This is a genomic window from Pedobacter frigiditerrae, assembly GCF_004331645.1.
GTDB classification, from domain to species: Bacteria; Bacteroidota; Bacteroidia; order Sphingobacteriales; family Sphingobacteriaceae; genus Pedobacter; species Pedobacter frigiditerrae.
In genome coordinates this window covers 1,614,803-1,672,473 of sequence record NZ_SJSK01000001.1, presented here as the reverse complement: position 1 = coordinate 1,672,473, position 57,671 = coordinate 1,614,803, and the positions used below count along the sequence as shown (strand labels likewise).

General features: G+C 34.6%; 54 protein-coding genes (2 of these 54 running past the window's edge). 22 read left to right on the top strand and 32 right to left on the bottom strand.

The genetic code is table 11. The features are described 5' to 3' along the window. The 5 genes from EZ428_RS07175 to EZ428_RS07155 form a co-directional block, all read left to right on the top strand. On the top strand, window positions 1–453 hold the 3' portion of the coding sequence (locus EZ428_RS07175; RefSeq protein WP_131552406.1) for a LemA family protein. 135 nt of this gene lie to the left of the window's left edge; only the last 453 of its 588 coding nucleotides appear in the window; its start codon lies off the left edge, out of view; it ends in the stop codon at window positions 451–453. A gap of 80 nt (window positions 454–533) precedes the next feature. After that, window positions 534–977 carry a TPM domain-containing protein gene (locus EZ428_RS07170; RefSeq protein WP_131552405.1) on the top strand — a complete coding sequence of 148 codons (444 nt, stop codon included), beginning with the start codon at window positions 534–536 and terminating at the stop codon, window positions 975–977. After that, on the top strand, window positions 964–1,755 hold the full coding sequence (locus EZ428_RS07165; RefSeq protein WP_317126451.1) for a TPM domain-containing protein: 792 nt from the start codon (window positions 964–966) through the stop codon (window positions 1,753–1,755). The genes EZ428_RS07170 and EZ428_RS07165 overlap by 14 nt, the downstream gene beginning before the upstream one ends. Window positions 1,756–1,805: 50 nt before the next feature. Then, window positions 1,806–2,192: a hypothetical protein gene (locus tag EZ428_RS07160; protein WP_131552403.1), complete on the top strand. Its 387-nt coding sequence runs from the start codon at window positions 1,806–1,808 to the stop codon at window positions 2,190–2,192. Between the two features lie 4 nt (window positions 2,193–2,196). After that, complete coding sequence (locus EZ428_RS07155) at window positions 2,197–2,736, top strand: NUDIX hydrolase (protein ID WP_131552402.1); 540 nt, start codon at window positions 2,197–2,199, stop codon at window positions 2,734–2,736. A 1-nt stretch (window position 2,737) separates the two neighbouring features. On the opposite strand, the gene EZ428_RS07150 is transcribed toward EZ428_RS07155, so the two are convergent. From EZ428_RS07150 to EZ428_RS07130, 5 genes are all read right to left on the bottom strand, one after another. Further along, window positions 2,738–2,941: a hypothetical protein gene (locus tag EZ428_RS07150; protein WP_131552401.1), complete on the bottom strand. Its 204-nt coding sequence runs from the start codon at window positions 2,939–2,941 to the stop codon at window positions 2,738–2,740. Between the two features lie 18 nt (window positions 2,942–2,959). Then, the gene (locus tag EZ428_RS07145) at window positions 2,960–3,181 is read right to left on the bottom strand and encodes a hypothetical protein (protein ID WP_131552400.1); all 222 of its coding nucleotides are present in this window, start codon (window positions 3,179–3,181) and stop codon (window positions 2,960–2,962) included. A gap of 47 nt (window positions 3,182–3,228) precedes the next feature. Beyond that, window positions 3,229–4,659, bottom strand: a complete 1,431-nt coding sequence (dnaA, locus tag EZ428_RS07140; RefSeq protein WP_131552399.1) for a chromosomal replication initiator protein DnaA — start codon at window positions 4,657–4,659, stop codon at window positions 3,229–3,231. A 193-nt stretch (window positions 4,660–4,852) separates the two neighbouring features. Further along, the gene (locus tag EZ428_RS07135; RefSeq protein ID WP_131552398.1) at window positions 4,853–6,397 is read right to left on the bottom strand and encodes an acyl-CoA mutase large subunit family protein; all 1,545 of its coding nucleotides are present in this window, start codon (window positions 6,395–6,397) and stop codon (window positions 4,853–4,855) included. A 78-nt stretch (window positions 6,398–6,475) separates the two neighbouring features. Then, window positions 6,476–7,006, bottom strand: a complete 531-nt coding sequence (locus EZ428_RS07130) for a DUF7935 family protein (RefSeq protein WP_131552397.1) — start codon at window positions 7,004–7,006, stop codon at window positions 6,476–6,478. A 91-nt stretch (window positions 7,007–7,097) separates the two neighbouring features. Here EZ428_RS07130 and EZ428_RS07125 point away from each other — a divergent pair, with 91 nt between their 5' ends. Together EZ428_RS07125 and EZ428_RS07120 are read left to right on the top strand one after the other, a co-directional pair. After that, entirely contained in the window at window positions 7,098–7,451 is a 354-nt protein-coding gene (locus EZ428_RS07125; RefSeq protein WP_131552396.1) for a HesB/IscA family protein, read from the top strand. Between the two features lie 91 nt (window positions 7,452–7,542). Further along, the gene (locus EZ428_RS07120) at window positions 7,543–8,772 is read left to right on the top strand and encodes an ABC transporter permease (protein ID WP_131552395.1); all 1,230 of its coding nucleotides are present in this window, start codon (window positions 7,543–7,545) and stop codon (window positions 8,770–8,772) included. A 39-nt stretch (window positions 8,773–8,811) separates the two neighbouring features. Here EZ428_RS07120 and EZ428_RS07115 read toward each other — a convergent pair whose 3' ends face one another. The 4 genes from EZ428_RS07115 to galE all read right to left on the bottom strand — a co-directional run bounded on the left by EZ428_RS07115 (window position 8,812) and on the right by galE (window position 12,262). Next, window positions 8,812–9,546 carry a tyrosine-protein phosphatase gene (locus tag EZ428_RS07115; protein ID WP_131552394.1) on the bottom strand — a complete coding sequence of 245 codons (735 nt, stop codon included), beginning with the start codon at window positions 9,544–9,546 and terminating at the stop codon, window positions 8,812–8,814. 2 nt (window positions 9,547–9,548) lie between these two features. Next, the gene (gene rfbB, locus EZ428_RS07110; RefSeq protein WP_131552393.1) at window positions 9,549–10,601 is read right to left on the bottom strand and encodes a dTDP-glucose 4,6-dehydratase; all 1,053 of its coding nucleotides are present in this window, start codon (window positions 10,599–10,601) and stop codon (window positions 9,549–9,551) included. A gap of 1 nt (window position 10,602) precedes the next feature. Next, complete coding sequence (locus EZ428_RS07105; protein WP_131552392.1) at window positions 10,603–11,169, bottom strand: hypothetical protein; 567 nt, start codon at window positions 11,167–11,169, stop codon at window positions 10,603–10,605. 73 nt (window positions 11,170–11,242) lie between these two features. Beyond that, window positions 11,243–12,262, bottom strand: a complete 1,020-nt coding sequence (galE, locus tag EZ428_RS07100; protein ID WP_131552391.1) for a UDP-glucose 4-epimerase GalE — start codon at window positions 12,260–12,262, stop codon at window positions 11,243–11,245. Between the two features lie 138 nt (window positions 12,263–12,400). On the opposite strand from galE, the gene EZ428_RS07095 reads away from it, so the two are divergent. Then, window positions 12,401–13,636, top strand: coding sequence for a 3-deoxy-D-manno-octulosonic acid transferase (locus EZ428_RS07095; protein ID WP_131552390.1), 1,236 nt, complete (start codon window positions 12,401–12,403; stop codon window positions 13,634–13,636). Here EZ428_RS07095 and hemH read toward each other — a convergent pair. The 4 genes from hemH to EZ428_RS07075 form a co-directional block, all read right to left on the bottom strand. Continuing rightward, the gene (gene hemH / locus EZ428_RS07090) at window positions 13,633–14,646 is read right to left on the bottom strand and encodes a ferrochelatase (protein WP_131552389.1); all 1,014 of its coding nucleotides are present in this window, start codon (window positions 14,644–14,646) and stop codon (window positions 13,633–13,635) included. The genes EZ428_RS07095 and hemH overlap by 4 nt on opposite strands. Before the next feature lie 2 nt (window positions 14,647–14,648). Further along, window positions 14,649–17,021 carry a TonB-dependent receptor gene (locus EZ428_RS07085; protein ID WP_131552388.1) on the bottom strand — a complete coding sequence of 791 codons (2,373 nt, stop codon included), beginning with the start codon at window positions 17,019–17,021 and terminating at the stop codon, window positions 14,649–14,651. A gap of 24 nt (window positions 17,022–17,045) precedes the next feature. Further along, window positions 17,046–17,897: a 4-hydroxy-3-methylbut-2-enyl diphosphate reductase gene (locus tag EZ428_RS07080; protein WP_131552387.1), complete on the bottom strand. Its 852-nt coding sequence runs from the start codon at window positions 17,895–17,897 to the stop codon at window positions 17,046–17,048. Window positions 17,898–18,025: 128 nt separating this feature from the next. Further along, on the bottom strand, window positions 18,026–18,535 hold the full coding sequence (locus EZ428_RS07075; protein ID WP_131552386.1) for a phosphoribosyltransferase family protein: 510 nt from the start codon (window positions 18,533–18,535) through the stop codon (window positions 18,026–18,028). A 135-nt stretch (window positions 18,536–18,670) separates the two neighbouring features. Between EZ428_RS07075 and EZ428_RS07070 the strand changes: the two genes are divergently transcribed. After that, on the top strand, window positions 18,671–19,387 hold the full coding sequence (locus EZ428_RS07070) for a head GIN domain-containing protein (protein ID WP_131552385.1): 717 nt from the start codon (window positions 18,671–18,673) through the stop codon (window positions 19,385–19,387). A gap of 110 nt (window positions 19,388–19,497) precedes the next feature. Here the strand turns inward: EZ428_RS07070 and EZ428_RS07065 are convergent, their stop codons facing one another. The 11 genes from EZ428_RS07065 to EZ428_RS07020 form a co-directional block, all read right to left on the bottom strand. Next, complete coding sequence (locus EZ428_RS07065; protein WP_131552384.1) at window positions 19,498–19,911, bottom strand: hypothetical protein; 414 nt, start codon at window positions 19,909–19,911, stop codon at window positions 19,498–19,500. 4 nt (window positions 19,912–19,915) lie between these two features. Continuing rightward, window positions 19,916–20,482 carry a hypothetical protein gene (locus EZ428_RS07060; RefSeq protein ID WP_131552383.1) on the bottom strand — a complete coding sequence of 189 codons (567 nt, stop codon included), beginning with the start codon at window positions 20,480–20,482 and terminating at the stop codon, window positions 19,916–19,918. Next, window positions 20,479–21,909 (bottom strand): 23S rRNA (uracil(1939)-C(5))-methyltransferase RlmD, encoded by a 1,431-nt coding sequence (gene rlmD / locus EZ428_RS07055; protein WP_131552382.1) that lies wholly within the window; start codon window positions 21,907–21,909, stop codon window positions 20,479–20,481. Before rlmD ends, EZ428_RS07060 begins: the two co-directional genes overlap by 4 nt. 145 nt (window positions 21,910–22,054) lie before the next feature. Further along, on the bottom strand, window positions 22,055–22,165 hold the full coding sequence (locus EZ428_RS07050) for a phenylalanyl-tRNA synthetase subunit alpha (RefSeq protein WP_131552381.1): 111 nt from the start codon (window positions 22,163–22,165) through the stop codon (window positions 22,055–22,057). Window positions 22,166–22,927: 762 nt separating this feature from the next. Then, window positions 22,928–23,341 (bottom strand): NAD(P)H-dependent flavin oxidoreductase, encoded by a 414-nt coding sequence (locus tag EZ428_RS24280; protein WP_262711777.1) that lies wholly within the window; start codon window positions 23,339–23,341, stop codon window positions 22,928–22,930. Then, window positions 23,301–24,014, bottom strand: coding sequence for an NAD(P)H-dependent flavin oxidoreductase (locus EZ428_RS07045; RefSeq protein WP_262711776.1), 714 nt, complete (start codon window positions 24,012–24,014; stop codon window positions 23,301–23,303). The genes EZ428_RS24280 and EZ428_RS07045 overlap by 41 nt, the downstream gene beginning before the upstream one ends. Window positions 24,015–24,025: 11 nt before the next feature. Continuing rightward, window positions 24,026–24,478 (bottom strand): nuclear transport factor 2 family protein, encoded by a 453-nt coding sequence (locus tag EZ428_RS07040; protein ID WP_131552380.1) that lies wholly within the window; start codon window positions 24,476–24,478, stop codon window positions 24,026–24,028. 1 nt (window position 24,479) lies between these two features. Further along, window positions 24,480–25,214 (bottom strand): SDR family NAD(P)-dependent oxidoreductase, encoded by a 735-nt coding sequence (locus EZ428_RS07035; protein ID WP_131552379.1) that lies wholly within the window; start codon window positions 25,212–25,214, stop codon window positions 24,480–24,482. A gap of 4 nt (window positions 25,215–25,218) precedes the next feature. Beyond that, the gene (locus EZ428_RS07030; protein ID WP_131552378.1) at window positions 25,219–25,437 is read right to left on the bottom strand and encodes a tautomerase family protein; all 219 of its coding nucleotides are present in this window, start codon (window positions 25,435–25,437) and stop codon (window positions 25,219–25,221) included. A gap of 11 nt (window positions 25,438–25,448) precedes the next feature. Further along, window positions 25,449–25,985 (bottom strand): YceI family protein, encoded by a 537-nt coding sequence (locus tag EZ428_RS07025; RefSeq protein ID WP_131552377.1) that lies wholly within the window; start codon window positions 25,983–25,985, stop codon window positions 25,449–25,451. A gap of 101 nt (window positions 25,986–26,086) precedes the next feature. Further along, window positions 26,087–26,665, bottom strand: coding sequence for a Crp/Fnr family transcriptional regulator (locus EZ428_RS07020; RefSeq protein WP_131552376.1), 579 nt, complete (start codon window positions 26,663–26,665; stop codon window positions 26,087–26,089). Window positions 26,666–27,101: 436 nt separating this feature from the next. Here EZ428_RS07020 and EZ428_RS07015 point away from each other — a divergent pair, with 436 nt between their 5' ends. The 3 genes from EZ428_RS07015 (at window position 27,102) to EZ428_RS07005 (ending at window position 31,265) form a co-directional block, all read left to right on the top strand. After that, window positions 27,102–28,133 (top strand): helix-turn-helix domain-containing protein, encoded by a 1,032-nt coding sequence (locus EZ428_RS07015; RefSeq protein WP_131552375.1) that lies wholly within the window; start codon window positions 27,102–27,104, stop codon window positions 28,131–28,133. 89 nt (window positions 28,134–28,222) lie between these two features. After that, complete coding sequence (locus EZ428_RS07010) at window positions 28,223–30,628, top strand: serine hydrolase (RefSeq protein ID WP_131552374.1); 2,406 nt, start codon at window positions 28,223–28,225, stop codon at window positions 30,626–30,628. Window positions 30,629–30,722: 94 nt separating this feature from the next. Continuing rightward, a complete protein-coding gene (locus tag EZ428_RS07005) occupies window positions 30,723–31,265 on the top strand; it encodes a nuclear transport factor 2 family protein (protein WP_205945624.1) in 543 nt (180 codons plus the stop codon). Window positions 31,266–31,728: 463 nt separating this feature from the next. On the opposite strand, the gene EZ428_RS07000 is transcribed toward EZ428_RS07005, so the two are convergent. From EZ428_RS07000 to kbl, 6 genes are all read right to left on the bottom strand, one after another. Beyond that, entirely contained in the window at window positions 31,729–32,871 is a 1,143-nt protein-coding gene (locus tag EZ428_RS07000; protein ID WP_131552373.1) for a hypothetical protein, read from the bottom strand. Window positions 32,872–32,978: 107 nt separating this feature from the next. Further along, on the bottom strand, window positions 32,979–33,554 hold the full coding sequence (locus EZ428_RS06995; RefSeq protein WP_131552372.1) for a TetR/AcrR family transcriptional regulator: 576 nt from the start codon (window positions 33,552–33,554) through the stop codon (window positions 32,979–32,981). Beyond that, on the bottom strand, window positions 33,554–33,967 hold the full coding sequence (locus EZ428_RS06990; protein WP_131552371.1) for a Rieske (2Fe-2S) protein: 414 nt from the start codon (window positions 33,965–33,967) through the stop codon (window positions 33,554–33,556). The genes EZ428_RS06995 and EZ428_RS06990 overlap by 1 nt, the downstream gene beginning before the upstream one ends. Then, a complete protein-coding gene (gene pheS / locus EZ428_RS06985) occupies window positions 33,967–35,007 on the bottom strand; it encodes a phenylalanine--tRNA ligase subunit alpha (RefSeq protein WP_131552370.1) in 1,041 nt (346 codons plus the stop codon). Before pheS ends, EZ428_RS06990 begins: the two co-directional genes overlap by 1 nt. A 116-nt stretch (window positions 35,008–35,123) precedes the next feature. Continuing rightward, window positions 35,124–36,053: an alpha/beta hydrolase gene (locus EZ428_RS06980; protein ID WP_131552369.1), complete on the bottom strand. Its 930-nt coding sequence runs from the start codon at window positions 36,051–36,053 to the stop codon at window positions 35,124–35,126. A gap of 6 nt (window positions 36,054–36,059) precedes the next feature. Then, a complete protein-coding gene (kbl, locus tag EZ428_RS06975) occupies window positions 36,060–37,247 on the bottom strand; it encodes a glycine C-acetyltransferase (RefSeq protein WP_131552368.1) in 1,188 nt (395 codons plus the stop codon). A gap of 133 nt (window positions 37,248–37,380) precedes the next feature. Between kbl and EZ428_RS06970 the strand changes: the two genes are divergently transcribed. The 10 genes from EZ428_RS06970 (at window position 37,381) to EZ428_RS06925 (ending at window position 55,905) form a co-directional block, all read left to right on the top strand. Beyond that, on the top strand, window positions 37,381–39,828 hold the full coding sequence (locus EZ428_RS06970) for a DUF5686 and carboxypeptidase regulatory-like domain-containing protein (RefSeq protein ID WP_131552367.1): 2,448 nt from the start codon (window positions 37,381–37,383) through the stop codon (window positions 39,826–39,828). A 125-nt stretch (window positions 39,829–39,953) separates the two neighbouring features. Next, window positions 39,954–40,883: an oxygen-dependent tRNA uridine(34) hydroxylase TrhO gene (gene trhO / locus EZ428_RS06965; RefSeq protein WP_394343154.1), complete on the top strand. Its 930-nt coding sequence runs from the start codon at window positions 39,954–39,956 to the stop codon at window positions 40,881–40,883. Between the two features lie 124 nt (window positions 40,884–41,007). After that, a complete protein-coding gene (locus EZ428_RS06960; RefSeq protein WP_131552365.1) occupies window positions 41,008–43,911 on the top strand; it encodes a ligand-binding sensor domain-containing protein in 2,904 nt (967 codons plus the stop codon). A gap of 254 nt (window positions 43,912–44,165) precedes the next feature. Further along, window positions 44,166–47,186, top strand: coding sequence for a SusC/RagA family TonB-linked outer membrane protein (locus tag EZ428_RS06955; RefSeq protein WP_131552364.1), 3,021 nt, complete (start codon window positions 44,166–44,168; stop codon window positions 47,184–47,186). 26 nt (window positions 47,187–47,212) lie between these two features. Continuing rightward, window positions 47,213–48,769 (top strand): RagB/SusD family nutrient uptake outer membrane protein, encoded by a 1,557-nt coding sequence (locus EZ428_RS06950; protein ID WP_131552363.1) that lies wholly within the window; start codon window positions 47,213–47,215, stop codon window positions 48,767–48,769. Between the two features lie 11 nt (window positions 48,770–48,780). Then, on the top strand, window positions 48,781–49,683 hold the full coding sequence (locus EZ428_RS06945; protein WP_131552362.1) for a LamG-like jellyroll fold domain-containing protein: 903 nt from the start codon (window positions 48,781–48,783) through the stop codon (window positions 49,681–49,683). A 72-nt stretch (window positions 49,684–49,755) separates the two neighbouring features. Then, window positions 49,756–51,441: a glucoamylase family protein gene (locus EZ428_RS06940; RefSeq protein WP_131552361.1), complete on the top strand. Its 1,686-nt coding sequence runs from the start codon at window positions 49,756–49,758 to the stop codon at window positions 51,439–51,441. 12 nt (window positions 51,442–51,453) lie between these two features. Continuing rightward, the gene (locus EZ428_RS06935) at window positions 51,454–52,785 is read left to right on the top strand and encodes a glucoamylase family protein (protein ID WP_131552360.1); all 1,332 of its coding nucleotides are present in this window, start codon (window positions 51,454–51,456) and stop codon (window positions 52,783–52,785) included. Between the two features lie 25 nt (window positions 52,786–52,810). Continuing rightward, window positions 52,811–55,108 carry a beta-glucosidase BglX gene (gene bglX, locus EZ428_RS06930; protein WP_131552359.1) on the top strand — a complete coding sequence of 766 codons (2,298 nt, stop codon included), beginning with the start codon at window positions 52,811–52,813 and terminating at the stop codon, window positions 55,106–55,108. Window positions 55,109–55,128: 20 nt separating this feature from the next. Next, on the top strand, window positions 55,129–55,905 hold the full coding sequence (locus EZ428_RS06925) for a carboxylesterase family protein (protein WP_131552358.1): 777 nt from the start codon (window positions 55,129–55,131) through the stop codon (window positions 55,903–55,905). A gap of 131 nt (window positions 55,906–56,036) precedes the next feature. Here the strand turns inward: EZ428_RS06925 and EZ428_RS06920 are convergent, their stop codons facing one another. Then, entirely contained in the window at window positions 56,037–56,765 is a 729-nt protein-coding gene (locus EZ428_RS06920; protein ID WP_131552357.1) for a YebC/PmpR family DNA-binding transcriptional regulator, read from the bottom strand. Window positions 56,766–56,834: 69 nt separating this feature from the next. Next, window positions 56,835–57,671, bottom strand: the 3' portion of a protein-coding gene (locus EZ428_RS06915; protein WP_131552356.1) for an NAD-dependent epimerase/dehydratase family protein. 108 nt of this gene lie beyond the right edge of the window; only the last 837 of its 945 coding nucleotides appear in the window; the start codon falls outside the window, past its right edge — the gene reads right to left on this strand; it ends in the stop codon at window positions 56,835–56,837.

Sequence of the window (57,671 nt, the reverse complement as noted above, 5' to 3'; positions counted from 1 at the left end):
TATCAACGTAGAGCAGATTTAATACCTAATTTAGTGAATACCGTTAAAGGAGCCGCTAAATTTGAGCAAGGAACTTTAACTGCAGTGATTGAAGCACGTGCAAGTGCTAGCAAAATTACTATTGACCCTGATAAATTGAATGCTGAAAACATTGAGAAATATCAACAAGCTCAAGGTCAAATCACGCAAGCGTTAGGAAAACTAATGGTGTTGACTGAAAATTACCCTGAATTAAAAGCTACTCAACAATTTAGCGACCTTTCTGCACAACTAGAAGGTACTGAAAACAGAATTACAGTTGCTCGTAAAGATTTTAATGAATCGATACAAGCTTACAATACAACCGTTAGGTCATTCCCTAACAATTTAACTTCAGGCTTATTCGGTTTTGCACCTAAAGCAGGATTTAAAGCAGATGCTGGAGCAGAAAAAGCACCAACTGTAGCATTTTAGTTGTAAAATAACATAATTAGGGTAATGTGTGTTTTAATAACAGAACACATGTTACCCTTTAATTTTATAAAAACATTTATATGCCTTTTTTCACAACAGAAGAACAAGAATTAATAGCCAATGCCATTGCAGATGCCGAAAAAGCAACTTCAGGAGAAATTAGAATAGCTGTTGAAAAAAACTGCCATGGCAGTGCTTTCGAAAGAGCAACCGAGTATTTTGCCGAATTAGGTATGGATAAAACAGCGCAACATAATGGCGTACTTATCTATTTAGCGTATGCCGACCATAAATTTGCTATTATTGGCGATAGAGGAATTGATACAGTTGTACCAGATGATTTTTGGGAAACTACTCAAGTTGCCATGAAAGCTCATTTTTTAAGCGGCAATATCGCTGAAGGAATTATTGCAGGAGTAGCACTTGCTGGCGAGAAACTTGCTTTATTTTTTCCTTATCAAAGTGGTGATGTAAATGAACTGCCAAATGACATTATTTATATGGACCAAGATGAAACCAAATAAAATGAAAAAATTAGCACTCTTACTTTTATTTACTTTTGGTTATTTCCTTGCTTCCGCACAAGAATTTCCGGCAAAACCAAATACACTAGTTAACGATTATACCAATACTTTGAGTGCTGGACAAATACAACAACTAGAACAAAAACTAGTTGCTTTAGATGATTCTACTTCAAATCAGATATCTGTAGTGCTGATAAAAACCGTTGGGGATTATGACATTAACGAGTATGCACTTGAGCTCGGACGCAAATGGGGAATTGGTGGTAAAGGAAAAAACAATGGTGTTATCTTATTAATTGCCATTGGCGACAGAAAAATGTCTATTCAAACTGGCTATGGCCTGGAAGGTGCTTTGCCTGACGTTTATACCAAGAGAATTATAGAAAATGATATCAAACCATTTTTCAAAACTGGCGATTATTTTGCCGGAATTGATGCTGGTACTAACTCGATTATTTCAGTAATTAAGGGCGAATACAAAAATGACAAGCCAAAATCTAAATCAAGAGGTGGTAAAGGAAGTGCAGGCTTTATTGTTATTATCATCATCATTATTATAGCAGTTGTTATTAGAAAAGGTGGTGGCGGTGGCGGAAGTCAAGTTATTGGCGGACGCGGCGTTGCAGAAGCCCTTTTGTTTGGTGCTTTATTAGGGGGAGGGCGTAATTCTGGCGGAAGTGGATTTGGTGGCGGTTTTGGCGGAAGCAGTGGCGGAGGTGGATTTGGCGGATTTGGAGGCGGAAGTTTTGGCGGTGGAGGTAGTAGTGGTAGCTGGTAAAAATGAAATTACAATTTTAGATTGACAATAAGCCATAAATAGTCCTTAGGATGTATAGAAGAGATTTAATTACAGCAGAAATAGAAAAGCTTGCTCAGGTTTTAGCCAGAATAATGGGGTTAAAACTTGAGCTTAAGTTAGATGAAGCAGAATTACTATTTAATGAAACAATGTTGAATAGTTTTTCGCTTTCTAATTCTATACTATACAACAAGGATAATTCTTCCTTTGAACAATGGTTAAATGAAATTGAACTTCCTGCTGAAAAATTAGATTCTTTAAGTGAATTCTTGTATTATCAATTAGGCACTAGTCAAGAACAAAATCAAATTATCGCACCAAAACTGAACCTAATTTACGAACAGTTATCAAACAAGCATAAAATTGTGCATTTGGTTAATATGCATCGTCAAAAAATTATTCAGCAATATTTATAATTACATGGAAATTTTAAAGTGGCAAAAAATTGCTTCAAAATATTTAGTAAAAGAAAAGTGGGCCACTTTAAGGGTTGATACTTGCAAATTACAAAATGGGAGTATTAAGGACGATTATTATGTACTCGAATATCCCAATTGGGCAAACGCGGTTGCATTAACAAAAGAAGGCAAAATAATTCTAGTAAGACAATATCGTTTTGCAGCAGATATAATTTCTTTAGAAGTGCCCGGTGGAGTTATTGATGACGGTGAAGAACCAGAAGCTGGAATAATAAGAGAACTACAAGAAGAAACTGGATATAGTTTCGACAGCTGTAAATTAATTGCTACACTATATCCTAATCCTGCAACATCAACCAACAAGACTTTTACTTACCTATTAAAAGGTGGAATAAAAACCCACGAACAACATTTAGATGAACATGAGATTTTAAATGTTGAAGAATATACAATTGAAGAAGTGAAGCAACTTTTAAAGGATAATAAAATTGATCAGGCTCTTCATGTTGCAGCTTTGTATTATGGGTTGATGTATTTGTAATTTACTCTTCAAACCGCCACATTTCTAGAAACTCATGAAAGTGAATGGTTGTTTTAATATTTTCATCAGATAAGGATTGAACCACAACATCCCATTCGTTTATCTCGATAACCTTTACAACATCACCTTCATTAAATAAGGAGTCCTTAATGTTTTCAACTGTTATTTTAACTAAATCAGCTATCTTAACACTTTGAAAAATCAAAGAATTACTGATAATTCTTTAACTAGGGTTTAATGCCAAATCTTCAATAAGATACTTTCTGTAAAGTGATTTATTTTTACCAGTGGTAGTTACCACAAATTTGTTTTCCTTAAAATCAAACTGTACTAACATTGGAAAGTAAAATGGTGCTGTAAGTTTATCTCCTAAATATATCTTAACACCATCACAGGTTTTAAGGCCAGTGTATAATTTCGAAATATCAATCATATTTTCAGTCATAAAAAAAGGCATCAGTAAACTGATGCCTTTAAAATTTTTATTATAGTTTAACTCATTTTCAGTTTTTTCTGAATATCATTAACATACGCTTTGAATTTTTTATCTGTTTCAATTAAATCTTCAACTGTCTGACAAGCATAAATTACCGTAGAATGGTCTCTACCTCCAAAAAATGCCCCAATTGTTTTTAATGAAGATTTGGTGTGGCTTTTAGACAAATACATTGAAATTTGACGAGCCTGTACAATTTCGCGTTTACGAGTTTGTGATTTAACCATATCAACAGGAACCTCAAAGTATTCGCACACCAATTTCTGGATGTACTCCATTGAAATTTCTTTCGAAGTATTTTTGATAAAGTTCTTCAGCATCTGTTTAGCCAAAGCTAAATCGATATCTTTCTTATTCAATGTAGACTGTGCTAATAAAGAAACCATTGCCCCTTCTAGTTCACGTACATTGTTATCAATATTATGCGCTACGTATTCTACAACATCGCTTGGCAACTCAATGCCATCAGCATACATTTTCTTTTTAAGAATAGCGATACGAACTTCCAAATCTGGCACTTGTAAATCTGCAGACAATCCCCATTTGAAACGACTTAATAATCTTTCTTCTAATCCAGCTAAATCCTTAGGCGCTTTGTCTGAGGTTAAGATAACCTGCTTACCTGATTGATGTAAGTGATTAAAGATGTGGAAGAAAATATCTTGAGTTTTTTCCTTACCTGCAAAGTTATGTACATCATCCATAATGATCACATCCATTGCTTGATAAAAGTTCACAAAATCGTTAATTGTGTTATTCTTTAATGAATCCACAAACTGTTGGCAGAATTTTTCACAAGAAACATAGATAACCAATTTATCAGGCATACTACGTTTAATCTCGTTACCAATAGCTTGTGCCAAATGCGTTTTACCTAAGCCTACCCCACCATAAATCATTAATGGATTAAATGAAGTGCCTCCGGGTTTTGCCGCTACGGCATATCCTGCAGAACGAGCTAATCTATTACAATCTCCCTCAACATAGTTTTCGAAAGTGTAATTCGGATTTAACTGTGGGTCTACAGTTAGTTTTTTCAATCCAGGTATAATAAATGGATTTTTGATATCCTTGTTTATTGATACAGGAATTGGCATTGATTGCATTTTTGCTTCTGCCCCATTTCCGTTAGAGGGCATATTTGTTGTGTAAGGAGAGCCTGTGTTCGACGACTTGTCGACCACGATATTATACTCTAATCTTCCTTCATCTCCCAATTGCTTTTTTACTGTTTTACGAAGCAAGCCCACATAGTGTTCTTCAAGCCATTCATAAAAAAATAAACTAGGCACCTGGATGGTTAAAACCTTTCCCTCTAATTTAAGTGCTGATATCGGTTCGAACCAAGTTTTAAAACTTTGGTTCGGAATGTTATCCTTAATTATTTGGAGACAGTTCTTCCATACTTCGGTACAAGTTTTTTCCATTGTTATTCGTTAATTTGTTGGTTTTCAGTTCTAATAAGGACATTACGGATGTGCCCTTTTGGAACATCGAATATTCAAAAAATTATCAACAAAAAGAACATTTTTTTTAATTAATTTGTAAGTAGTTCAGAAGCAGTATCATAAACTACTTAACCTAAATTTTTTGTGTTGATAACTATTTTTTAACCACAAATTAATATTCTCCAAACACATTTCTCATGGCATCGGCTATTTCACCCAGGGTGGCATATTCTTCCACCGCAATTAAGATAAATGGCATTAGATTATCGTTAGATTTAGCTGCTTCGATTAAGTTCTTTAACGCTAAAGAGACTTTTTCATTATCCCTTTCCGCTTTTAGCTTATTTATTTTTTCTGTTTGGATAATCCTGATGGTTTCATCAATGGTTAGCGTATCTGTAATAGCTTCTGTTTCTTGAGTAAATTTATTAACCCCTACAATAACACGTTCTGCACTTTCTACCTCTTTTTGATATTGATATGCTGAGTTTGCAATTTCTTGTTGAATGTACCCATTTTCAATTGCGTTAACAGAACCACCCATTGCGTCTATCTTATCTATATATATATACGCGGCACCTTCTATCTCATCGGTTAAAGTTTCTATAAAATAAGAACCAGCCAAGGGGTCGACAGTATCTGTTACCCCACTCTCAAATGCAATAACTTGCTGTGTGCGTAGGGCGATTTTTGCCGCAGCCTCAGTTGGCAAAGACAAAGCTTCATCATAACCATTTGTATGCAAAGACTGCGTTCCGCCTAAAACCGCCGCCATTGCTTGGTTAGTAACTCTAATTACATTGTTTAGTGGTTGCTGAGCTGTAAGTGTTGAACCTCCAGTTTGCGTATGAAATCTCAGCATCATTGCTTTTTCATCTGTTGCGCCTAGAGATTTTGTCATATTTGCCCACATCCTTCTGGCTGCTCTAAACTTGGCAATTTCTTCAAAGAAATTATTGTGACAATTGAAAAAGAAAGATAACCGCTTTGCAAAAACATTAATATCTAAACCCATTTCTAATGCAGCGTTTAAATAAGCTTTGCCATTTGCCAAAGTAAAAGCCAACTCTTGTACTGCTGTAGAACCTGCTTCACGAATATGATAACCAGAAATTGAAATTGTATTCCATTTTGGAACTTCTTTACTACAATATTCAAAAATATCAGTAATGATGCGCATTGATGCTTTTGGCGGATAAATATAGGTTCCCCTAGCTGCGTACTCCTTTAGTATATCATTCTGAATAGTACCTGATATTTCTTTTAAATCTGCCCCTTGTTTTTTAGCCAATGCAATATACATTGCTAATAAAATAGAAGCAGTAGCATTAATAGTCATAGAGGTTGTTATTTTCTTTAGCTCTATCCCCTCAAAAAGTATTTCAATATCTTTTAATGAGTCTATCGCCACCCCAACTTTCCCAACCTCTCCATCTGCCATTTCGTGATCAGAATCGTAACCTATTTGTGTTGGCAAATCGAATGCGACGGACAAGCCCATTGTACCTTGAGCTAATAAATAATGATATCGTTTATTAGATTCTTCGGCAGTTGAGAAACCTGCATATTGCCTCATTGTCCACAAACGCCCACGATACATGTCTTTTTGTATCCCCCTGGTAAATGGAAATTCGCCTGGAGTTTCTGTTAAAGATTTAGCAGAGGTATAGATATCCTTTATTTCAATTCCAGATGTTGTAGTAAATTTCTTATCCATGGCTTTTGGTTAACTGGTGAAGTGGTTAGTTGGTTAAAAATACAATTAACCAGTTTAAGCGGTTTAAAGAAATAATCCTTAAAACAATTTATGTATGTCTTTTTTAAGGTGGTCTATTGTTAAATCGTAAGGATTTTCTTCTATCCCACTCATGTGTTGCAAAACCTTTTTGCTGATATCTATACCAGTAGCCGTTTCTGGCAAACCTTGTACCACATTATTAACCATCGCAATGGTATCATCCTTTAATTTACGAACTACATTCCAACTTATCGAATCAACATAAAGCTGCTGAGTGATGTTGTGTTGATATTCCGACTTGATATCATTTAATATAATTGCTTGTAATTCTTTAACACCAATACCTTGTTGATGTAATCTCACTAAAAGATTTGCAGGATTAATTCGTTCTGTAAAAATAATTAACCGTTCATAGGCTTGCAAACGAAGTGGGAAAAGTGAGCTTCGGCTATCCTTATTCGCTTCTAAAGTTTTAAATCTGAAATAATTCTGAATATCGTTCTTTAATAAAAAATAAGCAGCAGCAACTGTGATTATTCCGCCAAATGCGAAAATGGCAACTTGGGTGAAGAAGTATGTGATGTTCATTCTATTTTGTTTGAATACCGTAATATTAATAAGTGCAACGAACAAAAATGTACATTAATATTTATATTTGTGGGTACTAATTTTAAAAAATATGAGTAACACAGTAGAAACTACTTTTGCACCTGTATCATTTACAGAAACTGCGGTTAAGGAACTTTTGAAACTTAAAGACCAACAAGAAATAGCTGATGATTTTGGATTAAGAGTTGGAGTTGAAGGTGGTGGCTGCTCTGGAATGAGCTATGTTTTAGGTTTCGACCAAAAGAAGGATGGCGACCAAGAATTTATTGTTGATGGAATTAAGATATTTATGCATAAAGCACATCAAATGTATTTATTAGGAATGCAGGTTGATTGGCAAGATGGTTTAAACTCAAGGGGATTTACTTTTAGTAATCCGAATGCCGCTAGTTCTTGTGGTTGCGGAACTAGCTTTTCAGTTTAAGCAGATTATATTTGTAACATTTTAACAGGTCTCGTTGTCTTAACAGCGGGACTTTTTATTTTTACTCCTAACTAGTATTTATTTCCATCAAATGACTTATACCGAAAACGTAAGACTTGCACTACAGTCTATTAAAAGTAATCGCCTTCGCACCATTCTTACTGCGTTAATTATTGCGATTGGCTTGTCTGCCTTGGTTGGGATTTTAACGACTATTGATGCTATAAAGACAAGTATGACCGAGGCTTTTTCCAGTATGGGAGCTAACTCTTTTAATATCAGAAATAGAGGAAGTGGTATAAGAATTGGAAATGGAAAAAGACCAAAGCCATTTAAATCAATTCGTTACGAAGATGCAATGAAATTTAAAGAACGATTAAATGCACCTGCTAATGTTTCGGTAAGTGTATTTGCCAGTGGGGGTTCGACGGTAAAGTATCAGCAAGAAAAAACAAATCCTAACATTAATGTACAAGGTATTGACGAAAATGGATTAGGCTCACAAGGATTAAATCTTTCTTTAGGAAGAAATTTCACAAATTCTGAAGCTACTTTAGGCAACAACATTTGTATCATTGGAAGTGAAATTGCAAAAACAGTATTCAAAAAAGAAACCCCATTAGATAAAGTAATTAATGTAGGCAATAATAAGTTTAAAGTTATTGGTGTTCTTGCCGAAAAAGGTTCGGGTATGGGGTCTAATACGGATAGAGCAGTGTATGTACCTCTCTACAAAGCTAAGCTGATTAATTCCAATTCCAATCCATCTTATACAATCACTGTTAATGTGCCAAGTAAAGAATTAATGGATAATGTTATTGGCGAGGCAACCTCAGAATTTAGAAATATAAGGAAGGTTAAAATTGGTCAACCAAATAACTTTGAGATAACCAAAAGTGATTCTGTTGCAGAAACTTTAGATGAAAATTTAAAATATGTGGTAATTGGTGGAATTGCTATTGGCGCTATAACCCTTTTAGGAGCATCTATTGCATTAATGAATATTATGCTTGTTTCTGTAACTGAGCGAACACGTGAAATTGGGATTAGAAAAGCCATTGGGGCAAATCCATCTGTAATTAGAAAACAATTTTTAATTGAAGCTATTGTAATTTGTTTGCTCGGAGGATTTTTTGGAATTCTCTTAGGGGTCGGGATTGGAAATTTAATTTCCCTATCTATGGGAGGCGCTTTTTTAATGCCGTGGGCATTTATCATGATAGGCTTTGCCCTTTGCGTTGGCATTGGAATACTTTCTGGTTATTACCCTGCTAAAAAGGCATCGAAGCTAGATCCTGTTGAAGCATTGAGATACGAATAACTCCGTTTTTTATCTGCAGTTGACAGTTTAAATGAAAACTTACAGCAATAAGTTATTTATTTGAGGCTGTGCAAGTAAATTTTGCAGCCTTTCTGAATTTAAGGATTCTTTTAAAGCATCTGCATGGCGAAGATGGTGCATATCGGTACCAATAAAATTTACACAATAATTATCTAACAATTCTTCTGCTGTTGATTTGCTATGTTTACCATAATATCCTGTTAAGGAAATGGTATTTAACTGTAGTAGACAACCAGTTTCTCTAATTTGTTGATGACTTTCGATCGAGTTATAATAGTAAGGATATCTTTCTGGGTGCGCTAAAACAGGCTGATAACCCGCATCTTGAATTTTGGCAATAATTTCAAATAAATTATGAGGAGCATTGATATAAGACAGTTCAAAGAGAAGGTAATTGTCTCCAAAGGTTAAAACTTCTTTTTTTTGTATTTTACTCTCAAAAGTTTCATCTAAATAGTATTCTGCTGCTGCATGAACTTCCAAATCTATATCATTTTGTAATAACCCTTCTCGCAATACATCTAATGCTTTATTAATTGTTGAAGGCGTATTACGGAAATAATCGGCCATGATATGTGGCGTAGCAATTAATTTCCTGAAACCTAACGCTTTAAATCTTTTGGCAAGTAGTATCGAATCATCAATGTTCTTCGCTCCATCATCAATTCCTGGCAAAATATGCGAATGCATATCTGTCCCAACGACTGAAAAATCAAATTCTGGTTCTTTTTTCTTTTTAAACCAACCGAACAAAATTACCTCCCTTTATATTGATTATCATAGTAAGCCTGGTAATTACCTGAAGTTACATTATTTAACCACTCCTCATTTTGTAAATACCAGTCAACTGTTTTTGCCAATCCTTCCTCAAACTGTAAACTTGGTACCCAGTCTAATTCCTTTTGAAGTTTGATTGAGTCTATTGCATATCTTAGATCGTGCCCGGCCCTATCAGTTACAAATGTGATTAATTTAGCAGACTCTCCTTCCGTTCTCCCTAGTCTTTGATCCATAATGCTACATAACAAACGTATTAAATCTATGTTTTTCCATTCATTATGTCCACCAATATTATAGGTTTGTCCAGTTTTAGCTTGATGAAAAATTACATCAATCGCTCTTGCATGATCTTCTACCCAAAGCCAATCTCTAACATTTTCGCCCTTACCGTAAACAGGAACAGGTTTATTATTTTTTATGTTATTTATCGCTAGTGGAATTAATTTTTCAGGGAAATGATGTGACCCATAATTATTAGAACAATTAGATATAACAACATCTAACCCATAGGTATCATGATAGGCACGTACAAAATGATCAGAACTGGCCTTTGATGCAGAATATGGGCTATGAGGATCATAAGCTGTAGATTCTGTAAACATTCCAGTTTCACCTAATGCGCCGTAAACCTCATCTGTAGAAACATGATAAAAACGTTTTGTTGCATAATTACCTTTCCAAAACTCTCTAGCAGCATTTAAAAGATTAACGGTGCCTATCACATTAGTCATTACAAACGCTGTTGGATCTACAATGGAACGATCTACATGAGATTCTGCCGCCAAATGAATTACAGCATCAAAATATTCTGTTTTAAAAAGATTGTTAATTTCTGTTGCATCGGTAATGTCGGCTTTTACAAATCTGTAATTGGCTTTATTCTCTACATCAGTAAGGTTTGCTAAGTTGCCAGCATAAGTAAGTGCATCTAAATTAACTATTTCATATTGCGGGTAGTTATTTACAAACCTACGCACAACGTGCGAGCCTATAAAGCCTGCGCCACCTGTAATTAAAATCTTTTTCATTTTATAATTCTTCTGGCAAGCCTAACTCTTTAGCCATTTTTGCCATATTTCCAGTATATATTTTATCTATTAAGTTGCTCATTTCTTCATTCAAATCAAATTGCAAATCTTCGTGCAACTTTTCAAACTTACGTAAGGTTATTAAAGTAGATTTTATAAAAAACTTTGCAAAAAGCTCATCGTAGTTTTTATAAGATGAAAAAAGACCTGATTTAAACTCGGTTAATGTATTGTTATATAAGAATAATCTCAAATCTACATCTTCAAAACCGGCCTTGGTTACCCTAAAATTATGATTAACCGCTTTAGCCAATTTACGTAAATTAGCTAAAACATCTTTAGGGTTCACACTTTTTGCAGACTTAAAATTTTGCTGATTGTGCGAAATAAGTTCTTTAATGTTGCTTACCCTATCTCTTAGGTTACTCTCATCTTCCAATAATAAAAAATGCAAATGTTCTGTGAGCACCTTATCCTTTGCCACCAAGCGAAGCAAGAGTTTATCTTTCTCTTTTGGAGGCAAGGCTAAAATCTCGACTTTTAAGTCTTTGTGCTCGCTTAGTTTCATATATACTCTTTTAATGATGAGAACTATGATGAGCAACTATTAAAGAATAGTTTAGTTGCTCATGATGATTTATCTAGAAAGGATTAGCTTTCAAATATTTTTCCCAATTCCATGCTGAGCTCATCATTTCTTCAATACCAAGCTCAGTTTTCCAGTTCAGCGCTTCATTAGATTTGGTTACATCCCCATAAGTTTGTTCAACATCACCTTCTCTTCTAGCTCCAATTACATAATTTAATTTCTCACCGGTTGATTTTTCAAAAGCATTGATAATTTCTAATACAGAACTACCTTTTCCCGTTCCAATGTTATAGACTTCGTAATTATCATTGCTTTGCGTCTCTAGCTTTTTAATTGCAGCTACATGGGCTTTTGCTAAATCTACTACATGAATATAATCTCTAATCGCCGAGCCGTCTGGTGTATTATAATTATTCCCAAAAACAGTTATTGCGCCTCTTTTCCCTATAGCAGATTGTGTAATAAAAGGAATTAGATTTTGTGGCACCCCAATAGGTAGCTCGCCGATTAAGGCAGATTTATGTGCGCCAACTGGATTAAAATATCGCAATGCGATTACCCTTAAATCTGGTGTTACGGCACAAGTTTCCTGCAAAATCTCTTCTGCAATCTGTTTGGTATTGCCATAAGGTGATTCTGCTTTTTTTACTGCCGCAGATTCTGTTACAGGCAATGTATCTGGCTGGCCATAAACAGTACAAGAAGAAGAAAAAACTAATTTAATTTTACTATTAAAAGCAGTGATAATATTAATTAATGAATAAAAATTATTGCGATAATATTTTAAAGGTTGCTGTACAGATTCGCCAACAGCCTTGAATGCTGCAAAATGAATTATGCCATCAATATCTTTATGTTGATTAGCAAATGCGTTAACTGCTTTTTCATCACATAAATCTAATTCTGCAAACTCAGGCCTTTTCCCTGATATTTTTTCAATTTGGTCTAAAATTTTAGGGTTAGAATTTGAAAAGTCATCTACCACTACAACTTCGTAGCCAGCATTAAAAAGTTCTACAACAGTATGAGAGCCAATGTATCCTGCACCTCCAGTAACTAATATTTTCGCCATTATCTTTTAATTAAAAATTGATATCATTTTATAGTCAATAAACCTTGTACTAACTTACACCTTCAATCTTTATATAATTTTCGGAGGTTTTAAATTTATTGATTTATCTTGCGACGAAGATAAGAAATAAGACGCAAAATGCTTTGGATTTATAACATCGGAATTGTAATGTATGGCTTACTACTAAAGCTTGCAGCTCTTTTTAACGAAAAAGCGAAGCTTTTTGTAAACGGACGGAAAAATATCTTTGAAAACATTGCCAAAAAAGTGAATGCTAAAGACAGACCAATTTGGTTTCACTTTGCGTCTTTAGGAGAATTTGAGCAAGGCAGGCCAGTTTTAGAAAGATTAAAATCAGAAAATCATTCTCAAAAAATAGTAGTCACCTTTTTTTCTCCTTCTGGTTATGAAATTAGAAAGAATTACGCTTTGGCAGATGTTTTCTATCTACCACTAGACACTGCTTCTAATGCAAACCAATTTATTGAATTGATAAATCCTAAATCTGCCATATTTACGAAATACGAATTTTGGTTTCATTATTTTAAGGAATTGGATAAAAGGCAGATTCCTCTTTACTTAATTTCTGGAATTTTTAGGCCAAATCAATCTTTCTTTAAATGGTATGGCGGTTTTTATCGAAATATCTTAAAATATGTCACTCACTTTTTTGTGCAAAATGAAGAAAGCATTTCTTTATTGAAAGGTATTGGAATAAATGAGGTGAGTTTAGCAGGAGATACCCGTTTCGATAGAGTTTATGAAAATGCTCAGCAACCTAAAAAACTAGACCTAATTGAAAGTTTCTGTGGCACTTCTAACGTTTTCATAGCTGGTAGTACTTGGCCAGAAGACGAAAAACTATTGATTTTATTAACTAAGAAATATCTAGATTGGAAGTTTATTATTGCACCACATGAAATTGGTGCATCGCATATCACAGAAATTGAAGGTTTGTTTCCAGAAGCAAATAAGTTTTCAGTGCACAGTGCTCAGATTTCATCAATTCCATCTCAAATCTCAAATCTCACATCTCGAATCTTAATCATCGATAATATCGGAATGCTTTCTTCACTTTATCAATATGCAAAAGTGTCTTACATTGGTGGTGGATTTGGGGTTGGAATACACAATACTTTAGAAGCCGCAGCATTTGGCTTACCGGTAATTTTTGGCCCCAAGTATGACAAATTTCAAGAAGCAAAAGATTTGATAGCGATTGGAGCTGCTAGAAGTATTTCTACACTTGACCAATTAATTGCTGCTTTTGAAGATTTTAGATCAAATGAAAAGGCATCCGCTGATGCAAAAAACTACGTAAAAGAGAAAAAAGGAGCTACAGAAATGATTATTGAAACCTTAAATAAAAATTAAGCCTTAACCATTTCCTCTAAAGCTTCAATAAATTTAGGATGATCGTTTAAACTTTCTACTAACTGCACATGTTCTCCGCCCAAAGTCTTAAACTCTTCATGATATTCTACGGTAATTTCATATAAAGTTTCTAGGCAATCTGCCACAAACGCAGGGCTAAAAACTAACAAACGTTTCTTTCCTTCGGCAGCCAATTTCTTTAATACATCTGTTGTGTAAGGTTGTACCCAAGGCTCTTTACCCAAACGAGATTGGAAGCACACCGTGTAATTTTCTTTAGAGATACCTAATTCTTTTGCCAATAATCTAGCTGTATCATGGCCTTGTGCAGAATAGCAGAATTTATTGGTATCGCTTAAGGTTTCACAACAATCTGAACTTTTTAAACAAAAACTTCCTGTATGATCGCATTTAAGTAATTGCCTTTCTGGCAACCCGTGAAAACTAAACAATACATGATCATAACTTTCTGGCTGATGCTTTCTAGCATTTTCGGCAAAAACCTCAATCATTTGTTTATTATCATGGAAAGAATTAATGAAAGAAATAGGCGGAACTGTTTGCCATTTACTAACCAATTCCATCACCAATTGCATAACAGAGCCAGAACTTGCCGATGCATATTGAGGAAACATTGGTATAACCTTAATGCTTTCTACTAAACCAGCCTTTAAGTTAGCCAAAGCGCTTTCAATAGATGGGCTTTGGTATCGCATAGCTAATTCTACATGGTAATCATCACCTAGTTTTTCTTGTAATAATTTAGCTTGAATTTTACTGTAATGCAAAAGTGGAGAACCATTTTCATTCCAAATTTCTTTATATAATTTTGATGTTTTAGGACTTCTAAAAGGAACTATAATTCCCTTTACCAACAAAGTTCTGTTGAATTTAGGAATATCAATAACTCTTTCGTCCATCAAAAACTGATCAAGATATTTGCGAACAGATGGAACTTCTGGACTATCTGGTGTACCTAAATTAACTAATAAAACTCCCTTCTTTCCCATAATTATAATTCGAATATTACACCAATAGTTGGCAATATGTTACCGCTAGTATTTGTAAGCAATTTGGTTTTAAAACGAGTTGCATCACCTGGCGCATCTTGTGCATTTCCATTTGCATCTCTATCTAGTACTAATTGCGATTGTGTTTCGTATTTGTTGTAAGTTAAATTTTGAATGTCCAAATATACGTTAAGGTTAAATTTCTTAAAAGGATACTTTTTGTCTACCCTAACATCTAATTGATAAAATCCCTTTAATCTACTGTCATTCAGTCTATCATAATCTTGCACACCTTGTGGAAATATAGAATAATTACTTTTTAATGAGGAATAAGCAATATCATAAGGTGTATAAGGACTGCCTCCGCCTAAGCGAAATTTAGCACCAACCTCCCAGTTTTTAGGTAAAATCTTTCCTGCTGTCATGCTTAAGATGTAGCGATTATTCCAACTTGACTGTACATATTCACCCAACTTATCCTTAAACTCACTGCGGAATAACGTTAAAGCAAAAATTCCATAAAAACCTTTATTTAAACGTTGCTGTGCAAAAAACTCTAAACCATAACTTCTTCCATCAGTCTCTCCAATTACTGGCTTATTCCCTACAACACCAAAATCAGCTCCTAAATTTGCCAATGGAATTACATCGCCAAAAACTTTAACCATTGGGTAACGGCTATAATTTTTAAAGAATCCCTCAATCGTAAACTTTGTGTTTTTTAAAGTATTGTATTCTAATCCAGCTACAACTTGAGCAGATTGTATATAATTCACATTTTGATTAAGCAATGGACCGCCTGTGTTATTCCTAAAACCTAAAACTGTATATGCGGGTAACTGATAATAGATGCCAGTATTAAAATTAAAGCTAACTTTCTCATTAAAATTATAAGAGGCTGAAAATCTTGGCGACAATGTTTTTAATGGATTTTCTCCCTTCGAACTAAAGTTATTTCCATCCAACCTCAATCCAAAAGAAAGATTTAATTTATCTGCCAAATATGGTGCACTAACTTGTGCAAAGGCTCCATATTTAATAAAATTGATAGCAGAAATATAGCCTTCAGTTCCACCTGGTAAAACTTGCAAACTATTGGTCGTATAATCTGCCGTCTCCATACCCACACCAAAGTTTATTTTATATTTCCCTTCACGAGATGAATTTTCAACCCTCAACTTGTTCTCTGTTTCAGTAGATTGATAATTTAAAGTTTCTATCTTACTCTCATCGTTGTCTTGAAATTTATATGCCTTGTTATTTAAATAATTCCTACTTAAAACAATTGTAGAAAAACCTTTTTCTCTATAGTTTTTATATACAGCTCCAATGGTATAGTTACTTTGCTTATTCTCTGGAAAATTAGCAATAGTATAGAGGTTATTTTCTGTTTTTTCTGTATTGAAATTCAATACAGCTTTGTCTAAAGCACCTAAGCCTAAAATAGTTAATTCATTTTTAGTGTCGAATTTTGTTTTAACCTTAAATTGAAAATCTTGATAAGAAGGCAGAAATGGCAGTCCTAACAATTTGAAAAGTCCCTGCAAGTAAGACAAACGATAAGATGCCATATAGGTTGTCTTTTTGCCGATTGGCCCTTCTACTACAGTTGCAAAATCACTTGACCCGATAGTTAAAGATGCCCCCATTTTATCAGGATTACCATCTCGCTGATTAAATTCAAATACAGAACTTAAAGCATTTCCCCTTGCCGCAGGAAAAGCTCCAGAATAAAAATCTACTTCTTTTATAAAATCTACATTGATTAATCCAACTGGCCCGCCAGATGAACCTTGTGTAGTGAAGTGATTAATATTTGGGATTTCGACACCATCAATATAAAATCTGTTTTCATTTGGTGCACCACCGCGAATAATGATATCATTCCTGAAACTTACAGGAGCAGAAACACCTGGTAAGGATTGGATAACTTTTGAAATATCCCTATTACCACCAGGATTTCGTTTTATCTCGGTAGAGCCAATTGTTCTAAGTGAAAGTGGAGTTTCTATAGGCTTAATAAATTTTGCCCTTTGAACAACAACTTCGTTTAATTGACTTACTTCTGTTTCTAAAGCAATATCTAATACAGTTGATTTTGCATTACTAACAGCAATATCAAAAACAGATTTAGATTTATAACCAATAAAATTGATTTGTAAATTGTAAACTCCAGGCAATAACCCTGATAGGCTATAATTCCCTAAGCTATCTGTTAAGGCATTATTTACTTTGCCTTGTATGGAAATAGTAGCACCAAAAATAGGCTGATTGGTAAAAGCATCTGTAATTTTACCTTTAATAATGGCATTTTGGGCGAGAACTGAAAAAGTAGAAAATATGAATAGGAGAACTAAAATAAATTTAATCTTCATTAAGGGATGGTTTTTTTCAGCTATTTACGAAAGATTCTCTAATGCAGTTTTTACTTTTTCCATTAACCACATTGGTGTAGAAGTTGCCCCGCAAATACCAACTTTATCATGATTAGCAAACCAAGATTTGTCTAGCTCTTCAACATTTGAGATAAAATAAGAATTAGGATTATACTTTTTACACACATCATAAAGTACTTTTCCGTTAGATGATTTTTTACCTGAAACAAAGATGATTTTATCGTAATCGGCCACAAAATTTTCTAATTCTTCATAACGATTAGAAACTTGTCTGCAAATGGTATCATTAGCTTTTAAGTCAAATCCCCTCTTTAATAATTCATCCTTAATTTGATAGAATTTATCGGTGCTTTTTGTGGTTTGGCTATACAAAGTGATTTTGTTTGGTAATTCCATTTCATCAAGCTCTGCTAAATCTTGAAAAACAATTGCCTTTCCATTGGTTTGACCTTGTAATCCTATCACCTCTGCATGCCCATGTTTACCGAAAATTAGAATTTGTTCCTCATCATCATGAGAGTTTTTTATTCTATTTTGTAGTTTCAAAACAACCGGGCAAGAAGCATCAATCATCGTTAAATTATTCTTCAAGGCCAACTCGTAAGTTGATGGGGCTTCACCATGTGCCCTAATTAATACCTTTTCGTCTTTTAACTGATGTAATTGGTCATGGTCTATAATTCGAAGACCTTTAGCTTTTAAACGTTCTACCTCTTCGTCATTGTGCACAATATCTCCCAAACAATATAAATATTCTTCATTGTCAAGTATATCTTCTGCCATATCTATTGCATACACAACACCAAAGCAAAAGCCCGAAGATTTATCTATTGTTACGTTTAAATCGTATCCCATCGTTTTTCTTAAAAATACAATTACAAAAATACGTAAAATGCTATTGAGATTTTAATAAATAGCATTTATTGACAGCAATGTTATTGATTCAAACTCTATGAGTAAAATTTGACTGAAAAGCATTAAGTTTAACTCAGGTAAACCCTATCTTCCTCTCCTTCTACATCCATCACCACATCAACATGCTCTTTTAAAATTGTCGCCAATTCTAAACCTACAAAATCTGTTGCTATTGGGAAAATCTTATGACTTCTATCAACTAAAACAACAGTTCTAATTTTTTTATGTGGTGTATTTAAGAAAACACCTAAACCATAGGCCAAAGTTTTTCCGCTATTTAAAACATCATCTACCAGAATGATAACTTTATTTTTCCATTCACTTTCACCCAAATCTGTTTTAGCAACCAGCTTACTGTTTTGCTTTTCTAAGTCTACACGAAGTAAAGTTACCTTAAAAGTTGCTATAGATTCCAAAACTGTTTTTAATCTTATGGCCAGTTTATAACCACGATCCCAAATCCCAGCCAAAACAATTTCTTTTTCAGTCAAGTTATCTTCCAGAATTTGATAAGCTATTCTGTTGATCTTCTGTTCAATTTGCTTTTTATCTAAAATAAGTACTTGATTTTCTGGCATAGTCTAAGGCAATTATCGCTATGCAAAAGAACGATTTTAAGCCTCAAAAACAAACACAAAAAAATATTTTCATTTTTTTGCAACGTTTTGTGTTGTTCATGTGTCTAATAACTATAACCCTAAAGCAAAAATTGTATGAAATTTATTAATGTACTTAAATCTAGCGCTCTTACTTTATCGATAATTATAGCTGGAAATGGTATTGCAAATGCACAAAACAGCAAAAATGTTGCTGTAAAAAACTTTAATGGCATTACTGTTAGCAGTGGAATTGATTTGTATTTAACACAAGGAACTACTGAAACTTTAACTATTAAAGGTGATGACGATCTGATTAAAGATGTTATTGTAGAACAGACAGGCACAGATGTGAAGATAAAATATAAAGATGGCGTTAACTGGAGCAGATTATTTAAAAATCAAAGCATTAAAGTATATGTAAATTATAAATCTTTAAAAGAATTAACTGCAAGTGGTGGTAGCGATGTTTTTACTCAAAATACTTTAAAAACCGACTTGCTAAACTTAAAGGCTAGTGGTGGCTCTGATTTGAAATTAACTTTAACTGTAAAAGACCTAACCCTAAGCATTAGTGGTGGTAGTGATGCAGAATTAAAAGGAAATGGCGAAAACATGAATGCAGCTGCAAGTGGTGGTAGCGATATCGAGGCTTTTGGATATATGGTTAATTATGCAAAAGTTAATGTTAGTGGTGGCAGCGATGCCAATATATATGTAAATAAAGGATTAGAAGCCGGTGCTAGTGGTGGCAGCGATGTTAATTATAAAGGTAATGCGGCATTAAAGAAGACTACTTCTTCAAAGAGTGGTGATATTAGTCGCGTTAACTAGACTTCTTTTAGTTTAGTTTTAAGTTTCGGAAAGCCAGTGTTGTGGATGCAATACTGGCTTTCATTTTTTCTTGAATAATTGCTGATGATCGATGGATCATTAACTAATTCTTACTTCTCCTTAGGATAAGGATAGTAAATAAAGTTTGCTCCTTCTGGCACAATCACAAAAACGCACATGTAATTTTCTGGTTTTTTGTAAGTCTTTAAAAACTGTTCTTTCTTATCAGGATGAATAATTCCCTTTTGTATAAACTCTTCTAATGTTGAAGCCTGGATAGTCCAATCGGTATTTAAATCGGACCTGTTTAAAATAATTTCGCCGATGCTTACTTCGTGTTGGTGTGCAATGAAAATCGGATTTAATGAAATTCCTTCCATCATTATTTCTACAGCTACTTCTTTTATCGAATCAGCATAGAATGTTAAATCTTTCTCCAAACTAACCAGTGGACTTTTCTTTTCCTTTTTTGGTGCACCATTTTCATCTGAGCTTAAATTGCCCAATAACTCTTCACTCTCCATATTCTTAAAACTTAATCTCTCTTTTAAGGGTAATAAATTTATCTTCTGCCAAACTATCCGTTAATAAACCAAAACCTGTTTCAGTTTTAACCACTCTTTTTGGCAATGGATATTCATCTGAACAGAAATACATACTTCCTTTTTTTATCAATTTCCATTTATTTCCTTTTAGGGAAAATAGATTTATGCTGGCCCAACAACTGCTAAACCAATCTGGTCTCAACAACAATTCCTGAACTCCATCACCATTTAAATCTCCCGCCCAAGCTAAATCTGCTCCGATAGCATTTTTGTAAGTCAGTTTTGGAAACTTGGCATTACTAAAGAAAACGTTAATGATGTATTCCTTGCGTTTATCGCCAATGTCGTCTTTAATCAATTTATCCTTAACCACAAATGCGGTGTCTGTTGCGGCTATTAATACCGTATCTATCTCTTGCTTTGTTGTATCTACGTCGATTTTCACTTTTGGAGAATCAATCTGCACATCAGTTTTTTCTTCTGTTTTAACCTTGCCTTTGCAAGCAGCTAATACAGCGAAAGCTAAGAAATAGATCCAGATTTTGTTCATGGCCTTAGTTTTAATAAAACTACATTTTCTACATGCTGTGTGTGTGGAAACATATCAACAGGTTTAATACGCACTGCATCGTATTTTTCTTTCAATAAAGCTAAATCTCTCGCTTGCGTGGCTGCATTGCAACTTACATAAACTATTTTTTCAGCTTCCATTTCCAATAAACGTTCTACCACATCAGTATGCATTCCAGCTCTCGGCGGGTCTGTAATTACCACATCAGGTTTACCGTGTTCTGCAATAAAATGACCTGTTAAAATATCTTTCATGTCACCAGCGTAAAAAATGGTATTATTAATTCCGTTTAGTTCAGAATTAAACTTTGCATCTTCAATCGCCGTTGGCACATATTCTATACCCACAACCTGTTTAACGTTTCCTGCCACGAAATTCGCAATGGTACCTGCACCTGTATATAAATCGTAAACCAATTCGTCACCTTTAAAATCTGCAAACTCTTTGGTTATCTTATATAATTCGTAAGCTTGATCTGAATTAGTTTGATAGAATGATTTAGCACCAATTTTAAACTTTACCAGGCCGTTATCAACCTGCATTTGCTCAAAAATATGACCTCTGCCTGCATAAGTAATAACCTCTTGATCAAAAATAGTATCATTTTTCTTTTGATTTTCGATGTAAAGCAAGGCTGTAATTTCTGGGAATGAAACTTTTAAATGTTCCATTAACCCATTAATTTGTTCTTGCTCTGCATAAGCGAAAACAACCACCACCATGACTTCTCCTGTTGAAGATGTTCTGATGATTAAGTTTCTTAATGCACCTTCGTGATTACGTAAATCATAAAAACTAATATCGTTTTTTAAGGCATATTCACGAACTCTTAATCGCAAGCTATTGCTTGGTTCGGCTTGTAAATAACAATGCTCTATGTCTAGAATTTTATCAAAACGTAAGGGAACGTGAAAACCCAAGGCATTCATTTCTCTTCCTTCAGCCTCAAACTCCATATCCGTTGAATTTAACCAACGTTTATTTGAAAAAGTATATTCTAATTTATTTCTGTAATATCTATTTGTTGCCGAACCTAAAATTGGCTCCATTGCAGAGGTATCAATTTTTGCCAAACGTTGTAAGGCTGCTTCAACATTCTTTTGTTTGAAACGCAATTGCGCATCATAATCCATATGTTGCCATTTACAACCGCCGCAAGTACCAAAATGACTACAGAATGGATCTACACGATATTCTGATTTTGTCTGTACATTTTCAATGATTGCTTCTGCAAAATTCTTTTTCTTTTTTACTACACGTATATCCACCACATCACCAGGAACGGCTTTGTCAACGAAAATCACTAACTCATCGGCTTTGCCTACACCTTTTCCTTCTTCTGCAATATCAATAATGCTTAATCCCGAAATACGGATTGGCTCAGCATTTTTTCTGTTTCTACTCATTGGTGCAAAGATAGTAAAAAGAGATGTGAGTATGGAGAAGTGAGATATTAGACTATGAGTAAAAATAAATTGCTACTAAATAATAGAGCATAGACTTCCTTTCGGGCTTTGGCAACTCGTTAGTATTGAACAATTAGTTATTGGTTTATTTGCCAAAAATTTTAAGGATTAATCCAAAAGTACCTTCCAGCCAGTTAAACTTCATATCAAATTGCTCATCAACCATTACCGAAACTTCTAATATCTCTTGACTCATAATTATGATGATTAATATGCAAATATAGGCTTTTATATACCAAAAACCAAAACGGTATATGTTAATTTCCTGTTAAGTTTAATTGGAAGATTTGAAAAAAGCAGATTTAAAGCTCTTTTTAGAGGGATAATCCCGGACCAAAGGAACCCCCATGGGGCTATTTACTTCAATCTTGTTCTTCGGCTACACTAAACGAAAAAGGCACTTTCGTTACTAGTGGTTTAACCAAAATAATGTGGTGCAAATCCAGTTTACAACTAAAAAGATGTAACAACAATTAAAAGCTAAATCTACATGATTATGGAAGGCATCATAAAAGGTTAATACCAGCTTAACTATTAAGACTAAGTTCATTCGGACTTGAGACGCAGTTTGGTCGGATTCAATTGTCATAAGTCCGAACAAAGTCCGAACTAACCCCGACCAAAGTCCGTCGCAAAGGTTAACCTTTTAACACTCTTTTGCGAAGCAGATACAAAAGAGAACAAAGGAAATCGAGTGTTTTAATTGCTAGAGAGACCCAATCACTATTTATTTGTTTAAACTTATAATACGTTCAAATTGCGCACTTTATTTGACAGCTTCTTTTCTGGAAAAACAGCTATCACTTTCTGTTTGCAACAAAGTAATTGATAGTGAAATGCAATTGTTATCTCAATATTTACAATCTTGTACAAAAGCTTAACAAGCTTTATATCGTTTTAAAAATTCTTTGACAAACTTTTCTTATTGCAGATCAAGAAGCTGTAGTTAGCTTCAATATTATGCTTTCAGTTGCTTAAAGTAAGTAGTTGTTTCTTCGATTATAGAGTTCATTAAATCGCCAGCTTTTTTGTGTTTTAGTAATGGCGCAATTTGTCCACCCCAGAATAAAATCATATCCCATTTTTCTTGTTCAAAAGCGGCTTTTCTTAAATGCGACATATATTGTGTTTGTAATGGAAAGGGTAAAAAATCTTTCTCTTGATGAATTAGGTCCTTAGCAACTCGGCTAGTAATTCCTCTACCTAGCCTTCCTGTAAAAGCTCTTGATAAAGTTGTGTACCTTGCCTCATCAGAAAACAGCATTTGTTTATGCTTAGCAGTAGCATTAGATTCATCGGTAGCCAAGAAAGCCGTACCAATCTGGGCGGCATCAGCACCAAGTACTAGCGCCGCAGCAACCCCCTTTACCATTTGCAATACCGCCGGCAGCTATAATTGGAGTTTTTACCTTTTCTTTAATCAGTTGTAGCAATACAAAAGTTCCGGTAGTAGATGATTCTGCCGATGTAAGAAAAGAGGGGCGATGCCCTCCTGCCTCAAAACCTGAAGCAATTATCAAATCAACACCTGCAGATTCTAATGTAATTGCCTCATCCAGTGTGGTTGCAGCTCCAATTGTAATTATACCCAATCTATGACATTGTTCAAGAATATCTGCTGATGGCACACCAAACATAAAGCTAAACACTGGAGGTTTTTGATGAAGGATCACCTCTACCTGATTTTCAAATCGGGATTTAAATGGCGCTGGTTTTTCTGGCAATGCGATTCCCAATTCATCAAAATAAGGTTTGAATAATCTTTCTGCATTCTTAAATTCTTCATCTGATACTGTGCCATCTACAGCGTCTGTATCTGATGCCCACAAATTGAAGTTATAAGGTTTATTTGTTGACGCCTTAATTTGCTCGTCAACTTGAATAATCTCTTCTGGACTTAATGTATATGCTCCGTAGCCACCTAGCCCACCTGCATTAGATACAATTGACACTAGTTCAACCGAAGAGAGATTACCACCGAATGGACCTTGCAAAATAGGATATTGAATACCTAGTATTTTGGATGCTTTTGTTTGATACCACATGATTTTAAAATTTAGTTGGCAATATCTGTAAACATCTTATTTACAATGAACCAACGATTATCCAATTTATGAAAAGATAGCAAGTCAGTGTAATTAAAATCATACATTTTAACCTGAACCCTCGCTATGGCAATAGAATTAACTATGTTAATTGATATAATTCTTCCTTTAAATAATTTGCCAGAATCTTTTGGACTTTGACGTTGTTGTACTCCATAGAGGTACTGATCGAGTGTTTTTGCATAAGGCTCCCCCTTTACATCACCAAATAATAAAGTGCCGGGATATAAGGCCTGTTTTAATTTGTTTACATCACCCTCGTAAATTCCTTTGAAGTAATATTTTTCTAGCACCTCTGTTATTGCTATTAAATCTTGCTGATTATTTTCCATTTTCTTTGAATTTTGTGCTTTTGATAACAGCATTGCCCAAAATAGAATAGCAGTTAATAAAAGCGTTTTCATATTAATTTAAGTGATGTCCGGCTCCCATACCTCCATCTACATTAATGGTAGCACCACTAATAAAATTACTTTTGGCTACAGTATAAACCATTTCTGCAATATCTTGCACTTCTCCCACACGGTTTAACAGGTGTAGCCCTGCACTTTCATCTACCCTATCTCCGTGCATTGGTGTACGGATTGTGCCAGGTGCAATGGTATTAACCCTGATATTGTTTTTACCAAATTCTGCTGCTAACTGTAAAGTTAGCGCGTGAACTCCTCCTTTAGAAGCCATTTGCGCAGTAATATTTGCACCTCCTAGCGCATGGTTAACCAATGGCGTACCGATATTTATGATTACTCCACCTTTTTGTTTAATCATTTGAGGAATTATAGCTTGGGTAGTAAAAAATGTACCTTTCAAGTTTGTGCCTAAAAATTTGTCTAGGTAAGCTTCATCTACTTCTAAAAATGGTTTCGTCTCGAAAATACCAGCATTATTCACTAATACATCTACTGAGCCGAATTTTGCAATGGCAGTAGCTAAAAGTTGCTCCCCAGTTTTTTTCTTGCTTACATCGCCAGCAACCATCGCTAAGTTTTCTCCGCCCCCTAATTCTTGATAAACGTCTTTCAATTTCTCAGCACTTGATGAATTGATGACTACATTATCACCCTTGGTTAAAAAATCATGAGCTATTTCTTTACCTATACCAGATGAGGCACCGGTAACAATTATAGTTTGCTTTTTCATCGCCTTATTTTTTTTCTGCTGTAATACCTTTTTCTCTCAATACAGATACCTGTTCTCCGGCATGTCCCCAATCATCTAAGTCAATCTCTTGAATTACAACAGAAGTTAATTGTGGATCTTTATTTAAAACAGTTGTCATTAAATCTGTTACACCTTTAATTAAAGCTTGTTTTTGCTCCCTTGTAACTCCTTCACGAGTTACTTCTATTTTTATATATGGCATGGCTATAATTTTTAGGCTAAAATGGTTTCACTTACCTCTTTAGCGGTTAAACTTACATTTAGTTCAAAGTCATTGTAGATTAAAGTATCACCCAAATCCATAAAAAAATTACCTGAGCGAAACCTCATTTCATATTTAGTACGGTCGATGATTAGCTTACCTGTCGCTGTTAACAAATCTCCATTGGTGTTAATTTCTGCATCAAAACCAATAGCATGTGTAATACCTTTTATAGTTAGGTTACCCTCGATATGTTTACCTAAAACAGAGTTGATTTCTAGCGTAGCTTCTGGAAATTTTTGACTAGAGAAGAAATCGTCAGATGCAAGGTGACCTGCAAATTGTGCATTAGTTGTAGGATCGATTACGTCAAGTATGATGATTGATGTAGTGTCAATTATGAATTTACCACCACTCAATTGACCATCGTTTAAAATAAGTTCTCCTTCTTTGATTTCGATCGTACCATCATGTGCACCTGTTACTTTTTTACCTACCCAGTGAATTTTGCTTTGTGCATTTAGCACTTCAAATTTTTGATTTTTCATTTTCTTTATGTTTAATTACAACACAAAGTACGGCAGGATTTTTCAGGTGGGGGCGTGACCTACATCACATTTGGAGAAGTGGATGATTTATGTGATATACATCACTTTTCGGGAGCATATAATCGGCTAAGCGTTTCCCTTGAAACACCTAGATAAGCTGCTATGAGATTTTTTGGCACAATGTTATAGAGTTCTGGATACATTTTTAGGAGTTCCTCATATCTATATTTTACATTATTATTCATTAATGATAATAACCTTTTTTGGGTTGCCACATATCCCCTATTCGTTCTCCACCTAAAAAAATGTTCTACTGGATGAAGTTCTTTGCATAACTTTTCTCTATCGCCATTAGACAAACAGAGCACTTCTGCGTCAGTGATACAATCTAAATTGATAGTAGCTTTTGTATGATTATAGAGTGCATTGAAATCGGATGCCCACCACGTAGGCATGGCAAACTGCAGGATGTACATCTTCAAATCATCGTTGATGAAGAAAGATTTTAAACAACCTGAAACCACAAAGTATTCGCAGTCTACTGTATCTCCATCGCTAATGATAGCTTGCCCTTTTTTAAAACTCTGTATTTTAAAATGGGAAAAAAAATAATCAAACTGTTCATCCGTTAGCTGTATTATTTTGCCAACGTGATTTTTTAAGATTTCTTTCGCCTCCATTAGTTGTTATAATTTAAGATAGACAATATTTAAAGTTAGGATTCTTTACAAGAGAATGCAATCTCGAAAGGCTATATATTAAGATTTTGAAAAGCAGGGATAGAAGCACTTTTAAAGGAAAGTCCCGCTATCACTTCAATCTTTTTGTCCTTCGACTATGCTACCGATATAAAATCGGTACACCTCAAGGATGACAAAAGGATTTTCGTTTTATCGGGTTTAGAGAAAATAAGGTTGTGCAATTATTTGGGGTTGCATGGTTTGCTAGAATATCTATTAGGACTCGTATTAACGCAACTTTTGCAGTAAACCTTACAAAGCCATCTTAACCAAATAATATTATATGCAATAGTAGTTTTGTGAAAAATAACTACCTTCAAAAATATTTTTTAAGCTAGGCAGCATACAATGAAAAGCTATAATTAATGCATATACAATGACAGGATCAGATCAGTTTCTTTTCTTTTTTAGTGCCTTAGGTGCTTTTAATGGCCTATTGCTTTCCTTATATTTTGCTATACACGCTAAAAGGAAAGTTTTTACAAACTACTTTTTATCCTTGCTATTGCTGGTTTTAAGCATCAGAATTATCAAATCGGTATTTTTCTATTTTAACCCGCAACTAGCAAATATTTTTATACAAATTGGGTTATCTGCCTGTATACTAATTGGTCCGTTTCTTTATTTATACCTTAAATCTTACACAGCATATAAGAAATCCAATTGGATTATTCATGTGATACCTTATGTGGCAATAATATCCATTTTAGGTTTTTTATATCCATACGTTGAAAATCGTGCAGTTTGGAGCAATTGGATTGTAAAAGCCATATATGCGCAATGGTTTGTTTACATTATTTTATCTGTAAAAAGCTTAAAACGGATTGTTCAAAAAATTAAAGACAAAGAAAGTTTGCGAAAAATAGATATATGGGTATTGAGCATCTATGTAGGTGTGATCTTGATTTGGTTGGCTTATACCACATCAAATTACACCTCATACATCGTCGGCTCGCTGTCATTTACATTTATTTTATATGTAATTGTGCTGCTTTTAATTTTTAGGAATAGTGATCAGACAAGTTTTTTTCAAGAAAAAGAAAAATATAAAAATAAAGAAATTGATCAAAACACCTTAGAAATCATTGGACAAAAACTACCCATCATCATTCAAAAAGAACTCTTTCTTAATCCAAATTTCACTCTTGAAGAGGCCGCAAAAGAACTGAAGGTAACCAAACATTTATTATCTCAATATGTAAATGAAATATTAGGTAAATCTTTCTCCAACCTTGTTACAGAATATAGAGTTGAAAAAGCAAAAAAAATGCTGGAGACCGAAAAAAATTATACCATCGAAAGCTTGGGTTACGATAGTGGCTTTAGCTCCAAATCAACTTTTTTTTCTGCTTTTAAAAAAACAACAGGGCTAACTCCTGCAGAATACCAGAAATTACATTACAAATAGGTTCAAATCTATAATATCATACTCCCATTTTGCAAACTAAGCCCTCAGTGGCATAGGTGTCTCTATACATTTGCATAAAAAAAGTATTTATGTATAGAACAACATCTAAATTTTATCGTATTATGATCGTGAGCATTTTACTCAGCTCATCGTTTGCTGCTGCTTTTGCGCAAAAGAAAATCTTGTTTGTAACTTCCAATCAGGAGTTTTATGGCAACAGTAAAATTGCTGCTGCTAACCATTTTGAGGAGATTGTAATTCCTTATCATCTATTTATTAAAGCAGGGCTTTCAGTTGACTTTGTTAGCCCAAAGGGTGGCGCTATTCCAATTGGTTACATCAATTCATCTGATAGTATTCAAAAAAAACACCTTTATGATCCATTTTTCATGGACAAGTTAAAGTATACCTTAAAGCCATCAACTATCAATACAGATGATTATAGCGCAATTTTTTACACCGGTGGCGGGGCAGCTATGTTTGGTGTAGCAGAAGACCAAACTATTCAAAACATTGCAAGAGAAATATACAACAAGAATGGAGTGGTTGCGGCAATTTGTCACGGCACGGCAGGTTTAGCATATCTGAAAGATAATTCTGGAAATTCGTTGTATAGTGGTAAAAAGATAACTGGGTTTCCGAACAAGTTTGAAAACAAGGAAGCAGAATATTACAAAACATTTCCATTTGCAATAGACGAGGCTATAAAAACCAACGATGGTAATTTTGTACATTCTAATGAAGGGTGGGATAGTTTTACTGTAGTTGATGGCAGATTTGTAACTGGACAAGATCCTAGTTCTGCATCAAAAATGGCTCATCAAATTATCGCACTTATCGAAGCCAACACGCCTCAAATAAAGAAAGAAACAATCAAGAACTTAGATAAAGTTTTTTCTGAATGGGATAATGCTTCGCATAAACCAGGTGTGGCAGCAGGGTTAATAAAGGACGGTAAAGTTGTCTCTCTAAAAGGATTTGGAAGTGCAAATGTAAACCATCAATTACCCGTTACCATAGATACCAAATTTCAGATTGGTATGATGTCGAGGCAATTTACAGCCTTCGCAGTTTTACTACTAGAAGAACAGGGAAAGCTCTCTTTAGCAGATGATGTTCGTAAATATATTCCAAAGTTACCAGATTATGGACACACCATCACCATTAAGCATCTATTAAGCCAATCGAGTGGTTTGGCCGATTTTTCAGCCCTAAAAGAAATTGCAGGTTGGCGTGACAAAGATTTCTTCACACAGCAAGATGCGCTGAATCTAATTTTTCAACAAAAGAAATTGGGTCACGTACCAGGAACAAAATTTTCTCCTACTTCATCAGGGCTCATTTTATTGAGTGAAGTAATCAAACAAGTTACTGGACAAACTTTGGCAGCTTTTTCTCAGCAACATATTTTTCTTCCCCTTGGCATGAATAACACTTTTTTTTTAGACGATAATGAAACTATTATACCCCATTTAGCAGTTTCTTACCAAGTTGGTAAAGATGGATTAAAGCATAATCCTATTAACTATTCTATTACAGGGACTACCAATCTTTACACTTCGGTAGCAGATCTCAGTCGTTGGTATCTCAATTTTGAAAACCCAAAAGCAGGCAGCAAAAAATTAATTGAAAAACTGACTTCAGCCGTTACTTTAAACGATGGTAAAACCACCTATAATCCTACCGCTGGAAAATTACTATATGGGCAACAATATCAGCATGCAAAACGAGGCATTATTAAGCTATGGACTTATGGTTTAGAAGGAGGTTATGCAAGTAATATTTTCATTTTTCCAAAGCAAAACGTAACGTCATTTGTACTTGGCAACAACAACAGATACAATGGTATTCTTGCTATGGGTATGGCAACTGAAGTGCTTGGGGATATATTTCCAGAACCAGAAAATATTGATTTCGGTAAGCTTAAAACCTTAAAACTAACACGTCAACAATTAGAAGCATACAGTGGTCATTATTGGGACAATGAACGCGTAGCAGCGCTTAGGCTGTATGTAGAAAATGATACTTTACGCTACCAACCTTTAGGCGGCAATAACATAAGTTCACTTGTACCACTATCAGAAAATATTTTCCAAATGGTGGTTGATGGAGATGGTGTAATCATGGTAAAATTTCGTAAGGAAGGTGGCACTATGAAAATGATTTACACTTCTGGTGAGAGCGATGAGTATGTATACGAAGTCTACAACCCCAAAACATATACCACTACTTCATTGAATGAATCTACAGGCACCTTCTATAGCGATGCATTGAAAACAACTTATACGTTGCATCAAAATGAAAAAGGCTTATTTACAAGCAATAAAAATCAATCCTTAATTGGTTTCACTCCTATTCAAACAGACCTATTCTTAAGTAGTGCTAGGAATATTGGCAGTATTCGGATTGCTCGTAACAAACAAAAAAAGATTATAGGGTTTTATATAAATTCCGATAGAATTAAAAATTTATTTTTTGAAAAAATAAAACCTTAAGCTCTTTTTTCTACCAGATGTTTCTACCATAGAACTTCGCGTCATGATATGATATTCCTCTCTTTCAAATTGAAACCTAATCATTTATAACTATATGAATAATATATTATTCTTATTACTTGTTTTTATAAGCCTACGCTTAGAAAACAGCAATGCACAGAAAAAAAATATAATTAACCAAGTCTCCTTTTCTTCGTCAAAAGGAAATAATGAAAAAATTAAAATGCTGAACGTCAATTATAAAGACACGAGCAAAGTATCTATAAAAAGCGATTTAGCCCAAGTTACCGAAATACTTCTCGACTATATTGAAGGCACATCAAATGGGCAGCCAGAAAGGTTACGTAAAGCTTTTCATCCAGACTTCAACTTATACACGGTGTCAAATGACACTTTATGGACACGTTCTGGCAAACAATATATTGCCAACATAAAAGTTAATGAACAAACCAATAGAGTAGGTCGTATTATTTCAATTGATATTGAAAAAGATGCTGCAATGGCAAAAGTTGAAATCGCAATTCCAGGTTTTAGAATATTTACAGACTACTTTTTAATACTCAAGTATGAAGGCTTATGGAAAATTGTCCATAAAAGCTACACTTGGAGAGAATTAGCCAAAGCAGAAAAAAAATGAGGAATTTATGCTGAAATAAATTAAGTATGGCGACAGGACATTAATTTTACTCACTACATTATTAAAGCAATACAATAGCTTAATTCGAACGTCGTCATTAAAAACTAGGACGATTGTGGGTTATAGTTATAAGTATTAAAACAGCTAACCCTATTCAATTAAGGATTCATAGATTTGGTATATTTATCAAGACCTTATTATTAGAATTTTGAAAAGCAGGGCTAGAGGCAATTTAAAGGAAGTCCCGCTATCACTTCAATCTTTTACCACTAAATCCCTAAAGGACTTTGTAAAAGGATTTTCGTTAAATCGGATTTAGAAATTGGGATGGTACAATTATTTGGTGTTGCATAGTTTGCTAAAACATTTATTCTTATCCGCCTTTGGAACAATTAACAGGCAATAAAATCGCTTTGCTTAATCATCCTCGTTTGTAACGAGGATGATTGGGAAAGCTTAAAAATTAATACTTAGCTAAAAGCCCTTTTATATATATTGGAAATTCTTCTTTTCCAATACCATTAATTCTTTTTAAAGTTGCAAAGTAATCTTCTTGAGGTTCTGGAGTAAATAATTTCTTAATACCATCTACACCGAACCTTTCTTCAATGTCTCTACAAACTAAACCACTTAATATATAGGTAATTGGCACTCCTCCTTCTATTCTAACTTTGAAATTTGTGGCAAGTTCACAGATGTCTGATGTCTTATTGCTATTAATATAATTTTTAGCAAAAACTGATAAACCATCTAGATTTACCCCGCCAGAGCCACCAATGTAAGTAGCATAACCTTCATCAACTTCCCTTGTCTTATGTTCAAATAAAGTTGAGGTATAAAAATGAACTGTTTCGTGTTCATATAGTTCAGAATTATTTCCTGCAAGTAAAGTATTGGCCCATGGATAAGCCAACCCACCAGACAAGGAAAAATACATATTTTCTATGTAATCAAATCCTAGCATTTTAAATAATTGCTCAGGGTCATCACATTTGTAATAAGTAATTTTTAAAGGTTCAACATTAAATTTCTTAGCAAAAGATGTATTAAAATCATTCATTTTCTTTGCCTTTTTATCGTCCAACTTATTAGGATAAATATATTTAATGTTACCAACTTGTTTTACATTATATAGCCTTGTATTATAATCAATTGTATTGTAAAATAGATACTTATCACCAATCTTCCTTGCTTCAAATGAGGCAATTAAATTCAATTCTGGAATATTTGAATCACTCTTGCTTACCGCCATATAGGCAAGCTTCATGATATACTTTTGCCCGCCAATTGGCATTACCGTCAATAATGTTGGTGTAAAAAAATTCTTGCCATTTGGCTTTTTAGCTTCTGCATTACTTAACCAATAAAAAGGTTCAACGCTCTCTTTTAAATAAGTAGAATCTATATATGGATTGGGGTTAGCTACATCATTTCTAGCTTTTAAAAATCCTTTTAAAGAATTAGTAAGCTCTACTCTAACACTTGTATCTGGAATTAAATAAAAAGCTGGCTTGCTAATGATTAAAGTTGAATCTGATTTTTGACCATACCCCTTGCAGACAAATACAATGTGAATTACAATTACAAAAATTAATGCTTGCTTCATAGGCAAACAAGATAAGTAAAAAGATAGCTAATAATAAAGTGCTTTTCAGCCAGATGCTGAAATAATCCCGATAATTATCGGGACAGCATGACGAAAGGTTGTTAAACTTACAAAGCTGCCTTAACCAAATAAGGCAATAGCTCTTTTTGGAAGGTGACAAAGTTCTTGCGTACATCAGCATCGCTTACGGAGGTAAAAGCAAATGAGAATACGATGCTCTTACTTGCTTTTAATAAAAACGCCAATCCGCCACGGCGAGCTGGGTTCTTTTTAAAGTGATCAAGTTCTAAGTATGCAGATAATAAAAGGGCTTCCAATTGGTCTGAAAGATGTTTTAGAAACTCCTGCGAGTTGGCATTTTCACGAACAAAATCCCACCCAATAAATTCATTACAAACTGTATAAGATAAACGGCAGGTTTTCATCACCAGAGCTTTTAAATGTTCTTCTTCGTTGGCAAAGGTTACTTTATTGCTGATGATCTCGTGAAGATTTACATCTAGGTAATCCATTAAGATAGCATCTAACACTTGTTCTTTGCTATCAAAATATTTGTAAATGGTTGCCTTTGCTATTCTAGCTTTTTTGGCAATTTCATTTACGCTGGTTTTATGGTAACCATATTTTCTAAAAAGCTCTTTAGCGGCCCTTAAAATACTTTCTTTTATTTTTTCTGGCTCCATTAATTAGTTACCTGTAAAGTATTACCAGCAATGGTAACACCATATTGTTTTAGGGATGTTTTTGCCGGGGCTTTAACGGGGCTGCCATCGTACATGGAATATTTAGCGCCAGAAACTTGATCTGTTGCTGTTAGATTAGGGTCATCAACCACTACTGCATTTTTCTGTTCTGGATTAACTGTACTGCAGCGATCGTATGCAACATAGGCATTATCCGCCCTGCGATAAATAATGATACCTGCTACACCATAACCTGTTAAAGTTACCGCCCCACCTGCTGTACTTAACCTACTTAACCTTGGGTCGGTTAGGGGTGCGCTAAAGTTTACGGGCAAATCGGGAATTAAGGTTTCTTCCTTTGCACAAGATGTGAAAAGCAAAATAACCAAAACTAATCCGATATACTTTCTCATTAGATAATTGCAGATTTATATTGTTTTAAGAAACGCACATCATTTTCAGAAAAAAGACGTAGATCTTTAATTACATATTTTAAGTTAGCAATACGTTCAATTCCCATTCCGAATGCAAAACCACTGTATTTTTTACTATCGATACCACAGTTTTCTAAAACGTTAGGATCTACCATTCCGCAGCCTAAAATTTCTACCCAACCACTGTGTTTACACATTTGGCAACCATCGCCTTTACAAATTGTACAAGAGATATCCATCTCAGCACTTGGCTCTGTAAAAGGAAAATATGATGGGCGGAAACGAACTTTTGTCCCTTCACCGTACAATTCTTGAACAAAATAAAATAAGGTTTGCTTTAAATCTGCAAATGAAACGTTTTCATCTACATACAAACCTTCTACTTGATGGAAAAAACAGTGCGCTCTTGCAGAAATTGCTTCGTTACGGTAAACACGACCAGGCATTAAGGCTCTAAATGGGGGCTGACCTGCTTCCATCATGCGCACTTGTACAGATGATGTATGTGTCCGCAAAGCGATGTCTCCTTTTTCTCCTCCTTTTTTGATGAAGAAAGTATCTTGCATATCTCTTGCAGGGTGTTCTTCGGGGAAGTTCAAAGCAGAAAAGTTATGCCAATCATCTTCGATTTCTGGACCTTCAGCTACACTAAAACCAAGTTTATTGAATATCTCGATGATTTCTCTTCTTACTAAAGCCAAAGGGTGACGAGCGCCAACTTCAAAACCTTCGCCTGGAAGTGTCATATCCAGTTGTGAGTTTTCAGTTTTCAGCTTAGAACTTGCAGTAGTTTCATTTAAAGCTTGATATTTAGCTTCTGCTAATTGCTTAAATTCATTTAATACTTTACCAAGCGTTCTCTTCTCTTCTGGAGAAACTGCCTTAAATTCGTCAAAAACATCTTTGATTATACCTTTAGTTCCCAAAAAGCGGATACGGAATTGTTCCAGCTCATCTGCACTTGTAGTGTCAAATGCATTGATCTCTGCGGTATACTGTGTGATCTGGTCTTGTAACATCTGCCAAATATACAGCAATTTATAGAATAATTTTATATGCAGCCAGTTCAAATATTAACTTGAAACGCATTTATTACAAGAAAATGAACTAAGAACTAAAAATTTATGCTAAAGCCCTAGTATAAGTTTTCGTTGAAGAAACTAACCGATTTATCTAACACCTCTTGCATGTGGATGGATTTACTAAATGCATGATCTGCGCCTTTAACATAATAAAGTTCATTAGGCACCTTAAGTACATGTAATCTATCTGTGAATTTATCATAAATGGCTTTATCTTGCAATGGCAGTCCTTCTACGATGTTATTTTGAGGAAAAACATTCAAAGTTGGCACTCTTTTATTCTCGTTAGCAAAATAAAGTGGACTGATCTCTTTATATGCTGTTTCATTTGCTAATGAAATTTCAAAACCAGTAAAGCGATACCCCCCCTCAACAATGTAGGAAGGAAAAACTTGCCAACCAGAAAAATTAGTGAAAACTAAATCTAAGGCACCTGCCAAATTTGAAACTGCTTTTACCTTATTGGCATTTTTATCTCCGTAAGCATATAATAACCCCAAAGTACCTCCTGCACTATGACCAGCAATAGAAAGTCTACTCCCACTTATTACCCATTGCTTTGCATGTGCAATTGCAAAATCTACTGCCGCACTCACATCGGCAACCTGATCTTTTAATTTTACAGCGCTCTCTTTGTGTACAGGGTTTGGCAGATTATAAACTCCAGTAGCATCTACTAATCTATAGTTCACATTTAAAACAGCGAAGCCACTTGAAGCGAGGTATTTAGCTGCATTTGTATACTGTGATTTATCACCACCAATAAAACTTCCACCATGTATTAAAATTATGGTTGCCATGTTAGAAGTTCTATTTGGCGGCAAGTACACATCCATTACTTGTTTTGGATCTGTACCATAAGAAAGGTCTAAAATTATTTCGGCTTCTGTTTTAGTTTGATAAGATACCTCTTCTGCTTTGTCACATGCAAAAAGCATTAACACCATAAAACCTAAACCAATAACTTTCGAGATGCCTTTCATAAAAACTTATATTACACCTAATTCTTTACCCACTTTTGTAAAAGCTGCAATTGCCTTATCTAAATGATGTTGTTCATGTGCAGCAGAAAGCTGAACTCTAATTCTTGCTTTTCCTTGTCCAACTACTGGATAGAAAAACCCAACAACATAAATTCCTTCATCAAGCATTTTAGCCGCAAAAGTTTGTGCAATCTTAGCATCGTACAACATTACCGGAACTATTGGATGAAAGCCTGGTTTAATATCGAAACCAGCGGCTGTCATTTTTTCACGGAAATATTTTGTGTTATTTTCTAATTTATCTCGTAAACTAGTTGTTTCGCTTAACATATCTAAAACTGCAACAGAAGCACCTGCAATAGCTGGAGCCAAAGTATTAGAAAATAAATATGGGCGAGAACGTTGACGTAACATATCGATAATTTCTTTTTTACCAGATGTAAATCCACCAGATGCGCCACCCAAAGCTTTACCTAATGTCCCAGTAATGATGTCTATCCTGTCCATTACGTTAAAATGCTCATGTGTACCACGACCAGTTTTACCAACAAATCCAGTACAATGAGATTCATCAATCATAATTAAGGCTTCATATTTATCAGCCAAATCAGCTATTTGATCTAAAGGTGCAACTGAACCATCCATAGAAAAAGCACCATCAGTAACAATTATTCTGTGACGACAATCTTTAGCTGCAATTAACTGAGCCTCTAGATCAGCCATATCAGCATTTTTATAACGGAAACGCTGCGCTTTACAAAGTCTAACGCCATCAATAATTGAAGCGTGATTTAATTCATCAGAGATAATTGCATCTTCAGCACCAAACAAAGGTTCAAAAACACCACCATTTGCATCAAAAGCGGCAGCATATAAAATGGTGTCTTCAGTACCTAAAAATTCAGAAATTTTTGCTTCTAGTTCTTTGTGGATATTTTGTGTTCCGCAGATAAAACGAACAGAAGACATACCATAACCATAATCGTCTATTGCTTTTTTAGCGGCTTCGATTACTTTTGGGTGAGACGACAGGCCTAAATAGTTATTTGCACAAAAATTGATTACTTCTGCCCCAGAGCTTACTTTAATATCTGCTCCTTGTGGTGTTGTAATAATTCTTTCACGCTTATATAAACCAGCATTTTCTATTTCTTGAAGTTCTTTTTGCAGAACAGGTTGAAGGGTTTTGTACATATTTATTTAATTTTTGATGCAACCATTTGCTTATTAAATTGCTCTACAAATATATTAGTAGTTAACAAACTTTAACACATTTATTGTGTTAACTACTATAACTTAGAACGATATTTACAGCTTTAACATACTTATGAAGAAAATATGCCTCTCGCTAATTGTTATTTTAGCAGTTATAAATACATCGTTCGGCCAATTTCAAATTACTGGAAAAGTTACTGACAATACTGGAGAAGTAATCCCATTTGCATCTGTATTTATAAAAAATACCGCAAAAGGGGCATCTTGTAATATTGATGGCGTTTATAAATTGACGCTTGACAAGGGCAATCACACTTTAATTTACAAGGCAATTGGCTTTAAAGCTTTGGAAAAAGCTATAACAGTTACAAAGGACATGACTGTTAACCAAACTTTAGCACCAGAAAGCTATACCTTAAAAGATGTTGTAATTAAAGCAAATGCCGAAGACCCAGCTTTTGAAATTATAAGGCAGGCCATTAAAAATAGAAAGAGATATTTAAATGAAGTAGAATCGTACAAGGCTGATGTATATATTAAAGGATTGCAAAAATTAGTTGGCGCGCCAAAAAAATTCTTTGGCAGAGATGTTCAAAAGACTTTAGATTTAGACACCAACAGGAAAGGAATTGTATACCTCTCAGAATCTCAATCTATTTTTAGCTTTAAACGTCCCGATAAAGTTAAAGAGGAAATGGTTTCTTCTAAGATTTCTGGGAATAACAATGGCTTTAGCTTTAATAAAGCATCTGATATGTTAATTAACTTCTATGAGAATCTTTTGCTAGAAGGCTCTGGTCTAAGCTCAAGAAGTTTCGTCTCTCCCATTTCAGACAATGCCATGTTTTATTATAAATACAAACTTTTAGGCACCACTGAAGAAAGTGGTGTTATCATTAATAAAATTGAAGTCATCCCCCGTCGTAAAAACGACCCTGTTTTTAGAGGAACAATTTACATTGCTGATGATACCTGGAGAATCATGGGAACTAACCTTTACCTTACAGAAGATGCAGGAATCAATTTTGTAGATACCTTAAATATTGGACAACAGTTTGTTAAGCTAGAAAAGGTTTATATGCCAGCGACTACAAAATTTGAATTTAATGGAAAAGCATTAGGATTTAAGTTTGAAGGCTATTTCGTTGGAATCTTTAGCAATTATACCTTCCCAGATTTTCCAAAAAACTATTTTACTTCAGAAATTTTAAAAATCACTAAATCAGTTAATAAGAAAGATTCATTGTACTGGATGAACAATAGGCCAATTCCACTAACTGACGAGGAAAGGTTTGATTATAAAAAGAAGGATAGTATCGCCTTGCGCAAAACAACTAAGCATTATCTAGATTCAACAGAACGAGAAAGTAATGAATTTGGGCTAGGTAAGTTATTTCTGTCTGGATATAGGTACAATAAACGATATGAAAAAAGGACTATTTCTTTCGATCCATTAATAAGGTCCGTATTTTTTAACACAGTTGAAGGATTTGCGGCGAAATATGGCGTAACATATACCCAAAGGCTCGAAGATAGGAAGTTCTACTCCATTAGACCAGAGGTGAGGTACGGTTTCTCAAATCATATTTTTACAGGGAATATAAGTGGAACCTATTATTACGACCCACTAAAACGAGCAAGCATTAGCGGCAGCTTTGGTTCCGACATTGCAGATTTAAATAGGTATGGCTCTATGACTCTACTTTCAAATACAATAAATTCATTATTATTTGAAAGAAATCTATCGAAATTTTACAGGAAGGAATTTGCGAACATAAACACGACTAGAGAACTAGCAGATGGTTTGCAAGCAGCTGTTTCAATTGACTATGCTCAAAATAGGACTTTGCAAAACACCAGTGACTACAAAGTTAGAAATGTTAAGGATGAAGAATATACTTCGAACAACCCTTTTAGTCCAACAATAGAAACACCTTTATTTCCAACTTATCAATCCTTTAGTATATCAGCAAGTTTAAATTATACTATCGGGCAGAAATACATTACTAGACCTGATGCTAAAATTTACGAGGAATCTAAGTTTCCACGCTTTAATTTAGGCTATAGAAAAGGTTTTAAAGGAATACTTAACAGTGATGTTGATTATGATTTATTAAGTTTTGAAATTTATCAAGAACATGTTAGAATGGGTTTAGTTGGCTATTCGTCAATAGTAGTTGGAGCAGGTAAGTTTTTAAACAACAATGCCGTATTTTATCCAGACAGCAAACACTTTAGAGGAAACAATTCAACTATCTTCCCTTCAAACTTAAGGAAGTTTAGGTATTTAGATTTTTATCAATATAGCACTAGTAAGCAATATATTGAGGCTCATTTTGAACATAACTTTGCTGGCTTTATTGTCAATAAAATTCCGCTTTTGAGAAAACTTAAATTGGAAGAAATTGTAGGCTTTAATTATTTAACCGAACCTGGAAAGAAAAACTATAAAGAATTTTATTTCGGAGTTGAAAGATTTGGTTTTGGTGTAAGTTATGGCTATTCATACAATGGAAACTATAAAGTAGACCAAGGATTTAGAATTGCATTTGGATTTTAACCCTCTTCCCCAAAAGGGAGGGAGATGCAATAGTTTAACCTTCCACCTCTCAACCTTTTATGCTTCACCCTTTTTTACTATCTTTGTAGCGCATTAAACGCTGTTTGCAACAGTATCAATGAATTATGACATACAATACCTTACTTTATTATTGCTATTCTCCAATAGCAAATGCAGAACAATTTGCTGCAGATCATTTAATTTTTTGTAAATCCTTAGGATTAGTTGGCCGTATCATTGTAGCTGAAGAAGGCTTAAATGGAACAGTTTCTGGTACAAAGGAAGCTTGTGAAACTTATATGGCTCATATAAAAGCTGATGAACGTTTTGCTAAAACAGATTTTAAAATAGATGAGGTTGCAGAGCCTTCTTTCATTAAAATGCATTGTCGCTATAAAGCGGAAATTGTGCATTCTGGCTTAAGAGATACGAGTATCATCAATCCGAATGAAAAAACTGGAAAATATTTAGAGCCTACTGAGTTTAGTGAGATGTTAGATAGAGATGATGTTGTTGTGTTAGATGTTAGGTCTAATTATGAGCATAATCTTGGCAAGTTCAAAAACGCCGTTACTTTAGATATCGAAAACTTCCGCGATTTCCCTGACCAGATTGAGGCTTTAGCAAAATATAAAGACAAAAAAGTGATGACTTATTGTACTGGAGGCATTAAGTGCGAAAAAGCATCAGCTTTGCTTCTACACCATGGCTTTACTGATGTTTACCAATTACATGGGGGCATTATTAAATATGGCAAAGAAGCAGGCGGAAAAGATTTTGAAGGTAAATGTTATGTTTTCGATAACAGAATTGCAGTTGATGTAAATTCGGTAAATCCTACTATTGTTTCTGTTTGTTATAATTGTGGCAAAACCACACCAAAAATGATTAATTGCGCCAATCCAGAGTGTAATGAGCACATTACACAGTGTGATGAGTGTGGGGATAGTTTACAAGGTTGCTGCTCAGTTTCATGTACCACTCACCCACGTAAACGTCCTTATGATGGCACGGGTTATTATGTAAAAGTTCCTCAACCTGTAGCAAGCAAATAATTCGTTTGGTTAGTTATAAAATATTATTAGACTTTTTCCCTTTTATTAAGAAATAGAAATTATTGCTCATTATCCCTATTAATTAATTATTTTGTAAAAATATTTGACTAACAGTTCTTCTGTAATGACCAATAATTTGTTTAAGTACTTTACCGTATACCTTACATTTTTGCTTTTGCCAACTGGGACATTTGCAAATGATATACAAAGTATAGGAGTCCCTTACGTTCAAAACTACCCTAAATCCTCATACTTATCCGGCAATCAGAATTGGTCTATAGCAAAAGATAAAAATGGCATCATGTATTTTGGCAATGCCGAAGGGCTATTAACCTTTGATGGCAAATATTGGCAACAATATAAAATGCCAAACCATCAAATTGTTCGTGCTGTTGCCACAGCCGCAGATGGAACCATTTACACAGGCAGTTTTGGCGAGTTTGGTTTTTGGAACTATCAGAACAAACGTTTAACCTATAATTCTTTGATTAAACTGATTCCCAAACCTCATCAAATAACCAATGAGATTTGGAAAATATACATAGATGGCAAGAGAATAATCTTTCAATCTTTTTCTACTATCTATATTTATGAAAACAAGAAAATTAATGTTGTAAAACCCCCGTCTTCATTTTTATTTCTGCATCAAGTTGGAAAGAGATTATTTGCAGAAGTATTAGGAAAAGGCCTATTTGAGTTACAAGGAAATTCATTAAAATTATTAAATGGAAGTGAGCAATTAGGCAATACGGGTATACTATCTATCCTTCCCTATAAGGATAACAGTTTTATTATTGGCACTAGCAAAAACGGACTATTTATTTATAATGGAACAACGTTTACACCGCTAATAAGCCAAGCAAATAATTTTCTTAAAACATATCAACTTAATAACGGGGCAAAAATTTTAAATAAGTACTATGCTTATGGAACAATTTTAAATGGCTTAATTATTATTGATGAAGATGGAAAAGTGGTGCAGCGTATCAATAAGTCAAGTGGCTTACAAAACAACACCATTTTAAGCCTTTATGCAGATAATGAACAAAATCTTTGGGCAGGTTTAGATAACGGGATAGATAGAGTTGAACTTAACTCACCGCTATATTTCTACTTTGATAAAGCCGGGCAATTTGGAACTGTATACTCTAGTTTAATAGTGAAAAACAAAATCTACTTAGGCACAAATCAAGGTTTATTTAGTAGCCCTTGGTTACCAGATAATGGAAATCTATTTAACTCTTTCGATTTTAAGTTAATTCCAAATTCTCAAGGACAAGTTTGGGATTTAAGTCAAATAGACAATCAATTAATTTGTGGGCATAACGATGGTACTTTCAATATTGTTGGAGATCGAATGGAGAAAATATCTACGGTTAGTGGTGGTTGGATGATAAAGAAATTAAACTCAAATCCTAATTATTTAATTCAGGGCACTTATACAGGTTTAGTCATTTTTGCTAAAGATGGTGCTGGAAATTGGAAATTTAGCCATAAGGTTGCGGGTTTTGGAGAACCTTCTAGGTATGTAGAACAAGATGCGAAGGGGGATATTTGGATAAGCCATGCTTATAAAGGTTTATACAAGCTTACGCTAAGCGCTGATTTAAAAAAGGCTACCAACATTAAGTATTTTGATGAGAAAAATGGTTTGCCTAGTAATTTCAACATCAACATGTTTAACCTAGAGAATAAAATAATTTTTTCTTCTGATGTGGGCTTTTTAGTTTATGATGAGATCAGTAATCATTTTAGCAAGTACGAAGCATTAAATAGCAAGTTAGGGAGCTTTTCATCTTCAAATAAAATCATTCCTGCTGGCTTAAGGAAATATTGGTTTATAGATCATGGCAAAATGAGCTTGGTTAATCTAAAAGAGCCAGGTAAAATCGTTATAGATTCAAGTAGGTTTAGTATTCTGGATGGAAGAATGGTTCAGTATTACGAAAACATTAGCCAAATTAGCAATAAAATTTATTTAATAAGTGTTGATGATGGTTTTGTAATCTATAACACTACAAACACTGAAAAAACTCCAGAAAGGCTTAAACTGCCTTCTGTATTAATTAGGAAAATTGAAGACATTACTGATAAGTATTCAATACTCACGGAAAATGGAAATAATGATGAGAGTATAGAAATCCCATTTAGCAGGAATAATATTCGAATTTCATTTTCACTGCCTTATTACCGACAAGCTAAAACTAAGTTTCAATATTATTTAGAAGGATATTCTAAACAATGGTCTGACTGGAGCTATGCTACGCAGAAAGATTTCACAAACCTAACTAGAGGAAGCTATAAATTTAAAGTAAGAGCTAAAATTAGCGAATCGGTGATTAGTGAAATCACTGTCTTCAAATTTAGCGTTGCACCACCATGGTATGGCAGTAATTGGGCCGTTGCCTTTTATTTAATAGCCATTGTTATTGCATTAATTACTGGAAAAAAAATTTATGAAGCTAAGTTAAATCGCGACCAGCAATTAATTAAGGAAAAACTTCAACAAGAAAAAGAAGCTTACTTAAAAAAAGAAGCCGAGAATACTGAAAAACAAATCATCAAATTACAAACAGAAAAATTGCAGGCGGAACTGGCCAGTAAAAATAGAGAGCTTGCCAATTCGGCAATGAGCTTGGTTTATAAAAATGAGTTACTTCAAAAGTTAAGTGAAGAGATGACCAAGTTAAAAGATGAAAATGGCAAAAAACTTTCTGAAGATCAATTACGCAAAATTCAAAAAGTTATTGACGATGGAATGAATGACGAACGTGATTGGAACTTATTTGAAAGCAGTTTTAATGAAGCTCATGAAAGCTTCTTTAAAAAGCTAAAAGCCAACCATCCAGACCTAGTTCCAAACGACCTAAAACTATGTGCTTACTTACACATGAATATGAGCAGCAAAGAAATGGCTTCGCTCCTAAATATATCACTGAGAGGCGTAGAAATACGCCGGTATCGTTTGCGTAAAAAATTAGAAGTTCCGCATGATAAAAACCTAACTGAGTTTTTAATGGAGCTTTAGCACTACATCATTACCTCTCATGTTTACATTTTCTTTACATCAATATGCCAACTCTAATTTTATCTTGTAGTAGCTATAATATTCTTGTTAAGGCATTAAAAACATCCTTTTTAGGTTAAAACTCAACTTTGTCTATCTGTATGAGAAACTACACATTTATACTTTGATGTATTAATGTATAGGTACAATTACTTGCAGTTTCGAAACTAAAGCTCAAAATTAGATTAATCAATTAATCAAATATGAACAACAGTATGAAAAAAATCTTTACAAAATTTTCTGTTTTAATCGTTCTTTGTTTGCTTTTATTAAACGTTGCCTATGCCCAAAATGTTACAATTAAAGGTGTGGTAAAAGATGATGCAGGATTAGCTGTTCCATCTGCAAGCGTAATAATTAAAGGGACAACAAATGGAACACAAACAGATGTAAATGGAAACTATTCCATAAGTGCTCCTGCAAACGGCACGTTGGTATTTACCTATATAGGTTATACCACTCAAGAAATTGCAATTAACAACAGAACAACAATTAATGTTGATTTTAAATCTGCCACTAACGATTTACAACAGGTTGTGGTTGTGGGTTATGGCACACAAAAGAAAAGAGATTTAACCGGTTCTATTGCAAGTGTAAAAGGAGAAGATATTGAGAAACTAGCAGTTACAAACCCCATTGCTGCGCTGCAAGGAAAAGTACCTGGTTTAACAATCAGTAATTCAGGTTCTCCAGGTTCAAGCCCAACTGTACGTATACGTGGTATAAATAGTACAAATGGAAGTGCCAATCCATTATATGTAGTTGATGGTTTATTACAGGATAACATCGATTATTTAAACCCTGCAGATATAGAATCTATAGATTTATTACGCGATGCTTCTTCTGTAGCCATTTTTGGACTAAGAGGTGCTAATGGCGTAATAGCAGTAACTACAAAGCGTGCAGCTAGAGGAAAAACTAGAGTTAATTTTCAAAGTACACTGGGTATTCAACATGTAACCAATCAAATTGATGTAGTTGACGCAAACGGCTTTAAGAAACTATATTCTGCACAATTAGCCAACTTAAAAGCGGCTCCATTTGATTATACCAATTATACCGCTAATACCAATTGGCAAGATCAAATGATTCGTGATGCAGTAATCAACACCAATTCATTAAGCGTATCTAATAGCGGTGAAAAAAGCACAACGCTTATTAACATTGGCTATAATAACCAAGATGGAATTATCAAGTATAATAATTATAAAAAATTCATCGCTCGTTTGAGTGAAGAGATCAAGATTACTGATAAAATTAAAGTTGGTGCAGACTTAACAGGTTTTCATTGGAGAAATGAGCCTACAGCAGCTTCATTAAATAATGCGTTGTGGGCTGCGCCTATAGTTGGCGTTAAAAATGATGCTGGTTTATATTATACTATGCCGTCTTTTCAAAGAGCGCAAGTTGGCAATTTAGTTTATTCGACTGAGCGTAATCGTAATACCTCTATACAAAGGGGCTATAGAATTAATGGGAGCTTATTTGCTGAGGTTAAATTCTTAAAAGATTTTACACTTAAATCTACCGTTTACACCGACTTAGGTTTTAACAATACAAGAGGTTATTCTCCACTACCTTACACCGTAGTTAACTTGGGTGAAGGTGTTGTGCCAACGGCTACTTTTTATGACAATACGGTTAGAACAAGTGTAAATCAAAATACATTTGAAAGCAGAAGATATCAACAAGATCATACTTTAAATTACGACAAAGAATATAAAGGTGGCCATAAACTTAATGCAATTGTAGGTTTTACTTCATTTAAACAATCAACAACCACTTTAGAAGGTTCCCGTAGAGATACTACTTTAAATGTACCAAACAATTCAAACCTTTGGTATTTAGGAATAATAAATGCTAATAATCCTAGTTCAAATGGTGGTGGTGGTACAGAATTTTCTAACACAGGTGTATTTGGACGTATCAGTTATGCTTATCAAAACAAATATCTACTAAATGCTTCTATACGCAGAGATGGTAGTTCTATTTTTGCACCTAAAAACAGATGGGGTACATTTGGTAGTGTTGGATTAGGTTGGGTTGCCAGTGAGGAAACCTTCTTCAAAGATAATGTTAAAGGTATCGACTTTTTAAAATTACGTGCTGCCTGGGGAAGATTAGGTAATGCAAATGGTGCAACAGAAAACAGGGCTCAAGTTGGTTTAGATAATGGATCAACAGCAATTTTTGGTGATAATATTTACACTGCTGTTTCTGAAGCTTTTTATGCTGACCCAGATTTAAGGTTTGAAGTAGTACAAGGAATTGATTTAGGTTTAGACATAAGAGCGCTAAACAATCGTTTAAGTACAGAAGTAAACCTTTATAACAAAACTTCTAGTGGTATTATTACAGCACAAACATTACCAGGTACAACAAAAGGTTATGTAACCAACTTAGGTAAAATAAGCAATAAAGGTATTGAGGTAAGTTTAAGCTGGAACGATAAAATTACCAGCGAATTAACTTATAATATATCTGGAAATTTCGGCTACAATAAAAACAAAGTAAATTCAACTGGCATCACTAGCTTCCAATTACTTGGTAATGGTGGTGTTAACCTTACAGAAACAGGTAGATCGATAGGTTATTTTTATGGCTACACTCAAACAGGAATTTATCAATCTACAGCAGATTTAGACAAAACACCTCATTTTGCTAACTCATTACCTGGAGATATTTCTTATGCAGACATTAATGGAGATGGTATTATTTCTCCATTAGACAGAGGTTATTTAGGCACTCCGTTCCCTCCTTATAGTTATGGTTTAAGCATTGGTTTGGCTTATAAAGGTTTTGATGCCACAATAGAAGGCCAAGGTGTTGCTGGAAATAAAATTTATACCCAACGTCGTACCGCTAACTTCTCTATCTTAAATTATGAAAGTAATCGTTTAAATGCTTGGACTACTCCGGGCTCGTCTAATATTGAACCAATTTTAGATAATTCTCGTGGTAACAACCTATTATTTAGCACATATTTCTTAGAGCCTGGAGATTATTTCCGCCTGCGTAATGTGCAACTGGGTTACACTTTTGGCGCAAATGCTTTAACTAAAGTTGGCATCTCAAAACTTAGATTATTTGTAAGTGGCCAAAACGTTAAAACTTGGACAAAAGCAACTGGTTATACACCAGAAGCCCAATTAGGAAACGTTTTAGGAAGCGGGGCTGATAATGGAATTTATCCAGTACCAGCTATTTACTCTTTTGGTTTAAACGTAACTTTTTAATCGATATCATTTAAATAAAAATGAAAATGAAAAATTTTAATAATACAATTAGAAATTTTGTTACCATACTCGTTATAATAACAATAATTTCAACTGTTTCTGGCTGTAAACAGTTTTTAGATACAGAAAGACAAGGAGTTTACACAACCGAAAATTACCCTTATCCAACTGGTGCTGGTCCTTATGATCAATTTCTTTTTGGAGCTTATAAAGACCTTAGGGGGTATGGTGTGCATGTAACTGGTTTTTTCTTAGCTACTAGTGTAAGAAGTGATGATGCGGATAAAGGAAGTACAGCAGGTGATGGTGGTGCAGATGCAAATAGCATGGATACTTTTCCAGTATTGCCTAGTAACGGTATCGTAAATGGAATGTGGGTTGAGTATTTAACCTTAATTAACAAGTGTAATACTGCTTTAGATCAAATAGAAAACAACAAAGACATTGTTGCAACTGATGCCGTTAAATTACAATCTTCAGCAGAAGCGAAATTTATAAGAGGCTATGCATATTTCAATATGGTTCGTTTTTTTGGGAGAGTTCCATTAATTGACAAGGTTTTAACTGTTGCTCAAATAAATATTCCTCAAAGTACACCTGCACAAATTTATGCTTTAATTGAAAGCGACTTAAAATTTGCAGCAGCTAATTTACCTATTAGCTGGGATAAGAAATTTATTGGCCGCCCTACAAGTGGTTCTGCAAATGGCATATTGGCGAAAGTTTACTTAACGCAACAAAAATGGGCTTTAGCTATGTCTGCAGCAAATCTAGTGATGACAAATGGCCAATATGATTTATCTACACCTTATGATAAGATATTTGGTGAAGCTGGTGAAAACAGTAAAGAATCTGTATTTGAAATACAAGCCACAGCTAGCGCAACTGTACAAACCGACAACGGTATTCAAACAACTCAATTTCAAGGCGTTAGAGACGGAGGGGTTTGGAACTTAGGTTTTGGATGGAATGTTCCTAATACCAATTTGGAAAATGCATATGAGGCAGGTGACCCACGTAAAGCAAGAACTTTTTTGTATAGAAATACAGCTGCAACCTTAGCATCTCCTAATCCATACAAAACTGTGTATGGTGAAATAACTGCAACAACTTGGAATAACCCAATTTATAACCATAAAGCATATACTAACCCATCTTTTAGAGCTGCTTATGGCTACAATTCTGGCTGGTGGATGAACTTGCGTATTTTACGTTATGCTGATGTTGTTTTGATGTATGCTGAAGCAGCAAATGAAGTTGGTGGCGCAGCTAATACGACCGCTTCCTTAGCCGCTTTAAATAGTGTACGTGCTAGAGCTAGAAATGGTAATGCGGCAATTCTTCCTAATGTTGTTACTACGGATCAAACTGCTTTACGCTTAGCTATTCAGCAAGAAAGAAGAATTGAATTGGCCATGGAATATGATCGTTTCTTCGATCTTGTGCGTTGGGGAATTGCTCAAACTGCATTAACTGCAGCTGGTAGACCAAATTACAATCCAGCTAGAGATAATGTTTTACCAATTCCTCAAACTCAAATAGATTTAAGCAAAGGCGTATTAACACCAAATCCTAATTATTAATAATTATCGATATGAAATTTTCAAATTTATATACAAAGGGCTGGTTATTAGGCTTAACTCTTGCAACCGCCACTTTTTCATCTTGTAAAAAAGATGGCAATCCAAACAATTTACCAGAGATAGACGCTTCAAATTATGCTGGCAAAATTGATGGTTTTAGTTCATCCGACGAAGTTTATCCAAAAAATTTAGTTGCATACTGGTCTTTTGATGGAACCAAAAATGAAATCAAATCTGCCACAGCACCTACATCAACTTCAAATGATACTTTTATCCCTAGTGGAGTTAAAGGACAGGCTTTAAGCTTAAATGCAGGCTATTTATATTATGGCACACAATTTAATGCGGTTAAAACAGCCGCGTTAAAAAGCTTTACATTAAGTGAGTGGGTACAAATTTCAAATAATGGCTCTAAGAAAACCATGCTATTTCAAATAGCTAGACCAGGATTGTTTAATGGGAGCTTTGACTTTATTCTAGAAACTAATGCAAACCCTGCCACAAATACAGATTACATACAAATACACCCCTATTTTACAACCTTAGGTGGTGGTCGCCAAGATAATATTAACAACTTTGGCGCTACCAATCTTTCGCCTAAAATTGGGGCTAATAAATGGGTACACTTTGTAATTACGTATGATGGTACTTCAGGAATTTTTGATATTTGGGCAAACGCCATAAAGGTTGGTAATTATCCAAGTAGGGGAACTGGTAATAATGTCTTTAATTCATTTGAACCAAGCGAAATCATCATGGGTGGAGTTTATAACCTTATCCCAGGAAAATCGGTAAGTACTGACACAAGTTTTGGTGCAATGACTGGGTCAATTGACGAGGTAAGGCTTTATAATACCCCTCTTCCTCAAGCCTATATCTCGGCACTTTACAACCTTGGCCTAGCCGGAAAGTAATTCTAAATGACAAAAACACAGTACACTTTGGCTGTACTGTGTTTTTAATGAAATAACCTTACACATTTCCCTATGCAGTTTATTTTTATAAGAGTTCATTTAAAATTTGCTTTTACCTTATTGGCTTATTCGGCACTTTTGTTTAGCACAGGTTGTAAAAAAAGTAAAACTGAAATAGCTACAAATACCGACACTTCTTTATCTTTTACTGTTAATGATATTTATAACGGCACACTTAAATACAATGTGACAAACTTAAAGCCCGTTATCAAATTTAATTTTACTGAAGCTATTAATACCTCAACGGTTACAAATGGCGCTTTATTAACAGATGCTTTAGGATCATCTGTCCCTATTACAACAACCTATCAGGATGGAAATAAAACATTAATCATCGCACCACAAAGTGATTTCAAATCATTCTCAACCTATTCTTTAAACATTACTGCCAATCTAAAATCTGCTGGCGGAGGAAATTTAATCAACCCTGTTAATATAACCTTAGTTTCTGGTTTAGATAATAGCGATAAATTTGCTCGAATAACTGATGATGAACTTTTAACCTTGGTGCAAAGACAAACCTTTAAATACTTTTGGGATTTTGGCCACCCAACAAGTGGCTTGGCTAGAGAGAGAAATACTTCTGGAGATATTGTAACTACTGGCGGTTCTGGCTTTGGTGTCATGGCAATCGTAACTGGAGTTAGCAGAAACTTTATTACTAGACCAGAAGGTTTAGCAAGGATTCAAAAAATGGTGGGTTTTCTTAAAAACAATGTAACAAGATACCATGGCGCTTATCCTCATTGGTTAAATGGTGTCACAGGCGCTACTATACCATTTAGCACTAAAGATAATGGGGCAGATTTGGTTGAAACCTCTTATTTAATGCAGGGATTAATTACTGCTCGTCAATATTTCACAGGACCAGATGCAGCTGAAACTAACCTAAGAAACGATATTACTTCGATTTACAATGGTATTGAATGGTCTTGGTTTAGAAAAGATGGTGGAAACGTTTTGTATTGGCATTGGAGTCCAAACTATAATTGGGACTTAAATCTACCACTGCAAGGTTGGAATGAGGCGTTAAACACTTACATCATGGCTGCCGCATCGCCAACTTATTCCATTCCAAAATCTGTTTACGATTTGGGCTGGGCAAGAAGTGGTGCCATGAAAAATGGAAATTCTTATTACGGTGTTCAATTACCTTTAGGTGTTGCAAATGGTGGCCCGTTGTTTTTAGAACACTATACTTTTCTAGGTGTAAATCCTATCGGATTGGTAGATACATACGCCAATTATGAAACTCAAACTAAAGCACACACTCAAATTAATTACAATTATTGTGTGGCTAATCCAGCTAAAAATATTGGTTATGGGCCAGATTGTTGGGGTTTAACTGCAAGCGATATTCCTAATGGTTACGCTGCAAGTTCACCAACCAATGATTTGGGTGTAATTGCCCCGACTGCAGCTTTATCATCATTTCCATATACACCAACAGAATCTATGGCAGCGCTTAAATTTTTCTATTATAAGTTAGGCGATAAGATTTGGAAAGAATATGGATTTATTGATGCTTTTAAACTTAATGACCCTTGGTTTGCTACTTCAACTTTAGCAATTGATCAGGGACCAATTATTATAATGATTGAAAATCATCGCAGTAAATTACTTTGGAATTTATTCATGAGTGCACCAGAAATTAAAACTGGAATGAAAAATCTAGGCTTTACCAGTCCTAATCTATAATACAACACACAAATGAGACTTTTATATACCTTTTCCCTATTCGTTATACTGAGCAGTTGTAGCACACCGCAAAAAAACAAAATTAGTACTCAGAAAAAATTAAATGATAATCAATTACTCACCTTGGTCCAAAGACAAACTTATAAGTATTTTTACGAAGGGGCCGAACCTATTTCGGGTTTATCAAGGGAGCGTTACCACAGTGACAATATTTATCCACAAAACGATAAAGATATAATTGCTACAGGGGCTAGTGGTTTCGGTATAATGGGAACTATTGTTGCCATTGAACGTAAATTTATAACCAAACAACAAGGCTATGAGCACCTCAAAAAAGGGATCGATTTTTTGGCAAAAGCCGATAGATTTCATGGCGTATGGCCACATTGGATGTTGCCATCAGGAAAAGCCAAAGCTTTCGGAAAAAATGATGATGCTGGAGATTTAGTAGAAACATCATTCCTTGCACAAGCTTTAGTTTGCGTTCGCCAATATTACGTCAATGGAAATGCCGAAGAAAAAGCATTGGCGCAAAAAGCAGATGAACTTTGGAAAGGCATAGATTGGAACTTCTACAGACAAAATAACAAAAATGTATTGTACTGGCATTGGTCGCCAAATTCTGGTTGGAAAATGAATTTTGCCATTACCGGATACAATGAATGTTTAATTACTTACATCATGGCAGCCTGCTCTCCTACTTTTGGAGTTCCTGCTGAAGTTTATCACCAAGGCTGGGCAAAAAGCGGTGCCATAAATACAAATATTTCTTTATATGGGCATACTATTAAGTTAAAACACAATGTTGTTGGGCAAAGTGTTGGACCGCTTTTTTGGGCTCATTATTCCTATCTAGGCCTAAACCCGAAGGGCTTAAAGGATAAATATGCAGATTATTGGGAAGAGAATAGAAACCATACCCTAATTAATTACGATTACGCAATTGCTAACCCTAAAGGCTTTAAGGGTTACGGCAAAAATTCGTGGGGCTTAACAGCGAGTTATTCTGTTAAAGGTTATGCAGCACATAATATTAAGGAAGATTTTGCCGTAATCAGTCCAACCGCTGCTCTTTCTTCCTACCCTTATGCCCCTAAGGAAAGCATGCAAATGATTAGGCATTTATATGAAAATATGGGGGATAAGGTTTGGGGAGAATTTGGTTTTTATGATGCTTATAGTGAAACTGATAATTGGTATCCTAAACGATATATCGGTATAGACCAAGGTCCAATTGTAGTAATGATAGAAAATGGTAGAACAGGTTTATTATGGAATTTATTTATGAGTGCACCTGAAGTGCAATCTGGACTAGATAAACTTGGTTTTACCTACAAAAAATAATAAATACACACAAAAGAATACACAGATGAAACAAATCAAACTCCTATTTATTTTATTAGGGCTCTCCTACTACTCAAGTTTTGCTCAACAGAAAAAAACAGTTAGTTCTGAAACGCAAAAAATGGATAATTTCATCAAAAACTTAATGTCTAAAATGACTGTTGATGAAAAAATTGGACAGCTAAATTTGCCGAGTTCTGGTGATATTACCACAGGGCAGGCAAATAGCTCAGACATTAGTAAAAACATTAAAGCAGGTCAAGTTGGAGGCTTATTCAATATCAAAGGCGTAGATAAAATAAGAGACGTTCAAAAAATTGCTGTTGAAAATAGTCGCTTAAAAATTCCATTGCTTTTTGGAATGGATGTAATACATGGCTATAATACTGTTTTTCCAATCCCTTTGGGCTTAAGCTGTACTTGGGATATGGATGCAGTAAAAAAATCTGCACGAGTTGCAGCTATAGAAGCCAGTGCAAGCGGAATTAACTGGACCTTTTCACCTATGGTAGATATTTCTAGAGACCCACGCTGGGGACGAATTTCTGAAGGTAGCGGAGAAGACCCTTATTTAGGTTCTCAGATTGCGAAAGCAATGGTAACGGGTTATCAAGGCAAATTGCAGGCAAACAATGAAATTCTAGCTTGCGTAAAACATTATGCGCTTTATGGTGCTGCAGAAGCTGGAAGAGATTATAACACAGTTGACATGAGCCGTGTGCGAATGTACAATGAGTATTTCCCACCTTACAAAGCTGCAGTTGATGCTGGTTCTGCAAGTATTATGGCATCTTTTAATGAAGTTGAAGGAATTCCGGCAACTGGTAGTAAATGGTTAATGACTGATGTATTGAGAAATCAATGGGGTTTTAAAGGTTTTGTTGTTACCGATTATACTGGCATTCCTGAAATGATTGAACATGGAATGGGAGATTTACAAACTGTTTCTGCTTTAGCTTTAAATGCAGGTATTGATATGGATATGGTTGGTAATGGCTTTTTAGGAACACTTAAAAAATCATTGGCAGAAAAAAAAGTAACCCTTGCTCAAATTAATAGTGCTTGTCGCTTAATTCTTGAGGCCAAATACAAATTAGGCTTGTTTACAGATCCTTATAAATTTTGTGATATTTCTAGACCAGAAAAAGACGTTTTTACTCCAGAAAACCGTGCTATTGCAAGAAATATAGCCGCAAAAAGTTTTGTTCTTTTAAAAAACAACAATATTTTACCATTAAAAAAGTCAGGCACTATTGGATTAATTGGACCATTGGCTGATAATACGGCAAATATGTATGGTACTTGGAGTGTCGCCGCTTTATTGGATAAATCTGTAACCGTTTTACAAGGTTTAAAAAATGCTTTGGGCACAAATGCAAAAGTATTAACTGCTCGTGGGGCTAACTTTTTGGCAGATTCAGCCTTGGAACATCGTTATGTTAATGTTCACAATCCAACTTATAAGCACGACTCAAGATCAGAAGCAGATATGATTAAAGAAGCATTGGATGTTGCAAAAAAATCTGATGTGATTGTGGCTGTAATGGGCGAAGGCTCTGAGTTTAGTGGTGAAAGCAGTAGTGTTTCTAACATTGAAATCCCCGAAACCCAAAAGAATTTATTGAAGGAGCTAGCTAAAACAGGAAAACCTATTGTATTGGTTTTATTTACCGGTCGACCGTTAGCTTTAAAATGGGAACAAGAAAATATTCATGCAATTTTAAATGTTTGGTTTCCTGGTAGTGAAGCAGGAAATGCCATTGCTGACGTATTATTTGGAGATGTAAATCCTTCTGGAAAATTAAGTACAACATTCCCACAAAATGTGGGTCAAATCCCTCTTTATTATTCACACAAAAACACTGGTCGCCCATTGGCAGAAGGAAAATGGTTTGAGAAATTTCGTTCTAATTATTTAGATGTAAGTAACGATCCTCTTTATCCTTTTGGTTTCGGATTAAGTTATACAACATTTAGCTATAGCGATATAAAATTAAGTTCGAATACGATAAAACCTGGACAGCAAATTACAGCCACAGTAACTTTAACAAATACCGGAAAATTTGCAGGAGAAGAGGTTGTACAAATGTATACTCGTGATTTAGTGGGTTCTATCACAAGGCCTGTTAAAGAACTCAAAGGATTTTTAAAAATCGCTTTGCAACCTGGCGAAAGTAAAACCGCTACCTTCACCATTAATGAAGAAACATTGAAGTTTTACAACAGCGATCTTAAATTTGTTGCAGAACCTGGAGATTTTAAATTGTTTATCGGTACAAATTCAAGAGATGCAAAATCGGCTGATTTTAAATTAATTAAATAATCCTTCAACAACACACAACTATGAAAAAAATATCTTTAATTTTCATTCTTTGCTTGATGATATTATCAGTAAAAGCACAGGACTTAACAAAATTTAAGAAAGAGAATTTTATTGTAGGAGCTGATACTTTAAAATATCGCATCCTGTATCCAGAGAATTTTGATGCAACAAAGAAATATCCTGTGGTTTTCTTTTTGCATGGTAGAGGTGAAAGTGGAAATGATAATCAAAAGCAGTTAACTCATGGTTCTAAAATGTTCTTAACCGATGATTTCAGGCAGAATTTCCCTTCAATTGTTATATTCTCACAATGTGCTGAAGAAAGTTATTGGTCTAATGTGGAGATTGAAGAGATCAATAGTAAACGTTTTTTTACTTTTCAAAAAGGTGGCGAACCTACCAAGACAATGAGTCTTTTATTAAAGTTAACTGATCAAGAACTTAACAAACCTTATACAGATAAAAGCAGAATTTACGTAGGTGGACTATCCATGGGTGGTATGGGAACTTTTGAGATATTAAGGCGTAAACCAAAAACCTTTGCTGCAGCCTTTGCCATTTGCGGTGGCGATAATATTAAAAATGTAAAGAAGTACCAAAATGTTCCTTTATGGATTTTCCATGGGGGATTAGATGATGTTGTTAATCCGCAACTTTCATATAGTATCTTTAGAGAATTAAGAAGTTTAGGACATGAACCCAAGTACACCATTTATCCAAAAGCGAACCATAATAGCTGGGATAGTGCTTTTGCCGAACCCAATTTATTACCTTGGTTATTTGGGAATAAGAAATGAGTTAAAAGTGATGTTATGAGATAATAAACTATATTATAAAATCTTTAACAAAAAGAGCTTGCAGATTTTAATGCTGCAAGCTCTTTTTGTTAGCATACTACCTCTAACAGGAAACCTTTAAACTACAACTATTACTCTGCCATGTTATGATATACAGCTTGTACATCATCATCTTCTTCTAACTTATCAATCAATTTTAAAACATCAACAGCTTGCTCTTCTGTTATAGGGTGATGAGAAAGTGCAATACGCTCTAATTTTGAGCTTTTAAGTTCCATTCCTTTTTCTTCCAAAGCTTTTTGTAACCGACCAAAATCTTCAAAAGCACCTTGGGCTACTGCGATGTCATTTCCATCTTCATCAGCCTCAACATATAATTCTTCTAAGCCGGCATCAATCAATTCAAACTCTAATTCTTCTAAATCCAAATCTTCCGCAGGTGCGAACCTAAAAATAGATTTACGAGAAAATATAAAATCTAATGAACCCGTTTTACCTAAAGTTCCGTTAGTTTTGTTGAAGTAACTACGCACATTAGCTACTGTTCTATTGGTATTATCTGTAGCAGTTTCAATTAATACAGCAACGCCATGAGCAGCATAACCTTCGTAAACTATTTCTTCGTAGTTTGCCATAGATTTATCAGACGCACGTTTAATTGCAGCCTCTACTCTATCTTTTGGCATATTTACAGCTTTGGCATTTTGCATCGCACTGCGTAAACGAGAGTTAGTTTCTGGATGTGGCCCAGCCTCTTTTACTGCCATTACAATGTCTTTTCCGATACGCGTAAACTGTACGGCCATTTTAGCCCAACGTTTAAACTTTCTTTCTTTTCTAAATTCGAATGCTCTTCCCATTTTTTCTAGTATCTAGTAGTTAGTATCAAGTATCAAGACCTTAAGCCTTTCGCTATTACCTTTACTTTATTATTTCTTTAAATTCTTTAACATATCTTCTGTCATTTTTGCCAAATCAAATTCTGGCTGCCACAACCAATCTTTTTTTGCCTGACTATCATCGATAGATCTTGGCCAACTATCGGCAATCTCCTGACGTGGATCATTTGCTGCGTAAGTTAATTTAAATTCAGGAATATGTTTTCTAATTTCTGCTGCTAAAACCTCTGGTGTAAAATGAACTCCTCCAAAATTATAACTTGATCTAATACTTATATTTTTAGCAGGAGCATCCATTAATTCTATTGTACCGCGAATAGCATCATCCATATACATCATTGGCAGTTCTGTAGTTGCCGATAAAAAAGAAGCATAACTGCCTTTTTTTAATGCTTCATGGAAAATATGAATTGCATAATCAGTAGTTCCCCCACCAGGTGCAGCTTTCCAGCTAATTAGTCCAGGATATCTGATACTTCTTACGTCTAAATTATATTTCTGATGATAATATTCGCACCAGCGCTCTCCTGCTAGTTTACTGATCCCGTAAACCGTATTAGGATCCATTGTACAATACTGCGGTGTATGGTCTTTTGGAGAATTTGGACCAAAAACAGCGATTGAGCTTGGCCAATAAACTTTAGCTGTTTTATAAATCAAAGCTAGATCTAGCACGTTTAATAAACCGTTCATGTTTAAGTCCCACGCCAATTTTGGATTTTGCTCGCCTGTAGCAGATAATAATGCAGCCAACAAATAAACTTGAGAAGGCTTATACTTCTGAAAAATGTCTTTTAAGATTTCTTTATCAAGAACGTTAACAAATTCAAACGGCCCGGCGTTTTTAGTTTCATAATCGGGTCTGCG

Coding starts and splice junctions, on each gene's coding strand:
- EZ428_RS07170 (WP_131552405.1), top strand. CDS start 534: ATGCCTTTTTTCACAACAGAAGAACAAGAATTAATAGCCAATGCCATT.
- EZ428_RS07165 (WP_317126451.1), top strand. CDS start 964: ATGAAACCAAATAAAATGAAAAAATTAGCACTCTTACTTTTATTTACT.
- EZ428_RS07160 (WP_131552403.1), top strand. CDS start 1,806: ATGTATAGAAGAGATTTAATTACAGCAGAAATAGAAAAGCTTGCTCAG.
- EZ428_RS07155 (WP_131552402.1), top strand. CDS start 2,197: ATGGAAATTTTAAAGTGGCAAAAAATTGCTTCAAAATATTTAGTAAAA.
- EZ428_RS07145 (WP_131552400.1), bottom strand. CDS start 3,181: ATGACTGAAAATATGATTGATATTTCGAAATTATACACTGGCCTTAAA.
- dnaA (WP_131552399.1), bottom strand. CDS start 4,659: ATGGAAAAAACTTGTACCGAAGTATGGAAGAACTGTCTCCAAATAATT.
- EZ428_RS07135 (WP_131552398.1), bottom strand. CDS start 6,397: ATGGATAAGAAATTTACTACAACATCTGGAATTGAAATAAAGGATATC.
- EZ428_RS07130 (WP_131552397.1), bottom strand. CDS start 7,006: ATGAACATCACATACTTCTTCACCCAAGTTGCCATTTTCGCATTTGGC.
- EZ428_RS07125 (WP_131552396.1), top strand. CDS start 7,098: ATGAGTAACACAGTAGAAACTACTTTTGCACCTGTATCATTTACAGAA.
- EZ428_RS07120 (WP_131552395.1), top strand. CDS start 7,543: ATGACTTATACCGAAAACGTAAGACTTGCACTACAGTCTATTAAAAGT.
- rfbB (WP_131552393.1), bottom strand. CDS start 10,601: ATGAAAAAGATTTTAATTACAGGTGGCGCAGGCTTTATAGGCTCGCAC.
- EZ428_RS07105 (WP_131552392.1), bottom strand. CDS start 11,169: ATGAAACTAAGCGAGCACAAAGACTTAAAAGTCGAGATTTTAGCCTTG.
- galE (WP_131552391.1), bottom strand. CDS start 12,262: ATGGCGAAAATATTAGTTACTGGAGGTGCAGGATACATTGGCTCTCAT.
- EZ428_RS07095 (WP_131552390.1), top strand. CDS start 12,401: ATGCTTTGGATTTATAACATCGGAATTGTAATGTATGGCTTACTACTA.
- hemH (WP_131552389.1), bottom strand. CDS start 14,646: ATGGGAAAGAAGGGAGTTTTATTAGTTAATTTAGGTACACCAGATAGT.
- EZ428_RS07085 (WP_131552388.1), bottom strand. CDS start 17,021: ATGAAGATTAAATTTATTTTAGTTCTCCTATTCATATTTTCTACTTTT.
- EZ428_RS07080 (WP_131552387.1), bottom strand. CDS start 17,897: ATGGGATACGATTTAAACGTAACAATAGATAAATCTTCGGGCTTTTGC.
- EZ428_RS07075 (WP_131552386.1), bottom strand. CDS start 18,535: ATGCCAGAAAATCAAGTACTTATTTTAGATAAAAAGCAAATTGAACAG.
- EZ428_RS07070 (WP_131552385.1), top strand. CDS start 18,671: ATGAAATTTATTAATGTACTTAAATCTAGCGCTCTTACTTTATCGATA.
- EZ428_RS07065 (WP_131552384.1), bottom strand. CDS start 19,911: ATGGAGAGTGAAGAGTTATTGGGCAATTTAAGCTCAGATGAAAATGGT.
- EZ428_RS07060 (WP_131552383.1), bottom strand. CDS start 20,482: ATGAACAAAATCTGGATCTATTTCTTAGCTTTCGCTGTATTAGCTGCT.
- rlmD (WP_131552382.1), bottom strand. CDS start 21,909: ATGAGTAGAAACAGAAAAAATGCTGAGCCAATCCGTATTTCGGGATTA.
- EZ428_RS07050 (WP_131552381.1), bottom strand. CDS start 22,165: ATGAGTCAAGAGATATTAGAAGTTTCGGTAATGGTTGATGAGCAATTT.
- EZ428_RS24280 (WP_262711777.1), bottom strand. CDS start 23,341: ATGGTAAAGGGGGTTGCTGCGGCGCTAGTACTTGGTGCTGATGCCGCC.
- EZ428_RS07045 (WP_262711776.1), bottom strand. CDS start 24,014: ATGTGGTATCAAACAAAAGCATCCAAAATACTAGGTATTCAATATCCT.
- EZ428_RS07040 (WP_131552380.1), bottom strand. CDS start 24,478: ATGAAAACGCTTTTATTAACTGCTATTCTATTTTGGGCAATGCTGTTA.
- EZ428_RS07035 (WP_131552379.1), bottom strand. CDS start 25,214: ATGAAAAAGCAAACTATAATTGTTACCGGTGCCTCATCTGGTATAGGT.
- EZ428_RS07030 (WP_131552378.1), bottom strand. CDS start 25,437: ATGCCATATATAAAAATAGAAGTAACTCGTGAAGGAGTTACAAGGGAG.
- EZ428_RS07025 (WP_131552377.1), bottom strand. CDS start 25,985: ATGAAAAATCAAAAATTTGAAGTGCTAAATGCACAAAGCAAAATTCAC.
- EZ428_RS07020 (WP_131552376.1), bottom strand. CDS start 26,665: ATGGAGGCGAAAGAAATCTTAAAAAATCACGTTGGCAAAATAATACAG.
- EZ428_RS07015 (WP_131552375.1), top strand. CDS start 27,102: ATGACAGGATCAGATCAGTTTCTTTTCTTTTTTAGTGCCTTAGGTGCT.
- EZ428_RS07010 (WP_131552374.1), top strand. CDS start 28,223: ATGTATAGAACAACATCTAAATTTTATCGTATTATGATCGTGAGCATT.
- EZ428_RS07005 (WP_205945624.1), top strand. CDS start 30,723: ATGAATAATATATTATTCTTATTACTTGTTTTTATAAGCCTACGCTTA.
- EZ428_RS07000 (WP_131552373.1), bottom strand. CDS start 32,871: ATGAAGCAAGCATTAATTTTTGTAATTGTAATTCACATTGTATTTGTC.
- EZ428_RS06995 (WP_131552372.1), bottom strand. CDS start 33,554: ATGGAGCCAGAAAAAATAAAAGAAAGTATTTTAAGGGCCGCTAAAGAG.
- EZ428_RS06990 (WP_131552371.1), bottom strand. CDS start 33,967: ATGAGAAAGTATATCGGATTAGTTTTGGTTATTTTGCTTTTCACATCT.
- pheS (WP_131552370.1), bottom strand. CDS start 35,007: ATGTTACAAGACCAGATCACACAGTATACCGCAGAGATCAATGCATTT.
- EZ428_RS06980 (WP_131552369.1), bottom strand. CDS start 36,053: ATGAAAGGCATCTCGAAAGTTATTGGTTTAGGTTTTATGGTGTTAATG.
- kbl (WP_131552368.1), bottom strand. CDS start 37,247: ATGTACAAAACCCTTCAACCTGTTCTGCAAAAAGAACTTCAAGAAATA.
- EZ428_RS06970 (WP_131552367.1), top strand. CDS start 37,381: ATGAAGAAAATATGCCTCTCGCTAATTGTTATTTTAGCAGTTATAAAT.
- trhO (WP_394343154.1), top strand. CDS start 39,954: ATGACATACAATACCTTACTTTATTATTGCTATTCTCCAATAGCAAAT.
- EZ428_RS06960 (WP_131552365.1), top strand. CDS start 41,008: ATGACCAATAATTTGTTTAAGTACTTTACCGTATACCTTACATTTTTG.
- EZ428_RS06955 (WP_131552364.1), top strand. CDS start 44,166: ATGAAAAAAATCTTTACAAAATTTTCTGTTTTAATCGTTCTTTGTTTG.
- EZ428_RS06950 (WP_131552363.1), top strand. CDS start 47,213: ATGAAAAATTTTAATAATACAATTAGAAATTTTGTTACCATACTCGTT.
- EZ428_RS06945 (WP_131552362.1), top strand. CDS start 48,781: ATGAAATTTTCAAATTTATATACAAAGGGCTGGTTATTAGGCTTAACT.
- EZ428_RS06940 (WP_131552361.1), top strand. CDS start 49,756: ATGCAGTTTATTTTTATAAGAGTTCATTTAAAATTTGCTTTTACCTTA.
- EZ428_RS06935 (WP_131552360.1), top strand. CDS start 51,454: ATGAGACTTTTATATACCTTTTCCCTATTCGTTATACTGAGCAGTTGT.
- bglX (WP_131552359.1), top strand. CDS start 52,811: ATGAAACAAATCAAACTCCTATTTATTTTATTAGGGCTCTCCTACTAC.
- EZ428_RS06925 (WP_131552358.1), top strand. CDS start 55,129: ATGAAAAAAATATCTTTAATTTTCATTCTTTGCTTGATGATATTATCA.
- EZ428_RS06920 (WP_131552357.1), bottom strand. CDS start 56,765: ATGGGAAGAGCATTCGAATTTAGAAAAGAAAGAAAGTTTAAACGTTGG.